Annotated in this window: 44 protein-coding genes (1 of these 44 only partly in view); 33 read left to right on the top strand and 11 right to left on the bottom strand. The window is 56.5% G+C overall.

Translation table 11 applies throughout. The features are described from left to right. From QMK55_RS26795 to QMK55_RS26765, 7 genes are all read left to right on the top strand, one after another. Positions 1-181 carry the 3' portion of a type II toxin-antitoxin system ParD family antitoxin gene (locus QMK55_RS26795; RefSeq protein WP_060549957.1) on the top strand. The gene continues 110 nt to the left of window position 1, outside the view, so 181 of the gene's 291 nt are visible here — the last part of the coding sequence; the start codon falls outside the window, past its left edge; it ends in the stop codon at positions 179-181. A gap of 2 nt (positions 182-183) precedes the next feature. Continuing rightward, positions 184-540, top strand: a complete 357-nt coding sequence (locus tag QMK55_RS26790) for a type II toxin-antitoxin system RelE/ParE family toxin (RefSeq protein ID WP_320328156.1) — start codon at positions 184-186, stop codon at positions 538-540. Positions 541-973: 433 nt separating this feature from the next. Further along, the gene (locus QMK55_RS26785; RefSeq protein ID WP_320328155.1) at positions 974-1207 is read left to right on the top strand and encodes a hypothetical protein; all 234 of its coding nucleotides are present in this window, start codon (positions 974-976) and stop codon (positions 1205-1207) included. Positions 1208-1400: 193 nt separating this feature from the next. Beyond that, a complete protein-coding gene (locus QMK55_RS26780) occupies positions 1401-2666 on the top strand; it encodes a hypothetical protein (RefSeq protein WP_060549960.1) in 1266 nt (421 codons plus the stop codon). Between the two features lie 187 nt (positions 2667-2853). Further along, a complete protein-coding gene (locus QMK55_RS26775) occupies positions 2854-4890 on the top strand; it encodes a hypothetical protein (RefSeq protein ID WP_320328154.1) in 2037 nt (678 codons plus the stop codon). Positions 4891-5210: 320 nt separating this feature from the next. Beyond that, a complete protein-coding gene (locus tag QMK55_RS26770; RefSeq protein WP_162276113.1) occupies positions 5211-6713 on the top strand; it encodes a hypothetical protein in 1503 nt (500 codons plus the stop codon). Beyond that, entirely contained in the window at positions 6710-7330 is a 621-nt protein-coding gene (locus QMK55_RS26765) for a thymidylate kinase (RefSeq protein ID WP_320328153.1), read from the top strand. Before QMK55_RS26770 ends, QMK55_RS26765 begins: the two co-directional genes overlap by 4 nt. Positions 7331-7530: 200 nt before the next feature. Here QMK55_RS26765 and QMK55_RS26760 read toward each other — a convergent pair whose 3' ends face one another. Then, positions 7531-11451: a hypothetical protein gene (locus QMK55_RS26760; RefSeq protein ID WP_320328152.1), complete on the bottom strand. Its 3921-nt coding sequence runs from the start codon at positions 11449-11451 to the stop codon at positions 7531-7533. Positions 11452-11705: 254 nt separating this feature from the next. On the opposite strand from QMK55_RS26760, the gene QMK55_RS26755 reads away from it, so the two are divergent. Next, positions 11706-14054, top strand: coding sequence for an AAA family ATPase (locus tag QMK55_RS26755; RefSeq protein ID WP_320328151.1), 2349 nt, complete (start codon positions 11706-11708; stop codon positions 14052-14054). 3 nt (positions 14055-14057) lie between these two features. Next, on the top strand, positions 14058-15155 hold the full coding sequence (locus QMK55_RS26750; protein WP_320328150.1) for an endonuclease: 1098 nt from the start codon (positions 14058-14060) through the stop codon (positions 15153-15155). Between the two features lie 222 nt (positions 15156-15377). On the opposite strand, the gene QMK55_RS26745 is transcribed toward QMK55_RS26750, so the two are convergent. Continuing rightward, complete coding sequence (locus QMK55_RS26745) at positions 15378-16271, bottom strand: LysR family transcriptional regulator (protein ID WP_180697866.1); 894 nt, start codon at positions 16269-16271, stop codon at positions 15378-15380. A 99-nt stretch (positions 16272-16370) separates the two neighbouring features. Between QMK55_RS26745 and QMK55_RS26740 the strand changes: the two genes are divergently transcribed. From QMK55_RS26740 to QMK55_RS26725, 4 genes are all read left to right on the top strand, one after another. Continuing rightward, entirely contained in the window at positions 16371-17540 is a 1170-nt protein-coding gene (locus tag QMK55_RS26740; protein WP_016983047.1) for a mandelate racemase/muconate lactonizing enzyme family protein, read from the top strand. Between the two features lie 102 nt (positions 17541-17642). Next, entirely contained in the window at positions 17643-18950 is a 1308-nt protein-coding gene (gene dctA / locus QMK55_RS26735; protein WP_016983046.1) for a C4-dicarboxylate transporter DctA, read from the top strand. A gap of 118 nt (positions 18951-19068) precedes the next feature. Continuing rightward, a complete protein-coding gene (locus tag QMK55_RS26730; protein ID WP_320328149.1) occupies positions 19069-19941 on the top strand; it encodes an isocitrate lyase/PEP mutase family protein in 873 nt (290 codons plus the stop codon). Positions 19942-19967: 26 nt separating this feature from the next. After that, the gene (locus QMK55_RS26725; RefSeq protein WP_320328148.1) at positions 19968-20954 is read left to right on the top strand and encodes a D-glycerate dehydrogenase; all 987 of its coding nucleotides are present in this window, start codon (positions 19968-19970) and stop codon (positions 20952-20954) included. 153 nt (positions 20955-21107) lie between these two features. Here QMK55_RS26725 and QMK55_RS26720 read toward each other — a convergent pair whose 3' ends face one another. Continuing rightward, positions 21108-21698 carry a TetR/AcrR family transcriptional regulator gene (locus QMK55_RS26720; RefSeq protein ID WP_320328147.1) on the bottom strand — a complete coding sequence of 197 codons (591 nt, stop codon included), beginning with the start codon at positions 21696-21698 and terminating at the stop codon, positions 21108-21110. Between the two features lie 99 nt (positions 21699-21797). Here QMK55_RS26720 and QMK55_RS26715 point away from each other — a divergent pair, with 99 nt between their 5' ends. From QMK55_RS26715 to QMK55_RS26700, 4 genes are all read left to right on the top strand, one after another. Then, entirely contained in the window at positions 21798-22556 is a 759-nt protein-coding gene (locus QMK55_RS26715; protein ID WP_180697869.1) for an SDR family oxidoreductase, read from the top strand. A 366-nt stretch (positions 22557-22922) separates the two neighbouring features. Further along, positions 22923-23354: a MarR family winged helix-turn-helix transcriptional regulator gene (locus QMK55_RS26710; protein WP_320328146.1), complete on the top strand. Its 432-nt coding sequence runs from the start codon at positions 22923-22925 to the stop codon at positions 23352-23354. 187 nt (positions 23355-23541) lie between these two features. Then, positions 23542-24288: an NADPH-dependent F420 reductase gene (locus QMK55_RS26705; protein ID WP_122687202.1), complete on the top strand. Its 747-nt coding sequence runs from the start codon at positions 23542-23544 to the stop codon at positions 24286-24288. 219 nt (positions 24289-24507) lie between these two features. Then, positions 24508-25242, top strand: a complete 735-nt coding sequence (locus QMK55_RS26700; protein WP_016985334.1) for an NADPH-dependent F420 reductase — start codon at positions 24508-24510, stop codon at positions 25240-25242. A gap of 495 nt (positions 25243-25737) precedes the next feature. Here QMK55_RS26700 and QMK55_RS26695 read toward each other — a convergent pair whose 3' ends face one another. After that, positions 25738-26169, bottom strand: coding sequence for a hypothetical protein (locus QMK55_RS26695; protein ID WP_320328145.1), 432 nt, complete (start codon positions 26167-26169; stop codon positions 25738-25740). 511 nt (positions 26170-26680) lie between these two features. After that, the gene (locus QMK55_RS26690; protein WP_320328144.1) at positions 26681-27859 is read right to left on the bottom strand and encodes a sugar transporter; all 1179 of its coding nucleotides are present in this window, start codon (positions 27857-27859) and stop codon (positions 26681-26683) included. 392 nt (positions 27860-28251) lie between these two features. Here QMK55_RS26690 and QMK55_RS26685 point away from each other — a divergent pair, with 392 nt between their 5' ends. The 9 genes from QMK55_RS26685 (at position 28252) to QMK55_RS26645 (ending at position 40961) form a co-directional block, all read left to right on the top strand. Continuing rightward, entirely contained in the window at positions 28252-28599 is a 348-nt protein-coding gene (locus QMK55_RS26685) for a hypothetical protein (RefSeq protein WP_102356166.1), read from the top strand. 15 nt (positions 28600-28614) lie between these two features. Next, entirely contained in the window at positions 28615-29067 is a 453-nt protein-coding gene (locus tag QMK55_RS26680; protein ID WP_102356165.1) for a DUF805 domain-containing protein, read from the top strand. A 272-nt stretch (positions 29068-29339) separates the two neighbouring features. Continuing rightward, positions 29340-30593 carry a multidrug efflux RND transporter periplasmic adaptor subunit MexE gene (gene mexE / locus QMK55_RS26675; protein ID WP_102356164.1) on the top strand — a complete coding sequence of 418 codons (1254 nt, stop codon included), beginning with the start codon at positions 29340-29342 and terminating at the stop codon, positions 30591-30593. 15 nt (positions 30594-30608) lie between these two features. Then, entirely contained in the window at positions 30609-33800 is a 3192-nt protein-coding gene (locus QMK55_RS26670) for an efflux RND transporter permease subunit (protein WP_102356163.1), read from the top strand. Next, the gene (locus QMK55_RS26665) at positions 33797-35218 is read left to right on the top strand and encodes an efflux transporter outer membrane subunit (protein ID WP_102356162.1); all 1422 of its coding nucleotides are present in this window, start codon (positions 33797-33799) and stop codon (positions 35216-35218) included. Before QMK55_RS26670 ends, QMK55_RS26665 begins: the two co-directional genes overlap by 4 nt. Before the next feature lie 266 nt (positions 35219-35484). Continuing rightward, positions 35485-36540, top strand: coding sequence for a tetratricopeptide repeat protein (locus QMK55_RS26660; protein ID WP_102356161.1), 1056 nt, complete (start codon positions 35485-35487; stop codon positions 36538-36540). 140 nt (positions 36541-36680) lie between these two features. Next, the gene (locus tag QMK55_RS26655) at positions 36681-38183 is read left to right on the top strand and encodes an ATPase domain-containing protein (RefSeq protein WP_320328143.1); all 1503 of its coding nucleotides are present in this window, start codon (positions 36681-36683) and stop codon (positions 38181-38183) included. Continuing rightward, the gene (locus tag QMK55_RS26650; RefSeq protein WP_102356159.1) at positions 38180-39850 is read left to right on the top strand and encodes an ATP-binding protein; all 1671 of its coding nucleotides are present in this window, start codon (positions 38180-38182) and stop codon (positions 39848-39850) included. Before QMK55_RS26655 ends, QMK55_RS26650 begins: the two co-directional genes overlap by 4 nt. 199 nt (positions 39851-40049) lie before the next feature. After that, positions 40050-40961, top strand: coding sequence for a halovibrin HvnA (locus tag QMK55_RS26645; RefSeq protein ID WP_320328142.1), 912 nt, complete (start codon positions 40050-40052; stop codon positions 40959-40961). Positions 40962-41043: 82 nt separating this feature from the next. Here QMK55_RS26645 and QMK55_RS26640 read toward each other — a convergent pair whose 3' ends face one another. The 5 genes from QMK55_RS26640 to QMK55_RS26620 are packed head-to-tail and all read right to left on the bottom strand — an operon-like array spanning position 41044 to position 47597. After that, positions 41044-41421, bottom strand: a complete 378-nt coding sequence (locus QMK55_RS26640; protein ID WP_102356158.1) for a response regulator — start codon at positions 41419-41421, stop codon at positions 41044-41046. A gap of 44 nt (positions 41422-41465) precedes the next feature. After that, positions 41466-42680, bottom strand: a complete 1215-nt coding sequence (locus QMK55_RS26635; protein ID WP_102356157.1) for a hybrid sensor histidine kinase/response regulator — start codon at positions 42678-42680, stop codon at positions 41466-41468. Then, positions 42674-43267: a chemotaxis protein CheB gene (locus tag QMK55_RS26630; RefSeq protein WP_102356156.1), complete on the bottom strand. Its 594-nt coding sequence runs from the start codon at positions 43265-43267 to the stop codon at positions 42674-42676. Before QMK55_RS26630 ends, QMK55_RS26635 begins: the two co-directional genes overlap by 7 nt. Further along, positions 43264-44097, bottom strand: coding sequence for a CheR family methyltransferase (locus tag QMK55_RS26625; protein WP_102356155.1), 834 nt, complete (start codon positions 44095-44097; stop codon positions 43264-43266). Before QMK55_RS26625 ends, QMK55_RS26630 begins: the two co-directional genes overlap by 4 nt. Next, positions 44097-47597 carry a response regulator gene (locus QMK55_RS26620; protein WP_320328141.1) on the bottom strand — a complete coding sequence of 1167 codons (3501 nt, stop codon included), beginning with the start codon at positions 47595-47597 and terminating at the stop codon, positions 44097-44099. The genes QMK55_RS26625 and QMK55_RS26620 overlap by 1 nt, the downstream gene beginning before the upstream one ends. A 262-nt stretch (positions 47598-47859) precedes the next feature. Between QMK55_RS26620 and QMK55_RS26615 the strand changes: the two genes are divergently transcribed. Continuing rightward, a complete protein-coding gene (locus QMK55_RS26615) occupies positions 47860-48222 on the top strand; it encodes a response regulator (RefSeq protein ID WP_320328140.1) in 363 nt (120 codons plus the stop codon). A 48-nt stretch (positions 48223-48270) separates the two neighbouring features. Here QMK55_RS26615 and QMK55_RS26610 read toward each other — a convergent pair whose 3' ends face one another. Further along, complete coding sequence (locus QMK55_RS26610) at positions 48271-50493, bottom strand: hypothetical protein (RefSeq protein ID WP_320328139.1); 2223 nt, start codon at positions 50491-50493, stop codon at positions 48271-48273. Positions 50494-50770: 277 nt separating this feature from the next. Between QMK55_RS26610 and QMK55_RS26605 the strand changes: the two genes are divergently transcribed. From QMK55_RS26605 to QMK55_RS26580, 6 genes are all read left to right on the top strand, one after another. Next, positions 50771-52063, top strand: a complete 1293-nt coding sequence (locus QMK55_RS26605; protein ID WP_320328138.1) for a glycosyltransferase — start codon at positions 50771-50773, stop codon at positions 52061-52063. 147 nt (positions 52064-52210) lie between these two features. Beyond that, entirely contained in the window at positions 52211-53080 is an 870-nt protein-coding gene (locus tag QMK55_RS26600; RefSeq protein ID WP_320328137.1) for a phospholipase, read from the top strand. A gap of 67 nt (positions 53081-53147) precedes the next feature. Then, the gene (locus tag QMK55_RS26595) at positions 53148-54053 is read left to right on the top strand and encodes an AraC family transcriptional regulator (protein ID WP_102356149.1); all 906 of its coding nucleotides are present in this window, start codon (positions 53148-53150) and stop codon (positions 54051-54053) included. A gap of 331 nt (positions 54054-54384) precedes the next feature. Then, positions 54385-55695: an ABC transporter substrate-binding protein gene (locus tag QMK55_RS26590; RefSeq protein ID WP_102356148.1), complete on the top strand. Its 1311-nt coding sequence runs from the start codon at positions 54385-54387 to the stop codon at positions 55693-55695. 153 nt (positions 55696-55848) lie between these two features. After that, positions 55849-56775: a carbohydrate ABC transporter permease gene (locus QMK55_RS26585; RefSeq protein WP_102356201.1), complete on the top strand. Its 927-nt coding sequence runs from the start codon at positions 55849-55851 to the stop codon at positions 56773-56775. Positions 56776-56783: 8 nt separating this feature from the next. Continuing rightward, positions 56784-57614, top strand: a complete 831-nt coding sequence (locus QMK55_RS26580; protein ID WP_034154211.1) for a carbohydrate ABC transporter permease — start codon at positions 56784-56786, stop codon at positions 57612-57614. The last annotated feature ends 57 nt before the right edge of the window (positions 57615-57671 follow it).

Here is a 57671-nt window from a genome sequence, read left to right as displayed (position 1 = left end):
TTTATTGGAGCAGCGCGTCGCCGAAGACACCGCCAAAATTGAGGCACTACGTCAGGCAACCTCGATCGGCATCATGGATCTTGAGCACGGGCGCTTTACTCAGGTTAACGAAGGGGATCTGGAGCACTACCTCGAGGGCTTGAGCCTGGAGGCAACCCTCTCCGCGAGAGAGAAACACTGAGCATGCCGCAGTATCGGATTTCCAACCCGGCGCGCGCCGACATTGTCGACATCCTTAGGCTCTCCCAGACGCAGTTCGGCGCTCAAGCACGCCAGCGCTACCAGGCGCTGATCCTCACGGCGCTGCAAGCGCTTGCCGCCACGCCCTATCGCATTGGCAGCCACGACCGCGATGAGCTTGCACCGGGCCTTCGTAGCTATCACCTCATCTATTCACGCCAGCAGGCCAAACAAACCCATGGAACGGTCAAAAGCCCACGCCATATCGTGTTCTATCGTGTGGCAAACGACGACGTGATCGAGGTCGTCAGACTCCTTCATGACGCCATGGAAGTGCAGTTGCACTTGCCTAACGACTGATCAGCGACCTGGCCCAACGGCTTAACTGGCCAGGAATAGCAAAGTCCGTCGGAGATCGCCATTCGCGATCACTCGCACACCCGGTACGAATGGGGGCAAAAGTGGGGGCAAACAAAAGTGTTATCGACCTAAAAACATTGTCCTGGAGCCCAGTCAAAATGTTTTTTGGCGCGCCCGAGAGTCTGTTGTGACGCTATGAAGAGGGAGCAGAAAATGACGGCTCTTTTTCAATGCGCGGCTTTAGCAACGACCCAACGATTGCTGCCATGGTGGCTGAGCTTGCCAAGCAGTTCGGGCTTGAGACAGTGACCGAATATTGGTCCCGTAGGGCTGTACCCGTGGGCGACGTCATCTCCATGCGCAGACTCGTGATTCAGGGCATATCCTACCCCCCACCGTCGAAACATAGGCCTGGATCTACCTGAGCAGAATGATGGGCGACTACGTCACAACCAGTACACTCAGGGCTTTCCATGACGGCGGCTTGTGCGATGCTCAGGACTTCGGCGATGAACAGGGCGTTAATTTCTATGTCGACGGGGACAAAGAATTAGGCGTTGAAGCCCTCTGCCCGGACCTAGACGCACAAGCCCACGCCTCGGCACTTGAGTTGCACCGTCGTATCAACTCCGTACAAAAGCAGCATGTTGGAATTTCGTTGACCTGAATCAACTTGATATAGGCATTGACTCCTCCTAGCGAGAAGTCCCATTAGGCTGTGTGCCCTCAGGGCTGGAGATGAATGGTTAAGGCGTACCTGGACTATTCAATCCTCGTCTGCCTCCGGGATAATCCATATATTTAGCTGCCCCATCCGTCATCCATAGACATCTGGCTGAAACGGTCAATTCGGAGGACCAATGGAATACAACCCTTATAGAGCGCGCCTTCAAGACGCTAAATCAGCATTGCAGGTCTTCGAGTGGAGCAAGCAGGAACAGACTGACGTGCTGGCTTGGCTCCATGGATTCGACGTGGACACTGCGAGAGTATCGCTGTCAGAGGCCCAGGATGAGGTTGAAGACCTCAAGAGGCAGATCTGGGCCTTCGATCACGTTCAACTTGCACACATACTCTCTCACCAAAGCATTTCTATTTTCGACAGGATACGCATGACGATGGCCGGCACGCGGCCGAGCCCCGCCCCTCAAAAGGATGCTAAAGAGAGAGAAGAGAAGCTTGAGGTGGTGAAGGCTTCACTCGCCACCCTCTCCGACACAATCATTGATCTGCGCCATAAGATCCAACTGCATTCCGTGCTGGATTGGATTGATGCTGACACTGAAATCGCTGAGCTCAGCAGGGAGATCAATAAACTCCTTCCTGAGGTGAGAAAGCTTGAAGCCGGCGCGGCCCGGTTTGATGAGTACCTAGTCGAGCCGTTGAAGCAGCTTGCGAAGCTAAAGTCAGAGCTGGCCACAGCTATAGAAACCAGAGACCTCGCGCAAACGTTTGATAAACGGTTTCAAGAGAGCAAATCTAATCGCGCAGCAGTCAGCCAGATCCGTACGCAGTGTCAAGCGATGTTCGGCAGCTACAACACTGACAGCGTACTTCGAATCAAGGCAGCCGATGTCGTAAAGCTGGAGAGGGAAATAGCAAAATGCAGAGAGCGCCTAAATGACCTATGGACGAGGGAATCTAGGGTCATCAACCGCATTGTCATTGATGGCAACAACCTGTCGTACCTCACAAAATTGAAAGGTGGCCCAAGCAAATTCATAGGGCCAGGCCCTCTCGCAGCGCTCATTCCAGTTATCCGCGCAGCGCATCCGAACGCTGAGATTATCGTTGTTTTCGACCCGGGCTACGTTCGCCGGACTGGGACCACGGCAGTCGAGCTTTTAAGTCTGTTCCCCAGCGATGTTCAGATTTTTGAGGTCGGCAAAGGTCAGAAAGCGGATGAAACTGTTATTGAACTAGCCAGCTCTCCAACCTCTTACGCAATTAGCAACGATCGCTTCCGAGATTTCGAGAGCCGTCCGCTCGTCAGCGATCGGCGTGTATTTCCTCATTGCATTACTCAAACGAGCATCCTGGTGCATGATCTATGGGTCTCGGTACAGTACCGGCCGGACCCTATGGCCCACCAGGCGGGCCAAAACACATTGGTAGTAACCTCTTAGCCACAAGGTGAAAGTTCCGCAGCGAAAGGGACGCATTTTCCAGCGGGCCCGTTGTTCTTTCGGCCCTGCTCGTTACCCTAGATTGCACTAAAGCACGAAGGGATGATGCGAGATAACCCTGAGTATCGCACCGCATCCCCCCTTTCATTTTTGATTGTTTTTCCCAGTGACATCGTAGGGAGCACCAATGAGTTCCGCGGAGCAGAGCAGCAAGATCGTCATCGAGGGCGTGGCTACCATCCAGCATTTGATCCGCCACTCGCATGCAGAACTGGTCATTGAGGGTGACTCTCCAGAGGCAGAAGCTGACAGGCTGCTAATCGCTGGCGAGTATGTAGAGGCAGTGACGGCCTATCAAGGGCTTGGCCCGCTTGATCGCCGGCAGCGTGAAAAGCTCAGCTACGCGATGTGGGCAAGAGGGATAGATGAAGCGTGGGATGAGCTCACGCTTGACTATCACGAGACATCCTTCGAAGGGCTGCTGATGCAGCTACGTGCCTTCGGTGGTGTTATGTGGCGTTCAGAGGTGGACGATGCTTGGCTCAAGGATTTCGCATTGACGGTTACTGGCCGGGAAGATTTGCGCTCAAGGGATGCACTCTTGGCCGCGACCATCTACATCGCGGCCTCCTTGTCACGTTACCGTTTCAGTGAGGATCTCTACCCTGAGGTTTGCCTTGAAGCGGTGCAAGGCCTCAGAAGTTCAGAATCACCCTACTCCCTCTGCCTTGAAGCATTTGCGCTGAGTCAAAAGGCCCGATTCAAAGAGCTCCACACTTCCGCCTTGGTAGATCTTGTCAGCAGACTAGACCCTCCGAAATGTCCTGTACTGGGATTCGGCTTTGTCGCAGCGGTGCGCGTTAATAATCCAGTGGCGGCGCGAGCCTTCGTCGCTGAGCTGTGTCGGCGCTTTCCGAACCACCCATATCTTAGCAATACAGTTGCTATTGCCTCTGTTCAAGCGCGTGATCCAAGCATCTTGGATGAGGCACCTGAACCAATTCGTTCAACCGCCCGCCTCCATCCCGAGGTCCAGCTCATCACCGCGCTGGCCGATAAGAAGCCTGAAACAGTTGAGAAAGCTTTGCATGCTTTCTGGTCAACTCCTAATGACCAGACTCTTCACTATCAGCAGCACATTCACGAGCCCTTTTTTCAAATCACTTGTAGGACCTGGGACGAAGGAACGTGGAGCACCAGTCCGTATTTCATAGGTGAACTGGCAGCAAAACTGGTACAGGTACTCCCTGCCGGCGCATCAAGGGATCGCGTGCTCATGGAGTTGGAGGTAGAGATGGCAACGGAACCCGACCAGGCCATACTGCGTCCATTTGTAGTGGATCTGTTCAACAGACAGCCAACAGCAGAGGTCGCGAACCTTTTTCCGGATTCGATTCCATTCGATGGCGTAGCAGTTGATTCGATGGCTAGGTTCATCTTTGAGCAGGCCATGGAGGATGATCCATATTGCTCAAGCCTAGACCCTGAGTTCGAACCAGATGTTCAGATCCTAATCGACCGTGGGGTGCCTGAGCACCTTATGAAATTGGTTCGACAGGTGCCCGATGACAAGCAGGCTGCTTGCGTACGGACCTTAACGGAATGGGGCCTGTTCAAGGCACCTGAACGTCTGGTCACATTCGCTTTCGAACACAATTTGCGCGGCCGGGGCCTATCCCCAGAACTACAAGCCAATGTGGCAGCAATACGCCAAGCCATCCAAATCTCGACACCAGACCAGATGGTTTACTTACAAGCCATCCTTGATGGACTATCAATCGAGGTCCAGCGGTCGACCACAGTAGCGGCCCAGGAAAGAACAGTCCTAGAGGCGGCCAATGAGGTGTTGCACCTGAAAGACAGATCGCTCAACGATCTCGGTCAAAAAAGGGTGAAGGAACTTGTGAAACGCTACGGCGCGGCAAAGTTACTTCCAGGTCTGAGTGAAATAACCAAGCAACCACAGGCGATCGCTGAAGGGCAGCTCATCGACGCACTCTCCAAGCATATGGTCGTCAAGCAGGGCAGCCTTGCGGGTCGGCGCAGCTATCTGGCCGGGATCTTGCGCAAGCGCCTTGTCAACCTGAAAAGCAACTGGCTCGATCTGCAGGTCTCGGAATGCCTGAATAGAGGCATCGATGTCGAGCAAATGATCGAGCTCTCTAAGACGGTCACCACATGGGATGAATGGACAGCTGGCTTGGTCCGCCTTGCGCCGTATTGAAGTTTCAGACGACGCGGGTAGCCTGGGCGGGATCTCAGGCTCACAGGCACCCCCTCCTCAGCATTATCCCTTTGATGCCGATAGCAACAAATGCCAAGGATTTTGTCACCGGCTAGACGGTGGTGCCCTCACACAACTAAAACAGGAGTTGAGCCCCTCTACGGGGTCATCAGGTATCTATGGATCAGACTAGAAAAATCGCCAGCCCTACCAGCCCGGCTTGGACGCACGAAAACCCCTACCTTGATGTGCTCGCCCCTCGCTTCTTTGAGAATACAGACAGTTGTGACTGGGCCGACCTTCCTCGCCGGGTAGTTCGCATGTTCACCGATGTTGAGCGTCGGCACGCCTCTGACGCTGAGGCAATCGCCCTGGGTGAGAAACTCCACCAGCTTTTGAGCGACGGTGCGTTTCTGCCCAATTCACCAGTGATGATGAACAGTGAGCACCATAGCTCTGCAAATCTATTCGCCTGTCACGTATTGGCCCCACCGGTAGATGCCGAGGCCATGGCTGTTGCTGGTAAGATTCATGATGGTTGCGGAGGTATCGGATACGACCTGACATCGGTTGCCGACCCTGTGGCCATGACGCGGTTCATTGAAAACCAGACAGCGGCGCTGAATCCTAATCGCAAGCGCAAGGCACATAGCGCAGTCACACTCCACGTTGACCATCCGCTTGTCAGCCACTTCATCGACATGAGCAGTTCCTTGGAGATAACTCATACCAATGTCGAGTTGGATGGCGCATTTTTCGCGGCCCTGGATCAGCAACAGCCGAATGCGGTAGCCACCTGGCAATCCGTGTGCTCCTCGATCTACAACACTGGGCGGCCGGCAATTGCATTTGGCGAGCACAAGTCACTGCGATCACCCAATGGTGAACGCCTGATCCTGAACGTCTGCGGAGAGTCATTGCTGCGGGAAAACGAATCGTCGCTGATTGGCTCGTTAAACGCTTCTCGCTTTGTCACCCAAGGCGTATTCGATGCTGATCGGTTCAAGGCCGCGGTTGAAATGGGCGTGCGGTGCCTTGACAACCTCCACGACATTCAGGAACACGCTTCGGCGACCGTTAGTGAACGCTGCATGCAGAGCCGCAAGATCGGCCTCAGTATTATGGGCTTCGCCGATGCGCTCCTGATGATGGGAATACGGTATGGGAGTCAGGAATCGCTGGATTTCGCTGCCTCTATCATGGGCCTAGTGCAGGCTACCGCTAAGGCTACCAGCGAAGTATTGGCCTCTACCCGCGGTAGCTGTGACCCTTCCCTACTTCGAGCCGGCGAGCCGCTGCGCCGAAATGCTTCGCTGATGGCGATCGCTGCGAACGGGACCCTCAGCTTACTGGGTAACGTATCAGGCGGTATTGAACCCCTTTTCAGCTATGTATCCCGCCAGACCGTCGAAGGTCGTGTGATTAACCAAATTCAACCCACGCTCCGCCGACTACTACGCGAGCACAGCTTGTCTGAATCCATGATCGATGAAATTGCCATGTCTTTGATGAATGGGGCTCAGCCTGAGGATCTCAAGCTGATACCGAGCAAAATCAGCCAAGCGATGGTGCGCGCGCACGATCTGAGCCCGGCCGACCATATCCGTACCCAAGCCACCTTTCAGTCATTCATTGATGGAGGCATCTCAAAAACGATTAACCTGCCGGCCAGCAGTACGATAGATGACATCGCGTTGGCCATCCTTGAGGCCCGCGCCCGCGGCTGTGTGGGTATCTCGCTTTACAGAGACGGCAGTATCAGCGGACAACCCTCCCAAATGGCTGGTGCGAAGCCTGAGGAGTCAGGGGAGGCTGCCGCTTGACGGATCCATTCTTTGTTTCTTTTGACGGTCCGAAGGCTACCGGCAAGACCACAGTTCTTAATGCGGTTGCCGAGCGATTACGCGCCTGCGGCAAGCACCAGGTAATCGAGCTGTGTGAAAAGGAACTCGATCCCTATCGACCCGAAACCTTGGAGATGATCAAGTCGCTTACGGCCAACCCGAGCACTGACTTGGAGCTTCGGGTTTGTGAGCGTCTTGCCGATGGCCGAGCCTGGATCTCGAGCAATGTAGTGTTGCAACAACCGGATAACGCGGTCGTCCTCATCGACCGTTGGTATCCGTCAGACGCTGCGTTTCGACGACTCGTTAATTTTCCGGACATTCTTAGGATGAACCTCGATCGCAGCGTGGTGACGCCTGACCTGCACGTGGGCGTTCTAGCCCCACCGAAAATATCATGGGAGCGGGCCGCCGGCCGCGCCAGGGGCCTAAGTAGTGTGGTAATCAGGAATTACAGCGAGCACGAAGCCTGCTCCGCGGCGTTCGAGCGTGCCGTAGACGGGTATGGATGGTTTACCTGCCAAAACGTGGGCACCGTCGAAGCCTCGGCTGACCTAGTTGTCAGCGCGATAGCTGCTGGTAGATCGCGTTCCTAGCCTAATTAAAATTCAAGCTGCTGGAACCTACCAGCTGGAATGCCGGCGCTTTGCTGTGAATCGGCCCGAGTTTTCTAGACCCCCTTAAAGCCTCACGCGGCGCAGCGCGCCCACTCCGACGCCGTGATTGATGCCTGTATAGGCAACCCTCTCAGCGCCATTCAAGAAGCACGCTGATGTAACCGAGCTAACAAAGCTGTCTATTCGGCGCTTGCCGTGTCCTTCATTTCACTCGGTCGGGTGTTCGCTGTGAGAACGTCGTCCTTCGCCGTCACGCTGCCAACAAAACCTCGTGCTTGCAATGCCTCCAGCAATCGTAGATTGGCTGCACTGGACGCTACCTCAATCTTTCTCACATTGGGCGCTAACCGGTCGAAACCTTCCGCTAGCAGCCCAAGCAGGGCTGTCACCTCTACCCACGTGCTGGACGCTAAACATTGGACGAGCATTTCCTGTCGCTGTTCTGACGACAGTCCATCCTCAGCCATGAGCTTTCTAAGTATGGGGGCAAATGAGGCGGGGAAACGCGACGTACCAGCGTTGAGCCAACTGCAGAGCCGGGCAATTTCCATGGTGGCTACGCTAGAGGTATCAAACGTTTCGAGCGGTACAGCAGTCCACATGTTGATTTTGTCATCTAGTGTCGGCACGCTGCTTTGACTGAGCCTGAGTACTGCCTCTATGGGCAATTGGGCGAAGTCAATTTGCTCCCGCGCTTGCCCCCAGTGAGCGAGGAGAAAAGGAACCTCCAGGTTTGTGTCGTATGCGCGGACACATTCTCGGATCTCGGCATTAAATGCCAAGAAATCAGCGCTCACCAGCATTGCCCAGCGCTCTGTCGGCAATTTGCCTAAGGCACCACTTAGGATCGCCGGGTTATCCAGGGTAAGCCCTGCGAACAGACCGACAAGGGTTTCGTTATCGACTTCTGATGAGCCCAGTAGATAACTCTGCAAATCTAAATGTCGAGCCTGATTGGTTGTCCATAAATATTGATTCAGCGGTTTTGTGTGGCGCTTGATGAAATCCGCGAAGGTATCCATGTCTGCCTGCTCTAAACCTTTCTCGGTAAGCGCCGGCAGCAATAAATTGTTGAAGTATGACCAGACGGCGTCAACCCCCATCAGCACTCGATCGGTTGACAGCACGTCCGCCCACAATAGTTGAGGTACATCCTCCAAACGCTCAACCTTGCAGGTTGTGCGCTCAAACAGCTGACGCATGCTGTTAATTTCCAGGGCATCGTCGAGCAATCGCAACAGCACTGAAAGTGATGCGGATGATTCGTCCAACTCGCCCACTTGACTCAACAGAACACTTGCCAGCGCGTTAGGCGATTCAAGCAACTGCTCATCAAGGCCCGTGATATTCAGCGCCTTTAGCCTGCGGTAACTGACGCTCGATCTATCGATAGCGGGTGTGCTCTGTAGGTCCGAAGTGGTTTTAGGGTCACCCTTCTGACAAATCAGTGAAAGCATGTGCAGGTTGAAGTTGATACAACGCCACGCGATCAATTGCTGCAGATCGCTCAGAGGCGTGGTGTCGCCCAAGCGACTGAACTGAATGGGCAAGGTCTTCAACCACCCCCAGCCTGCCGTGCCCAACTCAAGTCGCGGCATCAAGCGCGAGCTATCCTCAAGCCCCTCAATGGCCTCACGAATTTCAGTGCTCGGCTGATCATCAAGCGTCTGCATTTGGTCGGAGGTCAACGCGTCGCAGATGGCGCTAACCAGATATTGTTTCGAGAGCACAGGCTCAAAGCGAGCGGCGTCCGTCAACAGCGCACAAAACAATCTGGGCTCAAGTAAAAATATAGTTTGAACAAAGCGATTCGAGCTTGGTCCCAGGATCAGCAGCTCGGCGGCCTCCGCCATCCTATTCAGATCATCTTTGAATCCGCTCCCGAGAATGGTCGCGAGTAACTCGCGCTCGTGGTTCCCACCGGGCTCAGTGTACGAACAGCTAGCCAAGTAATCGATCAGCGTCGCGATGATGCCCCTTCCATCGCTAAGGTCGTCGACATCCAATTTGTCCGCCACAGTCTTGGGCGCGCTGATGACTGTCGTAACATCAGGCGTGACGCCGCCGCGGAGCCCCAGAATCAGGTTTTTATCTTCCGCCGTGAGCGAACCTGGGTAAAAGTAACCGAAGTAATCCGGATAGTCGGTATCAAGGTAGCCATGGCGCATCAGGTAAATAACAATATCCAGGCCCGCCAGTTTTTGAAGGATCACTTCGCCATAGGCTTTTTTGGCCGCGCCACGAAAGGACAGGCGATTGATCCGGCCCGACTCCAGACGCTGCTCGGACATCTTTTTTTCAATGCTACCCTTCGTTGTTTGGAGCAACTCATAGCGCTTTTGGTACGTCGTTGCAGCCAGAAGCTCCTGCGGGTCGAGTGCCTTGGGTGACTGACTGTAAAGTCGTCCATATTCATCAACGGCGATCATGAACAACTGGGCACTTTGAGAAAAAACCGCGTCAAAGCCTTCGTCACTGACGAATTGACTCAACGTATATCGGTCAGCATTGCGCACCTGAATATGGGTGGCTCCAAAACTACCGGCTCTTTTCTGACACTCTAACCAAACGTATGCGCGAAGCTCAGCTGTACTAGCAGCCACCTCCTCCACCTTCTGCTCGCGCTTCTCTCGCAATGCCTGATAGACATTTTCGGCCCCTTGGTGCAGTTGGCTTCGCCACTCACGAAAACCATGAATGGTTTCGTAGATAGCGCCACAACGCTTTACCAAATCGGCATATTCATTCGGGTGCAAGTTGCGAATCACGATGATCGCAAACAGTTTATTGGGGTTGAGCTTTAAGCCCGAGCCAGCACTCAAGATGCTGGAGAACATGTCAAATTCATTGACGATATTTTTGATCAAACGCATGTCATCAATAAAATAACACGCGGTTTCAAGCAGATGAGGACTCAACCCAGCGTCTAACGACGCCCCGTTGAGTTTTCGCTGCCGCAGCAGTTCTATCATCTTCTCACGTGAGTTTTCCGAGTTGACCACCGGTATGACGGGAATAATCAGGTCAAAAAACTTGGTCTTCTCACCCACCGCGAACATCTCATCACGTAGCGCATACAAAAAATAAACGCGCCGCCGAATCTGCGGTGACTGTTTGATAATGAAATTGATCTCGCGCAAGCGCGTGAACACATCATGAATGCCGAAGCGGTCCAGGTCTTCGATCACCACCACGTTGATATCGCTGCGTTCAAAACAGTAAATAATCTCGTCAACATTTTTGTGCAACACCGAACCGTGATGTGTCGTTTCCAACTTCCCGCCCTTGATGGTGAGGCCGTCAATGCTGAACGAGGACAGCAACCTTAATCCAGAGAACACCAGGTACACGCCACCCACACCGAGCACGGTGACCGCCATCCCTTCCGGAAGCAGTGCAAGCCATCCAAGTAGCCACTCAGGGATGATGGTGAGTGTTTTCTCTGCCACGGGCAGGTACAGCCTTAGGGCACTCACCACCAACAGAACGAAGAACACAGTGTGAGCCCAAAGCGCAGACAGTGAGGCTTGAATGATGCGTTTCAAGCGGGTTTTGGGCAGTTGCTTTGATGGCACGGCATACAGCAACTGCTGAACGATGGCTTCCTCGATTCGCGTTGAGAGATCGGAGTCATTTGCAGGTGCCGCGGTTTGTTTTTCTGGCGGGAGTGGAGTGGGTTGATCATTAGCCGCGAGCGCCGAGGGGACTGTGGTGTCCACGCCCAGGTCCCGCTCCTTGCCAAAGGCGGCTAATGAAATAAACGCAAAGTTGAATTCCGGATGCCGATCCACAAATGTACGAATAACGCTGCTCTTGCCGGCACCGTATTCACCGGTGATCGCGATATTACGCACTTGGTCATTGCTCAGCGCACTCAACAGCTCACGCTCATAGCGACGCGACGAAGGTAGATCTAACAGAACAGGCGTCAACGGCTCAAAGACTGTAGTGCCACTCGGAACGCTCAAAAATTCCTGCGCCGCTTGCAGCGCCTTGCGCAACGCCGTGGTGTATCGTTTGTACTGTCGAATGACCAGCCGAATCACTGCAGTGCCGCGATCATGAATTGAATGAAAAAAAACCACTGCAGGCCTGAGCATCCTTGTCTCCTAACTGTCTATAAATTTTCCGAGGACGCCCCCCCGCAGCCGATGAGGACTGGCCTGCTTCCAGGATCCCGATGATAGCGCACCGCCATCGCCCTAAGCGATATGTCTAACCAAGACCACCTGTACGCGGGGTGCGGGGTGCGGGGTGCGTTCGACGGCTTTTCGGTGATGGCCCTGTGCTATATTCGCGCCATCCATTTGGCGACGACATCAGCCGTTTCTCGCCGCATCAGGGAAGATGACCAATGCAACGATTTGCCCGCAGTGAAATACCCCCACCTGTTTTCCGCGAAAACCAGTTCAAGGTGGCTCGAAAGGATCTGCTTGAACTCTTCACGCTCGACACACAGGAACGCTCACAAACCCGCATTTCCGGAGAAGAGCTAACTCTGAATCTTAGCCAGGTCGGCCCCATTCATGATGCGTTGGGGCACCTGTTTCAAGGCAAATGCGCATTTTGCGAAAGCCGGGATCTGACCGCCCCCTATCGATTTCGAGCGGCGTCATCCGTTACGTCTGTCATGGGAATAGTGGACTCTCACCTCTACTACGTCTGGCTCGCGAATGCCTGGGAAAATATCTACCCCATCTGCCTCAAGTGTATTCCGCGCCAGCCTTCGTTCTTTCCTGTCGACGGCAAACGTGTGCCGATTCCAAGCCTGGAGCAAATACGCCAGTATGCCGTAGAGGATCTCGGTTCTTGGCGCACCTCCGAGCCCCGCGAGAAGGCCATTTTGCTCGATCCGTGCCTTGACCGGAACTTTGAACGGCACCTGTTCCCCTCCATAGATGGCGAGCTGGTGCCACTGAGTGAAAGGGGTGATACCACAATCGCCAATTTCCGGCTGGACCGTCCCACCTTGAATAGTGCGCGAGCCGCCAAACTTCGCGAGTATCGTGAGGCTCTATTGGCGGCCGATCAAAACCGGGCGCATTTACGCTCCGATGATTTTCGATACTTGTTTGACTTCCTTGAACTTGAATATGGTGGTCTGTGGTACCTGCAATGCCGGCTCATTGCGCGGTACCTATCGCAGAGAGTTGGCATGGAAATGCCTACCGGCCGCTCCCGAGTAGCAAGGACACTGAAAACCCTGCTTTTTATGGGCGACTACAAGCAGGTGCATAAAGAATTAAAGCATTGGATCGAAGATACTGATTTCGGCCACCGTCCCATTGAAATCCCGCCCACGGATTATGGCGTCCTGCAGTCCGAGCCTGTCACCCAGAAGGCCGTCGTACCGCGGGTTTATCCTTCTTTGCACTCTATGCAGTTCGACCATTTCAAGGTCATCGAGCACCTCAAGCTGAAACTTGATACACCCACCGCCGAATCGCAGTTGAACAACGCAGCGTTGCAACCGGCACTGTTGATACTGGGTGAGAACGCCACCGGCAAAAGCTCGATTCTCGAAGCGATTGCGCTCGCGTTGAGCCCCCGTGAAACACGTAGAGCCTTGAACCTGACGCCAGGCTCACTCGTGCTCTCCCCAGCACAACTCGGTTCAAATGACGTGCCCACGCAGTTCTCGGCACGCGTACGACTCGGCTTTGACGAGGGGCGCGACAAAGTGTTGAGCATTGACAATGCCGCTTGTAAACAAATCGGGCCACGCCTTGTGCCGCCCGTGTTTGCTTACGGCGCCTTTCGCCAGTACCAGAAAAAAACACCGCCGGGTTTTGAGCCCGCTCACGGGATCATCAACCTGTTCGAAACCGATCGCCTGCTGGTGAACCCTGAACAATGGTTGCTTGGACTCAAAGGCGAAGATTTCAATGACGTAGCACGCGCGTTGAAAATCATCATGTCCGTGGAAGGCGACATCAAAGTCATCGAACCAGCCCCCGACGGCAAATCCTGCTTGATCGTAACAGCGCCCGCCGGCGTTGTGACCAAGACACCGCTCAATGATGTGTCCTCAGGCTACCGGACCATCCTGGCAATGGTGTGCGACATCATGCAACGGTTGATGGATCGGAGCATAAACCCCCACTTCCAGGGTCTTGAACATGCCCAGGCGGTGGTGTTGATCGACGAAGTCGAAGCGCACCTGCATCCACGCTGGAAAATTCAGATTATGCAGGTGTTGCGCCGGGCATTGCCCAAGATCACGTTTATCGCCACCAGCCATGACCCCCTATGTCTGCGCGGCATGCAGGACGGCGAAATTGTGGTGGTTCACCGCCGGTCCAGGGCGGGCGGGGCCAATACCCAGTACGCGACGTGTATTGAGAAACTGCATGATCTACCCGACTCCACGCAGTTAACGATTGAGCAACTGTTGACATCCGACTTTTTCAACCTCATGTCCACCGACCAGCCGGCCACGGAAAAACAACTGGCCAATGTTGCCGACGTGTTGAACAAGTCAAAGAGAAACGAGACGTTGACCGACGAAGATAAGCAGGTCATGCAATATTTCAAACAGGAGATCAATGAGGCGCTCCCCATTGGCACCAGCGAAGCCCAGCGCGTCGTTCAGGAGGCTGTCGCCGAGTTTCTTCATGAGCGGCAGGAACAGCCGTCCATCAAGTGGGACGAGATACGTACGAGTGCCAAGACCAAAATATTGAACATCCTCAGGAACTTTTGAAACGTGCGCTTCGTTGACCGATCCTTGATTAAAAAGCCCCGCGCAATGCTGCCAAGAAAGACAACCGTCAGTGCTGCGGATCAGGAGCTCATAGACTTCACCGCATACTTTGAAGAAAAAGCCGCCGCACTTGAAGCGGCGCTGGTGGCTGATGATCCGGTTGCGGCCGCAGCCTCCGTGACGAAGGAGTTCTCAGCGAAAAAGCCTACGTTCAATACGTACCGCAAAGACTCGGTCAAAACCCAGCTGTACGCGATATTTCATGGCAAATGCGCATATTGCGAAACGTTCTACCCCGCCGTAGCGCCGGTTGACGTAGAGCATTACAGGCCCAAAGGCGCCGTGGGCCAGGATGCGACCCATCCAGGGTATTGGTGGCTGGCAATGGCGTGGGAGAACCTGCTGCCTAGCTGTATCCATTGCAACCGACTAAATAAACACGCAACGCCGAAGCTTTCGACCCAGCTAGTTGAACTGCTCGCTGACGGTACAGGCTTCAGCGATCAACACAAAGCCACCACGGGCAAGGGTAATCACTTTCCGATCTTGGGGTTGCGCGCTACGCCAGCGTCACGGGATTGTTCAACCGAATACCCGCTGTTGCTCAACCCTTGTCTGGATGACCCGCAAGAGCATTTGGCCTTCCATGTCGACCGCGAAAAGCTTATCGGGCTGGTGTTACCAAAACCGCACGATGGTGCGGGGCTACCGACGCATGTTTCAACCAGGGACCTGCTCCCCGAGTTCGCAGACGAAATCGATCAGGCGCTCAGGGAAAAGCTCAGCCTGCGCGGCGCCGTGTCGATCCACACCTATGGACTGAACCGATTGGGACTGGTCCAAGATCGCACGCGTGTGCTGCGCCAACTCGCCTTTCTGGAGGAGTCGGTAAGAGATCTTTGCGCCACGATCCAGAGCCTGGAAGCACGCTTAAACGACCCCTTCGCGGTTGAAAACAAACGCATCATCACGCGCATGGAGGCATTGGTAGAACGCACAGCGCAGCACATGGCTGATATGGCCAAGCCTCAAGCGCCCTACTCGACCATGGTTTACGAATTTTTGCAGGGCTTTCAGACGCGCCTGCTTGCCGTTCCTTAGGCTGGATCAACACATTTTCAACGCCTGGGCAATCTCGATCGCCCGTGCATCACATGCGAATGGGGGCAAAAGTGGGGGCAAACCAAAACTTTCCCGGCCTGAAAACCCCGTGCTAGAGCCAAGTCAAAATGTTCTTTGGCGACCCTGAGAGTCTCTGAATCAAGCCGCGCAGCGCTTAATTCTGCCTCGCCGCCGTGTATTTCTAACGAGCAGCGCAACGCGTCATGTGGAAGGCTGCGGGTCACTACCCGCCCTGCCCCAGAATTCTTCGGCAGACTGACTGAGAATAGCTTTTGGGCGGGTCAGATGAATTTCCAGAGGTATATCCCAGCTTTCGTCGAGCGCTCTGACTAAGCGCCCATCCAGGATTTCTTGCTCGGTGAGGCTCTTGGGCAGCCACGCCACTCCTTTGCTTTCCAAGGCCATGGACATGAGTACCGCTGCCAGGTGGCTGCTGAAAAGTGGTTTGAGGTGGAGGTAATCTTCCTTGCCACGCAATCTGTGGGCGACGATACGCCCCAGTCCAGACTCATGGGTGTAAGCGAGGTATGGCAATGCCGCAGGAGAGGTGCCGAAGTTAGCGGATGCACTCGTGAGGGGAACGAGAACGTCCTCGCCCACCTTCTTGCTGGTGAACTGATCAGGCGCCAGTAAAGGCGGAACATCGGGATGGCGGTGGCAGAGCAGAAACTGAACCTGACCATGTATCAGCATCTGCTCACAAACAGCCATGCTATCTGAGTGCAGTTTAACGGCCTCAATGGGGGCACCGTTTTCTGAGCTTCGAAGCCATTTCGGAAAAAATGTAAATGACAGGGAATGAGTCGCTGCGAATTGAAGCGACTTGGCTGCCATTCCTGCTACCTCTTGAGCCTCGTTGCGCATCCTGTACAAGTGTCGAGCCGCCTCCTGAGCACTGGGCAAAATTTGCCTTCCTGCCTCGGTAAGGGTTGCGCCTTGCGGTGTACGCACAAACAACTCAACGCCCATCCAGTTCTCCAATGAGCGAACTCTGCGGCTGAAAGCCGGCTGAGTAACATGCCGCGCTTCTGCCGCCCGAACGAAGCTGCCGTACTCTGCAAGCGCTGAAAGATCTTCGAGCCAAACGAGTTCCAAGGGCCATGCCTCCTGTGCATAGGGTACGGCATTAATAGCATTGGGCGGGTGACATCGCAAAGCATAACGTGGGGCCACAAACAACAAGAGGAACCCGTCATGCGTATCGTAGACATCCGTGAAAAAACAGTTTCTATTGCCTCTCCAATTGCCAACGCCTACATCGACTTTTCCAAAATGACCTGCTCGGTCGTCGCTGTTATCACGGATGTGATTCGCGACGGTAAACCTGTCATCGGCTACGGTTTCAACTCCAACGGTCGCTATGGTCAAGGCGCTTTGATGCGTGATCGCTTTCTGGCGCGGATCACCGAAGCTGATCCAGATACTCTTGTCGACCATGAAAACAACAATCTGGATCCGTTTGCCATCTGGAAAACCCTGATGACCAACGAAAAGCCAGGCGGTCACGGCGAGCGCTCGGTCGCAGTTGGCACCATCGACATGGCTGTATGGGATGCCGTCGCCAAGATTGAAGGAAAACCTCTCTATCGCCTGCTGGCTGATCGTTACCGCAACGGCGTGGCCGATGACAAAGTTTGGGTCTATGCGGCAGGTGGCTACTACTACCCAGGCAAAGACCAGACCAAGCTCAAAGCAGAAATGCAGAGCTACCTGGATCGTGGCTACGACGTCGTCAAGATGAAGATCGGTGCAGTACCGCTGGACGAAGATATACGTCGCATCGAAGCGGTACTTGAAGTGGTTGGGGACGGTCGGCGACTGGCGGTCGATGCCAACGGTCGCTTCGATCTTCAGACCGGTATTGCTTACGCGGAAGCCATCAAGAAGTACAACCTGTTCTGGTACGAGGAGATCGGTGACCCACTCGATTACGCACTCCAAGCTGAGCTTGCCAATCACTATGAATTGCCTATGGCGACCGGGGAAAACCTGTTTTCCCACCAGGACGCTCGTAACTTGCTGCGTCACGGCGGCATGCGTCCGGATCGCGACTTTCTCCAGTTCGACTGTGCGCTGTCCTATGGGTTAGTGGAGTACATGCGCACCTTGAAAGTGATGGAAGAAATGGGTTGGTCTTCCCGCCGCGTAGTTCCGCACGGTGGTCACCAGATGTCCCTGAACATCGCAGCCGGTCTGCACCTGGGCGGCAACGAATCTTACCCCGACGTGTTCCAGCCTTTCGGCGGCTTCGCCGACGGAATCAAGGTGGAAAATGGTTACGTCGGCCTGCCAGATATTCCAGGTGTTGGCTTCGAAGCCAAGTCCGCCTTGTACGCAGTCATGCGCGAGTTGGGCGAAGGCTGATCAACCTCGATCTGCGGTTTCTTTTAAGGAGACCGCAGACTCAGGCGTCATCCGCTGACGCCAAACCACATGCCCATCACAAAAATAAAATGAGGTGCTTCCGTGGAAATTTCCAAGTCCCGCTGGTACAGCCAGCTATATGTGCAGGTGCTGATCGGCATCGTCATCGGCGCAGCGATTGGTCACTTTGAACCGCAATTCGGAGCCAAGCTTCAACCTTTTGCCGATGGCTTTATCAAACTCATCAAAATGCTGTTGGCGCCTATTATTTTCGGTACCGTCGTGGTTGGCATCGCCAAGATGGGCAGCATCAAGGAGGTCGGACGGATCGGCGTCAAGGCGCTGCTCTACTTTGAAATCCTTTCCACCATTGCGCTAGTCATCGGCCTTATTGTGGTCAATATCGCAAAGCCAGGCGCCGGGATGAATATCAACGCTACCACGCTCGATGCCAGCGCTATCGCCAAGTACAGCCAGGCCGCCAGTGAACAGGGCGGCACCATCGATTTCTTTCTCAACATCATCCCGAGCACCTTCATTGGCGCATTCTCGAATGGCGTCATGCTTCAGGTCATTCTGATTTCGGTATTGATGGGCGTAGCCCTCGTTCAGATGGGCGAAACCAGCAAACCGCTGATCAATACCATCGACTTGTTTCTGCAAGGGCTTTTCAAGATCGTGGCAATGGTGATGCGCCTGGCTCCCCTTGGCGCCGGCGCCGGGATGGCATTCACTATAGGCAAGTACGGCATTGGTACCTTGCTGTCACTCGGCCAGTTGCTGGTCGCGCTCTATATCACCACCCTGATTTTCATCGTGGTAGTGCTGGGTACGGTTGCCAGATGGTCGGGCATGCCGCTGATGCAATTTCTTCGTTATTTCAAAGATGAAATTCTCATCACGCTTGGCACCTGCTCAACCGAAGCCGTGCTTCCGCGAATGATGGTGAAACTTGAAAAGCTGGGCTGCAAGAAGTCAGTGGTAGGCATGGTGCTACCCACTGGATATGCCTTCAATGCAGATGGCACCTGCATTTACCTCACCATGGCGGCGATTTTTATCGCACAGGCAACCAATACGCCACTGACGTTTATGGATCAGATGATTCTGTTGGGCGTCTTCCTGCTGACCTCAAAAGGCTCCGCTGGCGTGGCGGGTGCCGGGTTCATAACCCTTGCGGCAACGCTAACAACCATCCACTCCATTCCTCTGGTCGGCCTCGTCTTGCTACTGGGCATTGACCGATTCCTGAACGAAGCACGGGCCGTGACCAACCTGATCGGTAACGGCATCGGCACCATCGCCATTGCCAAGTGGGATAACTCGTTCGATGTCGAGGCCTGCGAGCGTGAAATCGCCGCCATGAAACACGAAAAAGCGGCCAGGAAGGCAATGCTGGCACAGAAATAATCTGCAAAGGGAGCCGGTCATCTCGCCTTAAAACGGTTATGACCGGGAGTGCCTTCCAGGTCTCGTTCAAATCGAATGAGACCAACAAATTACTTCTAAGAATTTGATGGAGCCAAAAATGATTGAGCGATCACATCATGAACTGCGCAAGGCGTTTGGTGATTTACTCCAGGGTACCGTCTGCAAATTCGCTGCTTCCGTATTCGATCCGATCTCGGTTCGTATGGCTTCCGACCTTGGCTTTGAGGTCGCCATTCAAGGTGGTTCCGTCGCCTCGCTTCAGGTGCTCGGGGCACCGGACATCGCACTGCTCACGCTGGATGAGTATGTCGAGCAGGTTTCCAGAGTCGGACGGGCCAGCCAAATCCCAATCATTGGTGACGCTGACCATGGATTCGGAAACGCGCTGAATGTGATGCGAACAGTGACCGAGTTGCAGAAAGCCGGTGTCGCTGCCCTAACACTGGAAGACACCCACCTCCCGGCCAAATACGACGAGCAGTCGCATGTGCTTATCGAGAGGGAAGAAGCTGCGAGCAAGATTTACGCTGCGCGGTTTGCCCGTTCAGATGATGCGCTCACCATCATCGCCCGAACAAATGTGGCCGTTACCACCTTGGAAGATTCCATTGCACGCACTACGGCCTATGAAAAAGCCGGGGCCGACGCGATTTGCCTCGTCGGGGTGAAAGACTTCCAACACTTGGAAGCACTCACTGCACATCTCAGCGTGCCGATCATGCTGATCAATTATGGAAATCCGGCTCTGAGCGATGTTGAGAAACTGAGTGCAGCCAACGTGCGGATTGTGGTCAATGGGCATGCCCCCTATCTGTCCGCAATCAAAGCGACTTACGAGGCGCTGCGCGAACAAAGCGGCACAAAGGGGAGCGAGTTTTCCCTCCCTGAGCTGCTTTCTAAATACACGCTCTCGGACAATTACCGTGAGTGGGCGAAAACCTATTTGAAGTCAGAACACGATTCAAATTGAGTTTGAAAAAGGTGCGATAAGGCGTCATGAAAAAGACAATCCTGGCCTTCAGCCGCGTCTCACCCACGCTGCTTGAGCCTTACAAAGATACGTACAACATCATCGTCATGCGTCCAGAGCTTGGTGACATGGATGCTCAGTTCGAAGATGCCATTCCCAGCGCTCATGGATTGATCGGCGGCAATCGGCGCCTAGGTGAAGCAGAGCTCGCATCGGCTAAAAACCTTGAGATCATTTCCAGCATTTCGGTTGGCTACGACAACTATGACCTCAGCTATCTCAATGGCCGAGGGGTCATGTTGACCAATACGCCAGATGTCTTGAACGAAACCACCGCTGATCTGGCTTTCGCCCTGATCCTGGCCACAGCGAGACGCATCCCAGAGCTTGATGCCTGGACGAAAGCCGGCAATTGGACAAAGACCATCGAAGCATCCCACTTCGGATGCGATGTGCATGGAAAGACCTTGGGCATTATCGGTTTAGGCAAAATTGGAGAGGCCATCGCACGCAGAGGGCGTTTCGGTTTTGGCATGAACATCCTCTACAGCGGCAACAATCGTAAACCGCAGCTTGAGAAAGAACTCGGTGCGCGGTTCGTCCCGCAAGAGAAACTTTTAAGCGAGTCTCATTTTGTCTGCCCGGTCGTGCCGTTGACGGACGGCACGAGAAACCTCATCGGACGTAAGGAGCTAGCGTTGATGGGCCCGGAGAGTATTTTGATTAACGTTTCTCGCGGCCCTGTGGTTGATCAGGACGCACTCTTCCAAGCGCTTGAGGAGAAAACGATACGAGCAGCGGGTTTAGATGTTTACGTGAAAGAACCGCTTGTGAGTTCAGGTCTTTTCAAATTGAAGAACGTTGTCACTGTGCCTCATATCGGCTCTGCAACAAGCGATACACGCAATGCGATGGCACTGCGTGCACTGGAAAATTTGCTTACGGGTCTCGAAGGACGACAACCGAGAGACCTCGTGAATACTCACGGGCTAGGGCACAGATGGACGCAGTGACGACAAGGACGCTGGCAGTATGGCCACCGCTCAGGATGGATCGCGGCTATAGGTTGGGGCGCCTACTCAAGCTTAAGCCGCTCTAAACAAGATCGACTATTTGCCGATGCGCTCCGTTTCCTGTTCTCGCCGACGCGTGTCCTGATTTTGATGCTAGGCGTTATTCTTTTTCAGGTTTTCGGGGCTGCCAGCGCACAAACCATCCATCACCAAATTCATCAATCTGGCGAGACGTAAGCGCCATTCGCTCTGGGCATCCATTTGCCATATTCCAGCGATGGCTAGAAAAAAGTCGTCGTTTGTAATCCCGCTACGAATCGTTCCTGCCTTCTCATTTGCCCTCAAAAGCAATTCGGCAGCTCCTTGGACAGGAGCGTATCCCGACTTCCCTGGGAACTCGTAAACGGAAGCAGCTTGTTGGATCGCAGCAGCGAGTCCTGCCTTTGTCATTGCATATTCAGCGAGGCAGTCCATCCACTCTCGGAGGGCTTCCTTAGGTTGTTTGGTCGCCAGCAGCTCCTCTGCCAACGCGGCCACCTGCTGCATTTCGAACTGATAAACCTCGAATACCAACTTCTCCCTGGTAGGGAAGTGACGATAGAACGTGCCTTGCCCTACCCCCGCCTTCTTCGCAATCGTGCTTAACGGAATCGCAGGATCGCTAGTCAGCTCTACCACTGCGACCTCCAGAATCCGTTCCCGGTTTTTCTTGGCGTCAGAACGCATCACCAAATCGTGAGTCATGAACAAAATTTTCCTTCACTGCATTGCTAAGCGGACAGTTGTCCGGTACGGTTTGAAAGTGGACAGCTGTCCGCTTAGTCATCGTTTCTGGAGTTTACTATGAACAGCACTGGCAACACGATTCTGGTTACTGGCGGCACCTCAGGCATCGGCCTCGGTCTGGCGCTAAGATTTCACAAGGCGGGCAATAAAGTCATCATCGCGGGACGTCGCAAGTCTCTGCTCGACAAGATCGCGTCGGAACATCCAGGTATTGAATCAGTAATGCTGGACGTCTCCGACCCACAATCCATCCAGCGCACCAGCGAAGCGCTTGCGATCAGCCATCCAAATCTAAACGTTCTCATAAACAACGCTGGGATCATGCACTGGGAGGATCTGACTGATCCGGAAAGCCTGAGCACAGCCGAAGATATCGTGACGACGAACTTACTTGGCACGATTCGCATGGTCTACGCATTCACTCCCCATCTGAGCAAGCAGCCCAGTGCAACGATAGTGAATGTCAGCTCGGCGTTGGCCTTTGTACCGTTGCCAGCTACACCGACCTACAGCGCAACCAAAGCGGCAGTTCACTCATTCACTCAAAGTCTTCGAGTGCAACTTGAGGATTCGTCCGTCGAAGTGATCGAGCTTGCGCCGCCAGGGGTACGTACCACATTGCTTGGACAGGAAAACGACGAAAACGCTATGCCATTGGAGGAGTTTTTGGATGAAGTCTTCGAACTGCTCAAGATTTCTCCGACCCCGCCTGAACTCGTCGTCGAACGCGCGAAGCCATTACGATTTGCAGAAGCGAGCGGATCACATGGTGATGTCTTGAAAATGCTCGCGGGATACAAGCCGCCGGCAGAGTAACGTTTACCTCGTGGGTACACCTGATTCCATCCAGGGGGGGCAGATCATATCTGCGCCCCAGGCGGTGCAACCGCGTCTCGCTTGGCATGCTCAGACGCACGTACTGAGAAATTAAGACAGAGTTGGTCACCCAATCGCGTCAAGATGATCACCGCCTTATACCCACCCAACCATCCGCGCTTGGCACCAGATCCAAGCTGCTCCATGTCCTCGCGCACGCAGATTCGTCTTCTCTTAGAACCAATTATCAAGTGGCCACGCAGTGGTACTTCATCTAAAAAAAAGCCACCAGCCTCGGAAGCTGTTGACACACGGCGGGTCTACGCATAATTTATGTAGCACACTACACAATAGTAGACGATATATATGAATTCGGCAGCACGCAGCGTAGCCACAGAACTCTCCTTCGCGCTCAACGCAGCTGCGAACCGGATGGTTCGATTACACAAACCGTTTCTCGAACCGCTTGGCCTCACCTTCTCGCAGTACCTGGTCACGCTCGAGCTTTTGAACGGGTCGCCTCTTTCTGTGAGCGATTTATGTGATCGCCTCGACATGGAGACCGGCACGCTTACGCCGCTACTGAAGAGGCTTGAAGCTGCTGGAGTGATTACACGCACACGCGACTCCTCCGATGAACGCCGAGTGCTTATTGATCTCACAGAGCCTAGCCGTGCCATGGAGGATGAGCTTCGCAGCATCACCGACAAGATCAGAACTGCGTGCCAGCTCACGTCAGAAGATCTTGAGGAGCTTCGGTGCACACTTGAGGGTCTGGCGCGACCGGCTACCACTTAGTACCTGCCTTAGAAGCGGCTAGCAACGGCAGAGCTTTAGTAGCGGGTTGGCAGTTGCAGATTAGACACAAGCGCACAGAGCCGCGATGCGCTTGTAGAAGAGTTAGCGAAGGGAAAGCCTTGCCGAGAAGCTCCCCGCGCAGATCCACATGTCATGCACACCTAAGCTCCAAAGATGAGGAATCTCTATGAACATCGGAATTATTGGTAGCGGATTTATCGGGGGAACACTGGCAAAACTGCTCAGCGCTGCCGGCCATACAGTAAGGGTCGCTAACTCCCGTGGGCCAAATACTGTTAATGCTGACGTGCTTTCCACGGGCGCGCTGGCGGTCACGAAAGAAGAAGCTTTGGTTGGCGCCGACGTCGTGATTCTTTCGATCCCTTTTATCCGCATTCCGGATCTTAAAACGCTTGTTGCCGAGCTTCCTGAAGAAAGCGTAATCATCGACACATCCAACTATATACCGGCGCGCGACGAGCGATTGGAAGCCATCGAGAATGGCCAGCCTGACAGTGTCTGGGCATCCGAACAAATTGGCCGTCCACTCGCAAAAGCTTGGAACACGATTTACTCCGCGTCATTAAACGAAGCGGGTAGGCCTGCTGGCGACCCGGATCGCATTGCCGTCCCTATCGCTGCGGATCGTGATCACGACCGTGTCGTGACGATGTCACTGGTCGAGGATTCCGGATTCGATGCCTACCATGCTGGCTCGTTAGCAGAATCCTGGAGACAACAGTGTGGCACTCCTTGCTATTGCACTGAAGTAACGCTTGAGTCCCTTCCGCAGGCACTGACAGACGCGGATCTGGCGCGCGCTCGAAAGCGTCAAGATCTTTTCTTCGCGGTGTATAAAGAAAGGTTTGGCACAATTGGAACAAATCCAAGCCGCGACTACATTGTTCAGCTTTCGAAGTTGATATATGGATGAAGTAGTCGTCATAACAGCACTTCGACGAAGCTTTATCAAAATACAGAGACATATGAAGCGCGGACTATTAAAAGTCTAACGCGATTTGGTGGATTTTCAATCTCTCACACATGGTCAGCGTTTTCAAAACAACTGTTTGGCAACTGAACGCCAAGGCGAGCCAGCAGCAGTCATTCACGCAATTACTTTAATCTTGCTTACATGCGAGGAGTTATTTAAATGAAAATCGGAATTATCGGCGCAGGTAACATTGGGGCTACCCTTGCCCGTAAACTCGCGGCGGGCGGTCACGAAGTTAAACTGGCAAACTCGAAGGGCCCGCAGAGCATTCAGAATCTTGCCAATGAAATCGGCGTAAATGCGGTTACTAAGGAAGAGGCGGTGTCTGAGGTAGACGTCGTTATCCTCTCGATCCCCTTCGCAAGCTACCCTGATCTCAAACAGACCTTGAGCAATGTGCCGGAGACAACCGTCGTCATTGACACGTCCAATTATTATCCGGGACGCGACGGGGCAATCAAAGAAGTTGACGACGGCAAGCCTGAGAGCGTTTGGGTAAGCGAACAGATTGGTCACCCAGTTGTTAAGGCATGGAACGCCTTACTGGCTGCGACCCTTGCCGATAAAGGTCAACCAGCCGGTTCTTCATCGCGCATAGCCATACCCGTAGCTGGGGGAGATACCAGAGCTGAAACAATCGCGCAGGATCTTGTTGAGGATACGGGCTTTATCGCGCTCGCCTCAGGCCCCCTTGAAGACTCATGGCGCCAGCAACCAGGTACACCTGCTTACTGCACTGAGCTGACCTTGCCGGAACTCAAATTGGCATTGAATGCGGCAGACAAGTCACGGGCGCCTCAAAACCGCGACGCACTCATTGCCAAGTTTATGACTCCCGGTAGTCAGTTTACTCACGAGCAAATTGTTGCCACCAACCGGGCAATGACGGCCTGACTTTTCGGATTAGGTGGGATCTGTATCTAGTATTCCACCCTTATTGATCGCGTAGCTAAGCTCTTAGTGAAGCCAGCGTCGCTCTTAGTTCTAGCCGTATTAGCTCCCAGCTCAAAGTTGCTTGTAGTGATGAGCAAGCACTTAGCAGTGGTAAGGCCAGCAATGAAACCAGTTTGTATTTCAGCCACACTTGCATCTAAGGGCGCGCAGCTTAAAGCGCAATGGCGTATCACACTAGCTTGCCTTTTAAAGAAGGTGTGTCCAATCATGGCTGAAATCCGGCAGCGCTCATGCGCTGCAAGCTGCCAGGAACATCCGTGGTCTAGTATCTTCCCTGAGAGACGTACGAAAGATCTCGAAACGTTCCAGACAGTCTTTGAAGCGAAGTCTCGATTATGGCCAATTGGCACCACTACCCTTCTCTCTCCTTTCGCTTCAGCAATGAACTCCGCTTCCCAGCTTCATTGCACGCTCAGTTCTTGGCGATCTTAAATTTTATTTAAAATCAAAATACTCAATCATCATTCTCATTGGCATCGTCATATCCACTTTCAAGAATCCCAGCACCTCAAAAAACCATGAAAGATTATCTCCCATTACAGAAACATCATCTTCATCATTTGACAGCAGGCAGATAGCTAGCCGCGCCAGTAATACCTCCTTATCTTGAAAGTCACGTATTGCGCCTTTCTCATCGATTTTCGCCCACCAAACCGAAGCCTCGGCCTTACAGGCTTCAATTGGGATCTTGCCATTTACATAGTCTTTTGCAAGACGCAAAGGATCATTCTCACAATCAGAGAATTTGATACCCAATGCATCCACAACCTTGACCAAAAATCCGATCTGTTGCTTAAGCGCTTCGCGATTGTCAGATGGCCGAATAATCGCGCCAACGTTATATTTCTTAAAATCAATTTGATTCATACGACGTTAACCTTGAAATGTTGTAAAAGGTCGGCACACGAGGAGCAAGGAGCCTTGTTTGTGCCATGACCATTTCCGGAGCTAACTGAATCGCTCTTGGTTTCGTAGACACCTCCAAGCCCAGTAAACCAATTACAGGGATGCAAATATTAGGTCGAACACAGCCGATCGGAGTTGCTGTTCTCGACCGAGAGCGGATTAGCTGGTCCTTGATGAGCCCCCCTCCCGCCAGATCCGATGAGGAGCTACACTGAAAGCCATCGACGACCACCCTACTCCGCCTCAGAGATCGCCAATCTCGATCGCCCGCAGATCCCACGCTACGGGGGCAAAACTGGGGGCATATTTTAGTTTTTCCGACCTGAAAATACTGCGCTAGAGCCAAGTGAAAATGTTCTTCGGGGATCCGGACAGTCTTGAACTGCCTGCGCATTAAGCACGCAGTGAAAGAACCAGACAAAGCTGGCGTTCGAATGCAAATGCACCTGTCGGCGAACGCTAGCCCTCAAACTCAAGCCCCAGGCCGGCTGTAGCGATACATCGACAAGCAGTAAAACGACAGCGCCACTGCCGCCAACGTTCCGCCAACCACTCCGATGTAAGCAAAGCCGAACTGACTGCCCACCCAGCTTCCCACCAGTGCCCCGCCGCCGATGCCGATGTTGTAGATCCCTGAAAACAGCGCCATCGCTACATCAGTGGCATCCGGCGCCAGCACCAGGACTTTCGACTGCAGCGCCAGCCCGAAGCCCATGATCGCCATGCCCCAGAACACACTCAGCACGCCGAGGTACGAACCGTTGCCGCTCAAAGGCAATAGCAAAGCCAGGCACAAGGCGAGCACTGACACGCAGATGATCAGAAAGCGCTGTGGGTTATAGCTGTGCAGGTAGCTGAACAGCAGCGAGCCGAAAATGCCGGCGCCGCCGAATAACAACAGCACCAGCGTCACCACATCACCGCTCATGTTGGCCACGGTCAGAACGAACGGTTCGATGTAGCTGTAGGCGGTGAACTGTGCCGTCACGACCAGCGCCGTCAGAACATAGACGGCCACCAGTGCAGGTCGCTTCAGCAATATGGGCAGGCTCTTGAGCGAACCCGAGTTCTGGCTGGGCAGCAGCGGCAGCACCTTCGCCAGACAGAACACCAGCGCCGCAGCAAAGCCGGCAATCACGATGAACGTGGTGCGCCAGCCCATGGCCTCGCCCAGCAAGCGGCCAAGGGGAATGCCCAGCACCATCGCCAGCGAAGTACCGGTTGCCAGTAAGCCCAGGGCCTGAACCTGTTTGCCCGGTGGCGCCAGGCGCACGGCCAGAGACGCGGTGATCGACCAGAACAACGCGTGCGACAACGCCACACCAATCCGGCTCACCAGCAGCATCCCGAAACTGGTCGCCAGACTCGACAGGATGTGACTGGCGATAAACATCCCGAACAGCACAATCAGCAATTTCCGCCGCTCGACATTTCGCGTCAGCAGCATGATCGGCAATGACGTCAGCGACACCACCCACGCATAAATGGTCAGCATCAGGCCGACCTGCGCGGTCGACATGTCGAAGCTGCTGCCGATCGAACTCAGCAGACCCACAGGTACAAATTCGGTGGTATTGAACACAAACGCAGCCAGAGCCAGTGCAATTACCGCGTACCAGTTGCCGTTGTTTGTCGCCGTAGAATCACTCATTTAAACGTCGTTTTACTCTTCGATGATCGCGCGCACTCGATCTGTGTCCATCTGTGGGTGTCTTGTGACGCTCTGCGCTGGCGCAACGTTAAGCGGTTGCAGGGGTGCTTCACAACAACAGCCGAAGAATCAGTCACGCGTCGGCCAGCACGCCGATGCCTACCCCACTCACGACCTGTCACTTCGGTAAAGCGCTCGACCATGCCGAAGAAGTAGTAGCGTGGCGGATTCGGATGTTTCCTGACGATCCGGACAGCCCTCAGCAAAACTGTATCGGCAAATCCACGCCATCATGATGGCAAAGTGCTAATGACAAATCCGGTAATACAGTTTAACTTACCGCCGCCTCGACCGATGGAGGGTCGGGCATTCGCACTCAGTTAAGGAAAACGATGGCAATGGTCTATTGTCGTGCTTGCGCCAAGGAGCTACACGAAACGGCGCTCACCTGCCCCCAATGCGGGGCTGTCCAACAGGCCTGCGTGCCGCAAACGCGAGCCGAAATACCCTGGCTGGCCATCGTTTCGCTGATCCTCGGGATTCTCAGCGCACTCACCCTGTTTGATGATTCCGAATGGGACAGAGAGGCGATTGTCGGTGTGGGCATCCTCAGCCTTGCGGGCCTCACTTGCGGCATCGTCTGTATCAACCAAAAACACCCAGGAAGAAACCTCGCGATTGCCGGCATTATTTTGTCAGGCCTTGCCGCGTTCGTTTTGTCCTGTCTATCGATTGAATAATTTTAGGGAAAAAATATGAGCATGGTTTTCTGCCGCGGTTGCGCCAAGGAAATTAGTAGTCTGGCCGTGGCATGCCCACAGTGCGGTGCACCTCAGGCAACTCAACCGTCCTATGCAAGCGGCCCCGCCATCACCACGGGCAACCCTTACATGGAAGCGCTGAAGAATTACGCCGTGTTCCAGGGTCGTGCCACTCGCCGCGAGTACTGGATGTTCGCGCTGATCAACCTGGGTATCTGCATTGTCATGGGTGTCCTCGACGCGATGCTCAATACCAAGGGCATCCTGGCCAACCTCTACAACCTGGCAATGTTCCTGCCGAGCATTGCCGTCGGCGCGCGCCGCATGCACGACACCGACCGCAGCGGCTGGTGGCTGCTGCTGCCAATCGTCAACCTGGTGTTTCTGGTGCAAGACAGCCAGCCAGGCCCAAACCGCTTCGGGCCGAACCGTAAAGGTGACAACTGAGTCAGCCTGCAACTGTTGATCGAGACGGCCTTCATGGCCGTCTCTTTGTTTGTGCGACCTGCTTGTGATAAACCCGCGGCGCTTTTACTCGCCACGCAACACAAATTTGTCATCAAACAGATTGATAGCCCCCTAACGAAAGGTGCATGCTAGAGGGCTCGAATCGTTCTTATATCATTCCGAATGATAGTTACCTTTGCTTCATTCGATTCGTGCCATCACAGCCCGCCGAGCATCATCCGCCCATCTTCAATACATTGGCGGATGATTCCATGGAACAGTCACTCAAACATTTGCGCTTCCCCTTGGCCATGTTGGCCGTACTGGTGATGAGCGCTTGCGGCAAGACTCCGGAGACTGCCGCCACCATGCCCGCTGCCAAAGTCAGCGTGGCCAAGGTGCTGGAACAACCGGTCAACGAGTGGGACGAATTCACCGGGCGCCTCGAAGCACCGGAAACCGTTGAAATCCGTCCACGGGTCTCCGGCCAGATCGACGAGGTGGCTTTCACCGAAGGCGCGCTGGTCAAGAAAGGTGACCTGCTGTTCCAGATCGATCCACGCCCATTCCAGGCTGAGGTGCGCCGCCTCGAAGCGCTGGTCGCCCAGTCTCGTGCCAACGCCACTCGCAGTGAAAACGAAGCCGGACGCGGTGAACGCCTGCGAGCCAGCAACGCCATCTCTGCCGAACTGGCCGACTCGCGCACCAGCGCTGCACAGGAAGCCCGCGCCGCCGTCGGTGCCCTGCAAGCGCAACTGGATCTGGCCAAGCTGAACCTGAGCTTCACCCGCGTCACCGCGCCGATCAGCGGTCGCGTCAGCCGTGCCGAGATCACCGCCGGCAACCTGGTGACCGCCGACACCACGCCGCTGACCAGCGTGGTTTCTACCGACAAGGTTTACGCCTACTTCGATGCTGACGAGCGCGTATTCCTCAAATACACCCAGCTCGCCCGTAACGGTCAGCGTGGCGCCACTACCCCGGTGTACATGGGCCTGTCCAACGAAGACGGCAACCCGCACCTGGGTCAGATGAACTTCGTCGACAACCAGGTCAACCCGAAAACCGGCACCATCCGTGGTCGCGCCGTGTTCGACAACAGCGATGGCACCTACACCCCGGGTCTGTACGCACGACTGAAACTGGTCGGCAGCGGCACTTACAACGCCATGCTCATCAACGACGAAGCGGTCGGTACCGATCTGGGCAAGAAGTTCGTGCTGGTGATGGATGCGGACAACAAGACCGTCTACCGCGCCGTCGAACTGGGGCCGAAGATCGAAGGCCTGCGCATCGTCCGTACCGGTCTGAACAAGGACGACACGATCATCGTCAAGGGCCTGCAGCGGGTACGTCCAGGTTCGCCGGTGACTCCTGAAGTGATCCCGATGGCCAGCGAACAAACCATCGCGGCACTCGCTCAACAACGTCAAGCGCTGGAAGCCAGCAACCTGCCCAAAGTCGCCCCTGCCAAAGGCGCGTCCGGTGCGGTTGTGAAGCTGGCTGCTACGACCCCACGCGGTTAAGGGACGACAACTCCGATGAATTTTTCCCAATTCTTCATTTCACGGCCGATCTTCGCAGCGGTACTTTCGCTGTTGATCCTGATCGCCGGTGCGATCTCGCTGTTCCAGCTACCGATCAGCGAATACCCGGAAGTCGTGCCACCGACCGTGGTGGTACGTGCGAACTTCCCGGGCGCCAACCCAAAAGTCATCGGTGAAACCGTGGCCGCTCCACTGGAGCAGGCCATCACCGGCGTCGAGAACATGCTGTACATGTCCTCGCAGTCCACCGCTGACGGCAAGATCACCCTGACCATCACCTTCGCTCTGGGCACTGACCTGGACAACGCGCAGGTACAGGTGCAGAACCGGGTGACCCGTACCGAGCCGAAACTTCCAGAAGAAGTGACGCGCATCGGTATCACCGTCGACAAGGCTTCGCCCGACCTGACCATGGTTGTGCACTTGACCTCGCCGGACAAACGCTACGACATGCTCTACCTGTCCAACTACGCGATCCTCAACATCAAGGATGAGCTGGCGCGTCTGGGTGGTGTCGGTGACGTGCAGCTGTTCGGTATGGGCGACTACTCGTTGCGGGTCTGGCTCGATCCGAACAAGACCGCTTCGCGCAACCTGACTGCCACCGATGTGGTGACGGCGATTCGTGAGCAGAACCGTCAGGTCGCTGCCGGTCAGCTCGGAGCGCCCCCTGCCCCGAATGCCCAGAGCTTCCAGCTGTCGGTCAACACGCAGGGCCGTCTGGTCTCTGAAGAAGAATTCGAGAACATCATCATTCGCGCAGGCGACAACGGTGAAATCACTCGTCTCAAGGACATCGCTCGCGTCGAACTGGGTTCCAGCCAGTACGCCCTGCGTTCGTTGCTGAACAATCAGCCGGCGGTAGCGATCCCGATCTTCCAGCGTCCAGGTTCCAACGCCATCCAGATCTCGAACGAAGTTCGCGGCAAGATGGAAGAGCTGAAGAAAGGCTTCCCGCAAGGCATGGACTACAGCATCGTCTATGACCCGACGATTTTCGTGCGCGGCTCGATCGAGGCGGTGGTTCACACCCTCTTCGAAGCGCTGATCCTCGTGGTGCTGGTGGTGATCCTGTTCCTGCAGACCTGGCGTGCCTCGATCATTCCGTTGGTGGCGGTGCCGGTATCGTTGATCGGTACGTTTGCAGTGATGCACCTGTTCGGCTTCTCGCTCAACGCGCTGTCGCTGTTCGGCCTGGTACTGGCGATCGGTATTGTGGTGGACGACGCCATCGTGGTGGTGGAGAACGTCGAGCGGAACATCGAGCTGGGCTTGAACCCGGTCGAAGCAACCAAGCGAGCGATGCGTGAAGTGACCGGCCCGATCATCGCGACGGCCCTGGTGCTGTGTGCGGTGTTCGTACCGGCGGCGTTCATTTCCGGCCTCACCGGGCAGTTCTACAAACAGTTCGCACTGACCATCGCCATCTCGACCGTGATCTCTGCGTTCAACTCGCTGACCCTGTCGCCAGCGCTGGCCGCCGTACTGCTCAAGAGCCACGACGCGCCGAAAGACCGCTTCTCCAAAGTGCTGGACAAGATCTTTGGCGGCTGGCTGTTCCGTCCGTTCAACCGTTTCTTTGACAAGGCCAGCCACGGCTATGTCGGTACTGTGCGCCGTGTTATCCGTGGCAGCGGCATTGCCCTGTTCCTGTATGCAGGCCTGATGGTGCTGACGTTCTTCGGTTTCTCCAGCACCCCGACCGGTTTCGTACCGGGCCAGGACAAGCAATACCTGGTGGCCTTCGCGCAACTGCCGGACGCCGCGAGCCTGGATCGCACCGAAGACGTGATCAAGCGCATGTCCGACCTGGCGCTGAAACAGCCAGGCGTGGAAAGCGCCGTAGCGTTCCCGGGCCTGTCGATCAACGGCTTCACCAACAGCCCGAACGCCGGCATCGTGTTCGTCACCCTGAAACCGTTCGACGAACGTAAAGACCCGAGCATGTCCGCCGGTGCAATCGCCGGGGCCCTGAACGGCCAGTACGCGAACATTCAGGAAGCGTACATGGCGATCTTCCCGCCTCCGCCGGTACAAGGTCTGGGCACCATTGGTGGTTTCCGCCTGCAAATCGAAGACCGGGGCAACCTGGGCTACGACGAGCTGTATAAAGAGACGATGAACATCATCACCAAGAGCCACAGCGTTCCTGAGCTCGCGGGTCTGTTCACCAGCTACACGGTAAACGTGCCACAGGTCGATGCCGCCATCGATCGCGAGAAAGCCAAGACCCACGGCGTGGCCGTCAGCGATATCTTCGACACCCTGCAGATCTACCTGGGTTCGCTGTATGCCAACGACTTCAACCGCTTCGGGCGCACCTATCAGGTCAACGTTCAGGCTGAGCAACAGTTCCGCCTCGAATCCGACCAGATCGGCCAGCTGAAAGTGCGCAACAACAAGGGCGAAATGATCCCGCTGGCGACCTTCATCAAGGTCAGCGACACCTCGGGTCCGGATCGCGTGATGCACTACAACGGCTTCATCACCGCTGAAATCAACGGTGCTGCGGCTCCCGGCTACAGCTCCGGCCAGGCCGAAAAAGCCATCGAGAAACTGCTCAAGGATGAACTTCCGAACGGCATGACCTACGAGTGGACCGACCTGACCTACCAGCAGATTCTGTCCGGCAACACTGCGCTGTTCGTGTTCCCGCTCTGCGTACTGCTGGCGTTCCTGGTGCTCGCCGCACAATACGAAAGCTGGAGCCTGCCACTGGCGGTGATCCTGATCGTACCGATGACCCTGCTGTCGGCGATCACCGGGGTGATCATCTCCGGCGGCGACAACAACATCTTCACCCAGATCGGCTTGATCGTACTGGTGGGCCTGGCCTGCAAGAACGCGATTCTGATCGTCGAATTCGCCAAGGATAAACAGCTGGAAGGCCTCGATCCGCTGGCTGCGGTACTGGAAGCTTGCCGTCTGCGTCTGCGGCCGATCCTGATGACCTCCTTCGCGTTCATCATGGGTGTGGTGCCACTGGTGTTCTCCAGCGGTGCCGGTGCCGAGATGCGTCACGCCATGGGTGTAGCGGTGTTCTCCGGGATGCTCGGGGTGACCTTCTTCGGTCTGTTGCTGACGCCAGTGTTCTATGTGCTGATTCGTAATTTTGTCGAACGCGGCGAAGCCCGCAAAGCGGCCAAAGCGCACAATCTTCAACAGCCACTGGAGGCGCAACAATGAGTCTGAAAGTCTTCCTGCCGAGTCTGCTGGTGCTGGCGCTGAGCGCCTGCGCCGTCGGCCCTGACTACAAGACCCCAGCCACGGAGGCGGCCAATATCACGACCGCCACCGACGGCGCTGCCGGGCAAAAGAACTTCGACCGTTCGAAATTCGAAGGCATCTGGTGGCAGCAATTCGACGATCCGACCCTGAACCAGTTGGTGACCCAATCGCTGCAAGGCAACCGGCAACTGCGCGTGGCGTTCGCTCGCTGGAAAGCCGCCCGGGCGATCCGCGACGACGTCAGCAACGATGCGATGCCAACCATCACCAGCCGCGCCAGCAGTGATCTGGCCAAGGGACAAATCCCTGGCCAGACCACCAAACGGGTCAACAGCGAACGCTATGACCTGGGGCTGGACATGGCCTGGGAAATCGATCTGTTTGGCCGCATCCAACGCAACCTGGAAGCCAGCGACGCCGACCAGCAAGCGGCCGAAGCCGACCTGTACCAACTGCAAGTCACCATGATTGCCGAACTGGTGGACGCCTACGGTCAACTGCGTGGCGCGCAACTGCGCGAGAAGATCGCGGTGGCCAACCTGGAAAACCAGCAGGAGTCGCGCAAGATCACCATCAGCCTGCGTGACGCTGGCGTCGGCGATCAACTCGACGTCGAACGTGCCGATGCGCGTCTGGCCTCGGTTGAAGCCAGCGTCCCGCAACTGCAGGCCGAACAGGTTCGGCAGAAGAACCGTATCGCCACCCTGCTGGGTGAGCGTGCGGACAAACTCACCGTCGATCTGAGCCCGAAAGACTTGCCGGCGATTGCCAAGGCCTTGCCGATCGGTGATCCGGGCGAACTGCTGCAACGGCGTCCGGACATCCTCAGCGCCGAACGCAAACTGGCGTCGGCCACCGCGCGGATCGGCGTGGCCAAGGCCGACCTGTTCCCTCGGGTCAGCCTCAGCGGTTTCCTCGGCTGGACGGCCGGGCGTGGTTCGCAGATCGGTTCCTCGGCGGCCAACGCCTGGGCACTCGGCCCGAGCATCACTTGGGCGGCGTTCGATCTTGGCAGCGTGCGTGCCCGTTTGCGCGGCGCCGATGCCGATGCCGAAGGCGCACTGGCGACCTACGAGCAACAAGTGTTGCTGGCCCTGGAAGAATCGGAAAACGCCTTCAGTGATTACGGCAAGCGTCAGCAACGTCTGATCTCGCTGATCCGTCAGAGTGAATCGAGCCGCAAGGCTGCCGATCTGGCGGAAATCCGCTACCGCGAAGGCACCACTGACTTCCTCGTGCTGCTCGACGCTCAGCGCGAACGCCTGAACGCCGAAGACAGCCAGGCCCAGGCCGAAGTCGATCTGTATCGCGGCATCGTCGCGATCTACAAGGCCTTGGGTGGTGGCTGGCAGCCAGAAACGGTCGCCAGCAAGTAAGCGTTTTTCAAGAGCTCCTTTGGTTGGCCGCAACCAACCAATTTTTTGCCCCGTGTATCATTCGGTCGCGGGGCTTTTTTGTGCCTGCCCCTGCAGGAGTGAGCCTGCTCGCGATGGCGCCGGATCAGCCAACTTGCAGGGGAACTGGCATAGCGCATTCGCGAGCAGGCTCGCTCCTACAATTGATCGGCTTGCGAATTTGACTCAACGGCCAAGCTGACCGAAGCTTGCCCCTCTGCTAAAGAACACCCGTTCACGGAAATCGCATGCCTCAGTCCCGCCGCTACCTGCTCATCAGCCTTGGCCTCGTGCTGCTCATCGTCGTTGCCTGGTTCTCCCTGCGTTCCACCGCCCCGGTGGTGCCCGAGGCGATCAAACGCGGCTACAGCGAAGCCCTCACGGCGGCCCGTTCCGGTCAGCCGGGGGCGGCGCGGCAGTTGTATCAACAGCTGGGGCGCCCGGATCTGTCGGTCAAGCGCAGTGTCTGGCTGCTGGCCGAGCTGCCCAACTACCCAAGCCCGCAGGCCCTGAAACTGGCCGACGCGCATCTGCAGAATGAAGCGCCCGAGGTGCGCCTGGCAGCGATTCAGAGCGTGGTGGGACTGGTGCCCGGCGGACAACGCAGTCTGTTGCTCGGGCCGATGCTGGAGGATGAAGATCAAACCGTGCGTTTTGCCGCGATCAACGCTCTGCTGGGTCTGACGCCGGATGAGCTCGGTCTGTATTTCGCCCCGCTGCAGCAAGCAATCGATGGCTGGGAGCAGGTGCTCACCGGCCAACCGGAAAGCGCCGCCACCTACGCGCAACTGGCGCGCCTGTATCTGCACAACGCTGAACTCAAACAGGCCCAGCAAGCGCTCGACAACACGCTGCGTCTGGAGCCGGGAAACCTTCAGGCGCTGGTGATGCAGATCGATGTCCTCGACCGTCAGGGCCAGAGCGACGCTGCTCGCCAATTGCTTGCCAAACAACTGCAGAGCCAACCCGATTCCGCCTACCTGCAGCACGCACTGGGTCTGTGGCTGTTGCACCACGGCCAGCGCGAGTTCGCCCTGCTCGGCTTGTCCAAAGCGGTCGAACTCGAGCCGGACAACAAGGACTACCGCTACGACCTGGCGACCACCCTGCACACGGCCGAAGAACTGGAAGCGGCACAAAAGCAGTTGCAGGAAGTCGTGCAGCGCCACCCCGCCGACCGCAAGGCCCGGGTGTTGCTGATCAATTACTGGAAGGAAAGCGGCCAGTTGCAGAACGTGCAGATTCTGCTGGCGCAACTGGAGCAGATGAACCCTGACGACCCGGTCTTGCAACAAGGGCTTTGAGCCTCAGCAGTTTTCATCAATGACATTTTGATATCGAAACCTCGGAACCGTCATGACCCGCAGCGGTCAAGTAATCAGGTAGTGCACAACGGCTTGTACAGCCTGCTGCCTCGATTCCCCTAGTCATGAGAGGGCATTCTTTGTCTACGTCCAACGAGTTGATCAGTGCAAAAGCCGCCACCGGCATTGCCGGCCTGGATGACATCCTGGCCGGCGGTCTGTCCCGAGGCCACGTGTTTTTGCTCGAGGGTGAACCCGGTACAGGCAAAACCACCGTCGCGTTGCATTTCCTGTTGGCTGGCGCGCGCGCCGGTGAACGCTGTCTGTACATCACGCTGTCGGAAACCGAGCGTGAGCTGCGCCAGGGCGCACTGTCCCACGGCTGGGAGCTGAACGAAAACATTGAAATCTTCGAGCTGACGCCGCCGGAAAGTCTGCTCAACGCCGAGCATCAGCAAAGCCTGCTGTACTCCTCCGACCTTGAGCTGGGCGAAGCCACCAAGCAGATTTTCGAAGTGGTCGAGCGCTTCAAGCCGACCCGCGTGGTGCTCGACAGCCTGTCGGAGATTCGCCTGCTGGCGCAAAGCTCGCTGCGTTACCGTCGACAGATTCTGGCGATCAAGCATTACTTCGTACGTTACCACGCCACGATCCTGCTGCTTGATGACCTGACCGCCGAGTCCCTCGACAAGACCGTGCACAGCGTGGCCCACGGGGTCATCCGCCTCGAAGAACTGACCCCCAACTATGGTGCCGAGCGCAGACGCATCCGGGTGATCAAGTATCGCGGCCAGAAATATCGCGGCGGCTTCCACGACTTCACCATCATGGGCGATGGCATCCATGTCTTCCCTCGACTGGTGGCCGCCGAACATCGCGGCGACTATCCGCGTTTGCAACTGACCAGCAATATCAGGGAGTTGGATGCGTTGCTCGGCGGTGGTATCGAAACCGGCTCCAGCACGCTGATCCTCGGCCCGGCGGGTACGGGCAAATCGCTGATCTCTATGATCTTCGCCGCCGCCGCAGTCTCTCGTGGCGAAAAAGCCGCATTGTTTATCTTCGATGAAGAGCTGGGCCTGCTGTTCGAGCGCATGAAAAACATCGGCATCGACCTCAAGGCCCTGCAAGCCACCGGCAACCTGCTGATCGAGCAAGTGGACGCTGCCGAGCTGTCCCCTGGCGAGTTCTCCCACCGGGTAAGACGCTGCGTCGACGACAGCGACATCAAAACCGTGGTGATCGACAGTATCAACGGCTATCAGGCCGCGATGCCGGAAGAGAACGCGTTGGTGCTGCACATGCACGAGTTGCTGCTGTATCTGAACCGCAAAGGCGCGGCGACCTTCATGACCGTCGCCCAGCATGGTCTGGTGGGCGACATGCAGGCGCCGGTCGATATCACTTATCTGGCCGACACGGTGATTCTGTTGCGTTACTTCGAAGCCATCGGCAAGGTCCGCCGGGCCATTTCCATCATCAAGAAACGTACCGGCAGTCACGAGTCGACAATCCGTGAATACCGCATTTCAACCCAGGGCATGACCATCGGTGAACCGCTGGAAGCCTTCCAGGGCGTGCTGCGCGGCGTTCCGACCTATCTCGGCGCGAGCAATCCGCTGCTGCGGGAAGAAGCCTTGTGACAGTCACCGTGCCGCTGTCGGAACGGGCGCTGATTCTGGCGCCCATGGGTCGTGACAGCCAGGTGGCCCTGATGATCCTCAATGAAGCCGGATTTGGTGGAATGATCGCCACTGATCTGGGGGCGTTGTGTGCCGAGCTGGAGCCCGGTGCCGGACTCCTGCTGATTGCCGCGGAAGCCCTGCGCGGACCGGAACTGGAAAGGCTGTTGCTGTATCTGGAGCAACAGCCGGCCTGGTCGGATTTGCCGATCATCCTGCTGACCCACCACGGAGGCCCGGAACAAGGCCCCTCCTCGCGCCTGAGCAAATTGCTGGGCAACGTCACCTTCCTTGAGCGCCCGTTTCATCCGGCAACCCTGATCAGCCTGGTCTCCACGGCTTTGCGCGGGCGACGACGACAGTACGAGGCGCGTGACCGCCTGATCGATCTGAGTGAAAGCGAACGCCGCCTGCAATCGACCCTGGAAACCCTTGAGCAACAGGTCGAGGAACGTACTGCACAACTTCGGCACAACGAAGAGGCACTGCGCCAGTCGCAGAAAATGGAAGCGGTCGGCCAGCTCACCGGTGGCATCGCCCACGACTTCAACAACATGCTGACCGGGATCATCGGCAGCCTCGAACTGCTGCGCCGGCGGCTGGCGCGCGGCCGCACCGATGACCTCGACAGCCTGATCGATCTGGGCGTGACTTCGGCCAACCGTGCTGCCGGCCTGACCCACCGTTTGCTGGCCTTTTCCCGCCGGCAATCGCTGGACTCCAAAGCCGTGCAGATGAACACGCTAGTGCTGTCGATGGGCGAGTTGCTGCAACGCAGCCTGAACGAAAGCATCCAGTTGGACATGCGCCTGAACGACAATCTGTGGGTGGCCGAAGCCGACCCCAATCAACTGGAAAGCGCCCTGCTCAACCTGGTGCTCAATGCCCGCGATGCCATGCCCGATGGCGGCAAACTGGTGGTCGAGACTACTAATCAGGTGCTTGCCCGAGACTTCACCGAGGCCTATACCAACCTCGAACCCGGCGATTACGTGATGCTGAGCGTCACCGATAACGGCAGCGGCATGCCGCAGAGCGTGATCAACCGCGCGTTCGATCCGTTTTTCACCACCAAGCCGATCGGCCAGGGCACCGGACTGGGCTTGTCGATGATTTATGGCTTCAGCAAACAGTCCCGAGGTCACGTCTCGATCGACAGCGAAATCGATCAGGGCACCACGGTCAAACTGTACTTGCCGCGTTTTCGTGGTGAAGAACTGGAGCATCCGGTTTCCGATACCCAGCAGGCCCCGGAAGCGCTGGACGGCGAAACCGTGCTGATCGTCGAAGACGATCCCGCCGTGCGCGTACTGGTCAGCGCAGTGCTCAGTGAGTTGGGTTATGCGTTTGTCGAGGCCAGCGATGCCGACGGCGCGGTGCCGATTCTCAACTCGGCGCAGCGCATCGACCTGCTGATCAGTGACGTCGGCCTGCCCGGCATGAACGGCCGGCAACTGGCGGAAATCGGCCGGCAGTACCGACCTGGGCTGAAGGTGTTGTTCATCACCGGTTACGCGGAGCACGCAGCGGTACGCGGTGGCTTTCTCGACCCGGGGATGCAGATGATCACCAAGCCATTCACCTTCGACCTGTTGACCGCCAAGGTCCGCGAGATGATCCGAGGCTGACGCCCGAACATGGCAGAACAACTGAAGTTCATCAGCGGCCAACTGCTCAGCATAGGCCGCTTTTTCATGGTTGAAACCTGTCAACTCTGACAGCTATCCATCTGCAGTCACCCTTGCTTGAATCGCTGAGAAAGGTGCTCCGTCCTTATCAAGGGAAGCCGTGCCTGGTTGGCACGTGAGCGAAACAAAGGAAGGCACGATGAACAGAAATCTTGCACTGATATTGATGCTGGCACTGTCGTTGGCGGGGTGCTTGCCCCCCGAACAGGCACAGGTCAAAACCGACAGCGGGATCAGCGTCGCGAGTGCGACATCCAGTACGGCACAAACTGGCCCGCAGGTCGCCGCGAACCTGACGGCGCAGTACAACGATGTGCGGGTCAATTGTGGCTCAGCTTCGATGCCGGCATTTCTCTGTCGCGGGATCATGCTGCGCTCAACCGTTCCTTCCACGGCTTACAAGGCCTGGAACCCCAGCCCTCATTCTCAAACCAGTGGCGGTGTGTCCTTTTCATTCTTGAGCAAAGACGCCAAGTTCACGGGACTCGTGTTCGGTCAGAAGAATGGCTTTATTTTTTTCCCGGTGCTATCACGCCCCACCGGCACACGGCAAATTGAAGTGCTTTGCTCCTATCCACTTGATGGCGCCACGCAATTGAGAATTGCGCCCGGTTGTGGCGCGCATCCCTATTCACCTGATCGCAGTCGACGCTGCCAGACCATTGGCATAACCACAGCCGAAGGCTGGCTAGCCAATCGTCAGGCGAATAGCTGGAATATTTGCAGTTTCGACGTACGCGACTCCATGAACCATCTGGGCGCGGACTCTTTTTACCAGACCATTCGTGCTCATCAGCTGGGCGGCTTTTTTGCCGGTCAACATGACTATATTGAGCTGATTCTGGCGACCTGGCCGCAAAACATTCCGAAAGAGCTGCCGATTCAGGCGTTCTTTTATCTGGATGGAGGATTGGCCGGGGCGCAGTTTGACCAAAACGATTTTTTCAATTCGACGGGCGGCAAGGTTGTGCCGATTATCAAGATTAACCTGCCACGCGCCGCCAACGCCGATGCGCAGTTCATATATAACCAGGCAGACCAGGTCAAATAACGGTTCGGAAACAATTTGCTGCAGCTGCCAGAAGGATGAAAGGAGTCACTGGATGTGCGTCGACATTGCGCCGACGCACGCTTCAGGCCAGCAATTCCTGAATCTTCTCCTGCAGCACGTCCAGATCGAACGGCTTTTCCAGGATCGGCGCCTTGAGCGTGATCGGGCTGCCGGTCTCGCGGATTTCCTGCGGATAGCCGCTGATGAAAATCACCTTCAGATCCGGACGCAACTTGACCGCCGGTTCAGCGATCTGCACGCCGGAGATCCCGCCCGGCAGACGGAAATCGGTGATCAACATGTCCAGATGCGGCTTGCTCGCGAGAATCTCGAACGCCTGCTCGCCGTTTTCGGCCTGCAACACGCGATACCCCTGCCCTGACAAATAATCGGTCAGGACCATCAAGATAACCGGTTCGTCCTCGACGACGAGTACTACATCTTGTGCATCTACGCTCATGGGAAGCCTTTGTTCGGTCAATAGCTGCTGATACGACCGTGCGGTCACTCAGAGGTTGCGTCGGATGTGCCGTTTTCCTGGATTGGCAGACAAACGCGAAACAGGGCGCCTTCGTTGATTTGACTCTCGACGACGATGGAACCGCCATGGGCGGCGACGATCTGCTCGGAAATGAACAGACCCAGTCCGAGACCAGCCACTACCGTCTTGGCGGAGACCCGTTCGAACTGCTGAAAAATACGTTTCTGGTTCTCTTCACTGATGCCGATGCCACGGTCCTGAACCTCGACCCGCGCTTCGTCGCCCTCACGATACACGCGCACCTGAATCGGGCTGCGACCACCATAACGCAAGGCGTTGGTCAGCAGATTGGACACCACCTGCTCGATGCGGAACTCATCCCAATGCCCCTCCACCGGCTCTGGCGCGGTGAAGCTGACTTCAGTCTCGGCCGCTTCCATTTGCTGGGCAAAGTTCTGCAGCAGATTGCCCACCAGTTGCGACAGATCAAAACGATTGGGCCGGATCGACAGCTTGCCGGTGCGAATCCGCGAGACGTCGAGCATGTCTTCGATCAGACGGATCAGGCTTTTGATCTGGCGCTCATCGCGGTCGACCATCGCGTGCATCTTGTCGAGGGTAAACGCGGCGGCGTTGTCCCGCGCCAGGTGCATCTTGCGCAACTGGGTTTCGAGTATCAGGCCATTGAGCGGCGTGCGCACTTCGTGGGCGACGATTGACATGAAGTCATCGCGCATCCGCACCGCCTGCTCCAGCTCAAGCTGTGTGCTCTGCAGTTGTTGCAGCAGCGCTTCCTGCTCGCGACGGGCCTGCTCCAGAGCTTCGACCTGTTGCTTCATGGCCTTGCTCTGGCGGTACAGGTCGACGAACACATTGACCTTGCTCTTCACCGCGTGGATGTCCAGCGGCTTGTGCAGGAAGTCCACCGCCCCGCTCTCGTAGCCCTTGAACGCGTAGTTCAGTTCACGGCCGGCGGCGCTGACGAAAATGATCGGGATGTTCTTGGTTTTCTCGGTGCCGCGCATCAACTCGGCAAGTTCGAAGCCGTTCATCCCCGGCATCTGCACGTCGAGGATGGCCATGGCGAACTCGTGTTGCAGCAACAGTGACAGTGCTTCGTCCGCCGACAGCGCCTTGTAGACGGTGCGGTCTTCGCGTTTGATCAGTGCTTCGAGAGCCAGCAGATTCTCCGGCAGATCGTCGACGATCAGCAATTTGGCCTGGATATTACTCAGCATGCGATTCGTTCCAGCTCGACAAGCAGACGGCCGATGCCGTTAATGGTTAGGACATGATCCGGCTGCTGTACCTTAAGTGCAGCCAGTGGCATGGTGGCGACTTGCGCCTCTTCGGGGTCCTGGACGATGGTCAAACCACCGCAGCGTTTGACTTGCGCCAACCCGCGCGCGCCATCGTGGTTCGCGCCGGTAAGCAGTACAGCGGCCAGTGATTCCCCGTAGGCGTCAGCTGCCGATTCAAACAGGTAGTCGATCGAAGGCCGGGAATAATGCACGCGCTCTTCAAGGCTCAGTGAAAGGCTGCGATCCTGCTCCACCGACAGGTGGTAACCCGGTGTCGCGAAATACAGGTTGCCGGCCACAATGTCCTGTTTGTCGACAGCCTCGTGCACCGGCATTTCCACGCGCCGGGCGAAGACCTCGGCCAATTGACTGCGGCGCTCTTCGGGCAGGTGCAGGACAACAATGATCGGCAACACATAGCCTCGGCGCAGCGGCCCGAGCAGGCTCAACAGCGCCTCAACGCCACCAGCGGAAGCCCCGACCACAATCGCCTCGACGCGAGGTAAATCCACGGCCTCGTTCATGTTTTGCGGTAGATCCGTTCTTGTTTCACCAGCGGCTCGAACTGGTTTGCATAACTGGAAAAATCCAGCGTCTCTTTGCTGCCAAGCACCAGAAAGCCGCGATGGCAAAGCGATTCATGGAACAGACCGAACGCGCGGTCCTGCAGCTTCTTGTTGAAGTAAATCAGCACATTGCGGCAGGAAATCAGCTGCGTTTCGGAGAACACGCTGTCAGTCGCCAGACTGTGGTCGGCAAAGGTCACGTTCTCACACAGGCTCTTGTCGAAAATCGCGTAGCCGTACGCAGCCGTGTAGTAATCGGCGAAGGAGCGCTGGCCGCCGGCCTGCTGGTAATTGGCCGTATAGGCGCGCACGTTTTCCATCGAGAAAATCCCTTGCTTGGCCTTGTCCAGCGAGCGCGGGTTGATGTCGGTGGCGTAGATGATGGTGCGTTCGAGCAGGCCTTCTTCGCGCAGCAGGATCGCCATCGAATAGACTTCCTCGCCCGTGCTGCACCCGGCGATCCAGATCTTCAGCGACGGATAGGTGCGCAGCAGCGGCACCACTTCCTTGCGGATCGCCAGAAAGTGCGACGGATCGCGAAACATCTCGCTGACCGGGATCGTCAGCAACTGCAGCAACTGCATGAACGCGGTCGGGTCATGCAGGACTTTTTCCTGCAACGCCGAAATGGTCGCGCATTCGAACTGACTCAAGGCGTGCTGCACCCGGCGCTTGATCGAAGCGCCCGAGTAATCGCGAAAATCGTAGCTGTACTTGAGGTAGATAGCCTCGATCAGCAACCGCAGTTCGATTTCGCTGTTGCGCTCCACGGAATGACTGCTTTCCACTAAATGCGTTCCATCTTCGGTAACCACACACGAATCAACGAGAACAGGCGATCCAGATCGATGGGCTTGGCCAGGTAATCGTTGGCGCCCGCCTGCAGGCAGCGCTCCTGATCGTCCTTCATGGCCTTGGCCGTCACCGCGATGATCGGCAGCTTGCGCCAGCGCGGATCCTTGCGGATTTCAAGGGTGGCTTCAAAACCATCCATTTCCGGCATCATCACGTCCATCAGCACCAGATCGATGTCCTCGACTTCATTCAACCTGTCAATCGCCTCACGACCATTACGGCCGATCACCACGACGGCGCCCTTGTGCTCCAGCGCGCTGGTCAGGGCGAAGATGTTGCGCACATCGTCGTCCACCAACAGCACCTTGCGACCTTCAAAAACCTTGTCGCGGCTGCGCGCGGTCTTGAGCATCTTCTGCCGTTCATGGGACAACTGCGATTCGACTTTGTGCAGAAAAAGTGTCACCTCATCGAGCAGGCGTTCCGGCGAACGGGCGCCCTTGATGATGATCGAGCGCGAATACTTGCGCAGCTCGGCTTCTTCATCGCGGGTCAGGTTGCGCCCGGTGTAGACGATGACCGGCGGGAACGAGCAGATATCCTCGGTGGACATACGCTTGAGCAGATCGTTGCCAAGCATGTCCGGTAATTTCAGGTCGATCACCATGCAGTCGTAAATCGTCGTGCGCAGCTTCTCCAGCGCCTCCTGCGCCAGGCCGACCGCGGTAATTTCGATGTCGTCGTCACCGATCAGGCGGGCAATGCTTTCGCGTTGCAGATCGTCATCTTCGACCAGCAGCACGCGCTTGACCTTCTGGGTCAGCTTGGCTTCCAGACGGGCGAATACATCCTTCAGTTCTTCGCGAGTGGTCGGCTTGACCGCATACCCGATGGCACCCATGTGCATGGCTGCCTCGACACGATCTTCAACGGAAATCACGTGCACCGGGATGTGCCGGGTTTCGGCGTGTTCTTTCAAACGTTGCAACACGGTCAGCCCGGAATGATCCGGCAGGCGCATGTCGAGCAGTATCGCGTCCGGCACGAACTCGCGGGCCAGGTCATAACCTTCATCCGCGCCATGGGCGACCAGACACTGGTAACCCAACTCATGGGCCAAGTCATAAAGGATGTGAGCGAAATTCGGTTCGTCTTCCACCACCAGGATGCAGCGGGTGGCGAACGGGGCCTTGCCACGGTCATCGGCAAAGCGCGGGATGTGCACCGGGACCGTTGGCGACACTGCGATCGATGGCGGCGCAACCGGGGCCGGCGCCGAAACCGGCGGCGGCGTAAAGGTCAACGGTGTGCGCAGCGCATCACCCTGTTCACTGTATTGCTGCGGCAACACCAGCGTGAACACGCTGCCCTGCCCCGGCGTGCTGCTGACACTGATCGAGCCGCCGAGCAAGGCCGCCAGATCCCGCGAGATCGACAGGCCCAGGCCGGTACCGCCGTACTTGCGGTTGGTGGTGCCGTCGGCCTGACGGAACGCTTCGAAGATGCTTTCCTGCTGATCCGTCGCGATGCCGATGCCCGAGTCGCGCACAATGAAAGCGATCTGCTCGTTCGGCTGAGCGCTGATGGTCAGGCTGACCGTACCTTTCTCGGTGAACTTCACGGCGTTGGACAGCAGGTTCTTGATCACCTGCTCCAGACGTTGGCGATCAGTGAACAGCATGGCCGGTGCACCCGGTTGCAGATCGACGCTGAACGTGAGTTGCTTGTCCGCCGCCAGCGGTTCGAACACGCTGCGCAGCCCGTCCGCCAGGCGCGCGACGCTGGTGTTTTCCGGGATCACTTCGAGCTTGCCGGCCTCGACTTTGGAAATGTCGAGAATGTCGTTGATCAGGTTCAGCAGGTCGTTGCCGGCGGAATAGATCGACTCGGCGAACTTGACCTGCTCGGCACTCAAATTGTCGTGCTGGTTCTCCGCCAGCAACTTGGCAAGGATCAGCGAACTGTTCAACGGCGTGCGCAGTTCGTGGGACATGTTGGCGAGGAATTCGGACTTGTACTTGCTCGAACGCTGCAGTTCTTCGGCGCGCTCTTCGAGTTGTACCTGAACCTGATTGAGCTCGGTGTTCTTCAGGTCCATGGCGTCGCGCTGCTCGGCCAGGGTCTGCGCCTGCTCGGCCAGTTGCTCGTTGGTCTGTTCCAGCTCGACCTGTTGGGTTTCCAGATGCGCCTGGGACTCCTTGAGAATCCGCGACTGCTCTTCCAGTTCTTCGTTGGCAGTCTTGAGCTCTTCCTGCTGCACCTGCAGCTCTTCGTTGAGCTGCTGGGTTTCGGCCAGCACTTCTTGCAGGCGCTGGCGATAACGCGCCGCTTCGATCGAAGTACCGATATTGCCGGCAATCAGTTCGAGCAATTCAACATCGCGCTGAGTCAGCGGACGCAAGAAGCCCAGTTCGATCACGCCGTTGACCCGGTCGTCATCACTGGTCGGCACCACCAGCACGCTGCGCGGCAGGCCTTCACCCAGACCGGAGCTGACCTTGAAGTAGTCCGACGGCACTGAATCGAGGCGAATCAGGCGTCCTTCTTGGGCCACCTGACCGACAATGCCTTCGCCACTGTAGATCGACTGATTCTGCTCTTCCTGCTCGCGGGAGAATCCGTAGGACGCCACCCGCTTGAGGCCGCCGTGCTCTTCGCGCACATACAGCGCTGCCACCGCGGTGCCCAGGTACTGTGCGCAGAACTGCAAGATGTTGCGCCCCAGCAGATTGAGCGTCAGTTGCCCCAGCACCTGCTCGGCCAATTCGGTCTGACCGCTGCGCATCCATGCCTGACGCTCCAGACGCTCGGCGCTGGCTTGCTGCGCGGCCAGGGTGGCGCTGTAGCTTTCAGACAGACTGACCAGATCACGCCGGCCGACATACGCCAGCAAACCACTGATGCCGGCAATGAACAGCAGATACAGGGTGATGCTCCAGATCGTGGTGCGGCGCACGTCTTCGTTGCGCGTGGCGCGCAACTGCTGCTCCATGTCGATCACGTCTTCGTACTGTTTACGAATTTCATCGGTCAGGCGCTTGCCTCGGCCGGCCTTGACCGCAGCCTTGTAGTCGCCGCTGGAGCGCTGCAGATCGATCATCGATTGCGCATAGTTGCTCCACTCGGTCTGCAACGCCTGCAAACGCCGCAAGCGGTCGGTCTGCACCGGGTTGTCGGCGGTCAGTTCGAGCAACGTGTCGAGCGCCACGTTGATCCGCGGCTTGGCGGTCTCGTACGGGTCGAGAAAGTGCTCGTCGCCACTGAGCAGGAAGCCGCGCATGCCGGTTTCCAGATCCACGGTGAGTTTCACCGCCTCGTTGGCGTTATTGATCACCCGGTCAGTGTGCTCCACCCACTGGATCACCGACAGTAGATAGCTGATCAGCGAGACGAAGAACACCGCACTGATAGCACCAACACCCAGCGGCAGGCCGATGTTACGGGTCAGGAGCTTGCGGAAGCGGCGTTCATCAACCGAGGACGGAGAGGACATGGGGCAGCCTTGTCAAACTGTTGAAACCGGGGAGTTTGCCCCAAAACAGCGTTATGGATCCATTTTTCTCACTGCTTTGGCGGCAATTTCCTACATTTGCTGCGCTTGCCGATCCACCAACAGTTATCCTTGCCGCGCCGATTGCAGCTAATCTTTTTTGCATCCATCGGGGAACTTGTGGCCATGCGCCACTTACTCATGCAAGAGCCCGGCATTTTCGACCGGCCGAGACCCCCGCATTCCTTTCTTGAGAGCCTTCACTATGTCCATCCCAGCGCCCACCATCCTAGTAGTTGAAGACGACAACATCGTGCGCATGCTCATCGTCGATGTGCTGGAGGAGCTGGAGTTCAATGTGCTGGAGGCAAACGACAGCGAGCCGGCACTGGCGATTCTCGCAGACTCGAGCAAGTCAATCGATTTGATGATGACCGACTTCGGCCTGCCAGGCATGGACGGTCGTGAACTGGCCGGCAAAGCCCGGGAACTGCGCCCCGCCCTGCCCATCCTGTTCGCCAGCGGTTACGCTGAAAACATCGACGTACCCGCGGACATGCACGTGATCGGCAAACCGTTTTCGATCGATCAACTGCGTGACAAGGTCAAGAGCATCCTGGGCAAGTAATCGCGGACGATGCCTGGGGGCAAACCGATTGCCCCCAGGCATCGTTGTTTACTCGGCCCCGGCTTCATTGCCGTAAGCCAGACCCTCGGTGGGAATCATTTGATCAGCACCACCGCCGACCTTTTTTGCAACATCCCGGCCGAATCCGTTACTGACGCCGTCATGACTCGCCTGGATGGCCAATCGCAGCGCCTGTGGATTGGGGATGAATTTACCCGCACTGTCGTAGGCCCCAAGGATCAGTCGAGGGGAAATATCGACGGCATAGTTGATTTCCAGCGGTGGCAATATCTTCAGCCCGGAGTTGGGCCGAAACGCCAGCTCGGTGTTGGCATACAAGTGAAACCCTTCCAGTTGCCGGGCGTCGATGAAGTATGTGTGGCCGCCCTTGGCGCCACCGTAGATAAAGGCTCCAGCACCATCCTTCTTGTAAAATGCCGACGTTGAAATGCCGGCACCGTCCGGTGCCAACGCATCGTGCGCGCCGCCGTAGCCACCCTTGAAGCCGTTGACCTGATTGAGGTCCGTGATAGGCGTGCGCTGGCGAAAACCTTCCTTGAATATAATCGATGGATCCCGGGTGTCTCCGCGAAAGGTGAATCCCTGATACACAACCCCCTTCTGGGGCCCGGCATGATGCACAATCTGGGTTTCATTGACGATCAGTTGCGCGACACTCGGCCCTCCCGCCAGCTCCTGCAGTTGACCGGCGACCACCGCTCCTTTCGCTACATCGGGTATCTCCTTGCCAACCGTACTCGCCAGGTGACGCGAAAGAGTCCCGCCCGGCCGACGCAACAACGAGGGCCTGTTCGCTTGGCTCAGGGTATTGAGAATTCGCTGGCTCAAGCGTTTTTTCGCCGCAGCCGATAACGTTTTTCCGATCAATCTCTCGCCGACAGGACCCGCCAGTTCAGCCAGTACGCCTATCGCGGCAGTGATGCGCAAACGGTCGGTTTCGGCGGGATCGTCGGCAATTTCCGCACGGATCAGATCGGTTGACGCCGCTCCGAGTCCCACCAGCAGGGATACCAGAACTTTCACCGAGGTTGAGGCCAGCACACCGCTGCCTCCCCAAGGCATCGAAGCAGCCAATGCCAGACATTGCAGGACGTGCCCCGCAGCCTCGAGCGCCAGGTCGGTTATACGCTCCTCCGATGTCGACACCAGGGTATCGATATCCGCCCACGCGCGCACGACCTGAAACTCATACAGGCTGCGACCGATATTGCTGCTGGGCTTGAACACCAGCTCCCGATAATGCGGTCGAGTCGCAAACAATGGCATTTCCATGCCGCGATATTTGAAGTCCCTGACATGCGCCTGTTGTTGCGCGCGAAGCGATACCCGCTTGAGCAGTAACGTCTGCAGTTGGGCATTGCTTTCGAGAAACGCCCCCCGTGCCTCATGTCCGGCCGGGAAAACCATGGCCTGCCTGTCCTCGCCCAGAAAGAACAGAATGCCTTTGGCCAGGTTGTCGGGCCCGATGAAAACCGCGTTATCGACTGGCAGACTCGGGTCACTGTGCAAAAGCAGAGTGCGCGGCGTCAGGGTGCCTTTCAAAAATGCAAAAGCTATTTGCCGATCATCGACAGACTGTTTCTCGTCCTTGATAAATTCGACCACCAGTTTTATCAGTTCCGTTCGCTTCAGATAGTTGCCGAACACCCGTGCGCCGTCAGGTAAAAGGTTGTCCCTCACGTACTGCTTGAAATCGTCCTGGTAGTTGGCATCCACAAAGGCCTCGATCAATGCCTTGGGATAGAACGAAGGCCAGAGAATTTTCTTGTAGCCATGTTCCTTCAGCACTACCAGATGGTGATCGGTGCAGATCTCCGCCAGCGTGAAGTTTTTCTGACGCCACTTGGCCGGTGGTCTCTCGGGTTTCAGCGAATCGCTGCGGTTGACCGCATCATGTTCCAGATACTTGACCGCAATGATTGCGTCATAGGTGATCTGGGCCAGCGCCTTGGGTTCAGTGACCAGCGCACGTGCCGTATCTTCGATGCGGGTGCGGATAAAATAGGCCGGGTGAAAACTGGCAGGATCCATCAACGCGGCACAATGAATGGCAATTTTGTCACCAAGTTCCTTGATATTCACCGAATCGATGAAGTCTTCCGCATTTTGTCCGGCGGGCAACTCTGTGAGCGCCTCCACGCGTGGTTCGTTCGAGTTGCCTTGTGTTCCCCAGGGATCCAGCAGCGCCAATAAGCCGCAGTTCTCAGGTGCTGCGGCACCCAGATCAAAAATATCTGCATTCATTTTCATAAGTTGACTTTCCGGTACGAGGCCAGGCATTGATGCCGACTTGAGTTAATTGAGCCACATACAACATACCGAGCTAAAAACAAAAATTAAAAAAAGTTAAGTTAGTAAACTTTTCCAATGTTTCGACAATAATGAAATTTCGAAAAAAACGCTTTCCGCGTTACATGACAAGGTCAAACCCGCAAGTCGGTAAACTTCCCGCCCTGTAAAAACCTGACTCAGATGTGGTCTAATTGCGCCGCGTTTTTACCCGCCTGCCTGCAAGGAACATCCGTCAATGCCCGCATCTCCCGCCACCAAAGTTCTGGTCATCGGTTACGTCTGGCCCGAACCGCGTTCTTCAGCGGCCAGCGGGCATGTCATGCAGATTCTCGAAACGTTCCTGCAACAAGGCTGGGACATCACCTTCAGCAGCCCCGCCGGTCCCGGCGAACACAAGGCTGACCTGGCCGAACTGGGCATCTGCGAAGTACCGATAGAACTCAACAGCAGCAGCTTCGACGCTTTCGTCAGTGAACTGGCCCCGGATATCGTCTTGTTCGACCAGTTCATGATGGAAGAACAGTTCGGCTGGCGCGTCGAGAAACATTGCCCGAATGCCCTGCGGGTACTGGAGACATCCGACCTGCAAAGCCTGCGACACGCCCGTCACCAGCGGCTCAAGGAGCGCTTGAAGCACGATCCGGACAATCAGGACTTCACGGCGCTGTTCACCCCGGCGCTACGTGAAGAATTCGAGTTGATGGCCGACACCGACCTGGCCAAGCGGGAAATCGCTGCGCTGTATCGCTGCGACTTGAATCTGATGATTTCCGAAGTGGAAATCCAGTTGCTGGTCGAGCAGTTCCGGGTCCCCCGCGATCTGCTGCACTGGTGCCCGCTGATGCTCGAACCACCGCGCGGGAACTTTGTGCCATTCGAGGACCGGGCGCACTTTCTGAGCATCGGCAATTTCCGCCACGCGCCGAACTGGGACGCCGTACTGTGGATGAAGACGGCTGTCTGGCCGCTCATCCGCCAGCAATTGCCCGGTGCCCAACTGCATGTCTACGGCGCTTACACGCCCCCCAAGGCCACGGCGTTGCACAATGCGGCGCAGGGCTTTCACGTGATGAACTGGGCCGAAGACGCGCTGCAAGTGATGTCGCAAGCCCGGGTGTGCCTGGCGCCCTTGCGTTTCGGCGCAGGGATCAAGGGCAAAATCGTCGATGCCATGCTCTGTGGCACCCCCAACGTCACGACTCCCATCGGCGCAGAAGGCATGTGCGGCGCACTGCCATGGCCCGGTGACGTGGCACTGTCAGCCCAGGCGCTGGCCGATGCGGCAGTCAAACTGCACGAAGACAAGTTGCGCTGGACGGGTGCGCAACAGGCTGGCATCGATTTGTTGAACGAGCGGTATCGGCAGCGTATCCATGGGCCGGCATTGATCGAACGTTTGCAGGATTGCCGCGACAACTTGTCAGCGCTGCGGCGCAACAACTTTACTGGCGGCATGTTGCGCCATCATTTGCATAAAAGCACGCAGTACATGTCGCAATGGATCGAAGCGAAAAACCAGACAAGCTAATTATTTATAATTGCAAAAGTACATTACCAATACTTTGAAAAGAGTATTGTCTTGCACTTGTTTCCACTGCAACCAAGAATATTTTCGACCTGATCCCATTATTTAACTGATCAGCGAGAACTCAACTTATCTGCAACGGAATGCACCATGAATAACTACCCTTACAAAAACTGGATGAGCACTTCGCCCTACATTGAACAACTGACTCTCGGCGAACTGGTCTGGCCCGGAGCCCATAATTCCGGGCTGGATCACGATTTCTCCTATCCGGCCTACCTGCAGCCCGCCACTAACTGGTTTGTCTGCCAGGATGGTCCTTTCATTCAGCAACTCAGCGAAGGCATCCGTGCTTTCGACTTGCGCCTGCACTCGGATGAACATTGGCTGGGGGTAAAAAAATTCCATACATTCCATGGCTATAAACTGTTCCGCGGGCGCTCGCTCAGTGAACTTCTAAAAAGCCTGGAAGTATTCCTCAATGACAATCGGGACGAGTTCATTGTGTTGGACTTTCATGAGCTCAAGGGGGTCAACGACGAGCCATTTGATTACAAGGGTTTCCATGAAGTGATCATGACTGAACTGGCGCCGCGACTCATTCCCCAAGACAACCGCCACCTGACACTTGAGCAACTTAAACGAACCAGTGCGTTACAGCGAGTGGTGCTGGCAAGTGATTGGCATCCCCAGTTCAATTCACCGCTGTACTGGCCGAAGATCCGCCATGAATGGAGCGGCTCGGACATCACCTCTACCGAGCAACTGCAGCAACACATTTCGCGAACGCTGGCCAACCCACCGGCAACCGGCAACCTCTGGTCGCTGTCGGCCACCAGCTACGGCGAGTTGGCCGGCGTCAAGCGCATCACCAACGAACTCAATCAATGGTTTGGTCCGGAATCGGGATGGGCGCCGAAGTGCAGCATTATCAATGCCGACTTCGTCGGTGCCACTCGGCTGGCCGACTATTGCCAGCAGATCAACCACGCCAAAGGACTGAGGAAAGCCCGCGGCTGAGGCGCTGGAACTGTCGATGGCGGGCGTGCATGATGAGCATCTGACATAACGACAGAACGCATCGGACATGACTCGGGCAACCAGAATCACGGACCCCTCCTACGAGTTGATGGACGACCATAACGGGTTGTCCATCATCTACCGTCAGCACGGTTTCCCCTGCCCGTTGGTGCGCTGGCATTTCCACAAGGAATACGAACTGCACCTGATTGTTGCCAGTTCCGGCAAGGTGTTCATCGGCGACTACATCGGCAACTTCTATCCGCAATCGCTGTTCCTCACCGGCCCCAATCTGCCGCACAACTGGATCAGCCAGGTGGGCGAAGACGAGGTGGTGGAAAAGCGCGACATGCTGGTGAACTTCACTGACGAGTTGTTCGACAGCGGACATCAGGTGTTCGCCGAGCTCAAGACTCTGGCGCCATTGCTGGAGCGCGCGCAGTACGGCATCGAGTTTCGAGACAAAGACACAATCCATCAGGCCATGACCCTGATGCAACGAATTGCCGACACTCGCGGCATCACCCGGCTCGGACACTTTTTCATCCTGATGGAATTGCTGGCGGCAACTGACGATTATCAACTGCTGTCCGGCGCCACCAACACGCAACTGGCCGACGAGCACAACATCGACCGCACCAACCGCGCCGTCGATTTCATCTTCACCCATTACGCCCGGGAACTGACGCTGGAAGAAGTCGCCGAGCATCTGGGGATGACGCCGACCTATTTCAGCCGCGTGTTCAAACAGGCCACTGGGCGTAACTTCATCGAGTTCGTCAATCGCCTGCGCATCAGCAAATCCTGCGAACTGCTCGCCGACGGCAACAAACCGGTGACCGACGTGTGTTTCGAGTCGGGGTTCAACAACATCTCCAATTTCAATCGACGCTTTCTGCAACTCAAGGGCATGACGCCGTCGCACTATCGACGCCTGGCGGTACAACGCCTGACCGAGCAGAACCACAACTGACAACAGCCCCCCTGTAGGAGTGAGCCTGCTCGCGAAGGCGGAGGATCAGTTGACAAATATGTCGCTGACACACCGTATTCGCGAGCAGGCTCACTCCTACAGTCTTGGATGAAACCTGTACACATTCGCCAACCTTTCCCCGCTGAAAAGCCCTTCCCTGCGTTTATCCCGACAATCCACAGTGCAAAAAAGTATTGTTTTTAGTGCGACGGATGATTTGTCAGTCTGTCGATTGAGGGCTGTAATCAGCACACATTCTTCCTGCATTCGGAAGACACAAAAACAATAACTGTCCTTCTGCCACCCGCCGGGTGCAGAAAAGGAGTGCACGATGCAACCCATTGCAAAAGCTCTGCTTGCCCTCACCTGCATGACCCTCAGCAGCGTCAGCCTTGGCGCCCAGACCCTGACCATCGCCACCGTCAACAACAGCGACATGATCCGCATGCAAAAGCTCTCGAAAACCTTCGAGACCGAGCATCCGGACATCAAGCTCAATTGGGTGGTGCTGGAAGAAAACGTCCTGCGCCAGCGCCTGACCACCGACATCGCCACCCAGGGTGGTCAGTTCGACGTATTGACCATCGGCATGTACGAAGCGGCACTCTGGGGTGCCAAGGGCTGGCTGGAACCGATGAAGGATCTGCCGGCCAGTTACGCCCTCGACGATGTGTTCCCGTCGGTACGCGAAGGCCTGTCGGTCAAAGGCTCGCTGTACGCCCTGCCGTTTTACGCCGAAAGCTCGATCACCTACTACCGCACCGACCTGTTCAAGGATGCCGGGCTGACCATGCCCGAGCGCCCGACCTGGGAGCAGATCGCCGGCTTCGCCGAGAAGCTCACCAACAAAGATAAAGAGCAGTACGGCATCTGCCTGCGCGGCAAGGCCGGTTGGGGCGAGAACATGGCGCTGATCACCACCGTGGCCAACGCCTATGGCGCGCGTTGGTTCGATGAGAAATGGCAGCCGGAATTCAACGGTCCCGAGTGGAAGAACGCGCTGAACTTTTATGTCGACACCATGAAAAAATCCGGCCCGCCGGGCGCCTCCAGCAACGGCTTCAACGAGAACCTGGCGCTGTTCAACAGCGGCAAATGCGCGATCTGGGTCGACGCCAGCGTCGCCGGCTCGTTCGTGACCGACAAGACTCAGAGCAAGGTCGCCGATCACGTCGGCTTCACCTTCGCGCCGCATCAGGTCACCGATAAAGGTTCGGCATGGCTTTACTCGTGGGCATTGGCGATTCCGACCAGTTCCAAGGCCAAGGACGCCGCGAAAGCATTCAGCGCCTGGGCCACGTCCAAAGAGTACGGCGAACTGGTGGCCAAGACTGACGGCATTGCCAATGTGCCGCCGGGCACCCGCGCCTCGACCTACAGCGACGCCTACATGGCGGCCGCGCCGTTCGCCAAGGTCACGCTGGAGTCGCTCAAGGCCGCTGACCCGAGCAAACCGACGCTGAAACCAGTGCCCTACATCGGCATTCAACTGGTGACCATCCCTGAGTTCCAGGGCGTGGGTACTCAGGTCGGCAAGCTGTTCTCGGCGGCACTGATCGGCCAGACCACGGTCGATCAAGCCCTGGCCGCCGCACAGCAAACCACCGAACGCGAGATGAAGCGCGCCGGTTATCCCAAGTAACCCGCAAAGCTCGCTCCTGCCTTCTGTGGGAACGGGCTTGCTCGCGAAGGCGTCGTGTCAGCCAATACACATGACACTGACCCACCGCTTTCGCGAGCAAGCCCGCTCCCACAGGGGCTCTCCATAGGTCTGTATGACTCGGTTGTGATTGCCATGAATACTTCAACTGCCAAAGCCCACATCGACCTGTCCCGGCCCCAGCGCAAAAACCGCGTGGCCAATCCCGGCTGGTTTCTGGTCAGCCCTTCGGTGGCCCTGTTGCTGCTGTGGATGATCGTGCCATTGGGCATGACCATTTACTTTTCGATGATTCGCTACAACCTGCTCGATCCGGGTGTGAACGAATTCGTCGGGCTGGAGAACTTCACCTACTTCCTCACCGACTCGGGCTTCCTGCCCGGCGCCACCAATACCCTGTTGCTGGTCGGCAGCGTGCTACTGATCAGCATCGTGTTCGGCGTGCTGATCAGCGCGTTGCTCGAGGCCAGTGAGTTTCTCGGCCGCGGCATCGTGCGGGTGATGCTGATCTCGCCATTCTTCATCATGCCCACCGTGGGAGCGCTGATCTGGAAGAACCTGATTTTCCATCCGGTTTCGGGAATCCTCGCTTACGTCTGGCGGCTGTTCGGCGCCGACCCGGTGGACTGGCTGGCGCACTACCCGCTGCTGTCGATCATCATCATTGTTTCGTGGCAATGGCTGCCCTTCGCGATCCTGATCCTGATGACGGCCATGCAGTCCCTCGATCAGGAACAGAAAGAGGCCGCACGCCTGGACGGTGCTGGGCCGATCGCGATCTTCTGGCACCTGACCCTGCCGCACCTGGCAAGACCGATTGCCGTGGTGGTGATGATCGAAACGATCTTCCTGCTGTCGGTGTTCGCCGAGATTTTCACCACCACCAACGGCGGCCCCGGTTACGCCTCGACCAACCTCGCCTACCTGATCTACAACCAGGCGCTGGTGCAGTTCGACGTCGGCATGGCTTCGGCGGGCGGCTTGATTGCCGTGGTCATCGCCAACATCGCCGCGATCATTCTGGTGCGGATGATCGGCAAAAACCTGACTGACAAAGCCTGAGGCCTGCCATGACTCTTCAACAATCCCGCCGGCTGCAAAGCCTGCTGCTCGGCACCCTGGCCTGGGCCATCGCGATCGTGATTTTCTTCCCGATCTTCTGGATGGTAATGACCAGTTTCAAGACCGAAATCGACGCCTTCGCCACGCCGCCGCAATTCATCTTCACGCCAACGCTGGAAAACTACCTGCACATCAACGAGCGCAGCGACTACTTCAGTTTTGCCTGGAACTCGGTGGTGATCTCGTTCAGCGCTACAGCCCTGTGTCTGCTGATCGCGGTGCCCGCCGCCTACTCGATGGCGTTCTACGAAACCCAGCGCACCAAGGGCACGCTACTGTGGATGCTCTCGACCAAGATGCTGCCGCCAGTGGGCGTGCTGATGCCGATCTACCTGCTGGCCAAGAGTTTCGGTCTGCTCGATACGCGCATCGCGTTGATTGTGATCTACACCCTGATCAACCTGCCGATCGTGGTCTGGATGGTTTACACCTACTTCAAGGACATCCCCAAAGACATCCTCGAAGCCGCCCGCCTCGACGGCGCCACCCTGTGGCAGGAAATGGTCCGCGTGCTGCTGCCGATCGCCAAGGGCGGCCTCGCCTCGACCGTGCTGCTGTCGCTGATCCTGTGCTGGAACGAGGCGTTCTGGTCGCTGAACCTGACCTCGTCGAAAGCCGCGCCACTGACCGCGCTGATCGCCTCGTACTCAAGTCCTGAAGGCTTGTTCTGGGCCAAATTGTCGGCGGTCTCGACCCTGGCCTGTGCGCCGATCCTGATCTTCGGCTGGATCAGCCAGAAACAACTGGTGCGCGGCCTCTCCTTTGGCGCGGTGAAATGAATCTCACCAACTCAACACAATCCCCTGCAGGAGTGAGCCTGCTCGCGATAGCGGAGT

The sequence above is a fragment of the Pseudomonas sp. P8_229 genome, assembly GCF_034008635.1.
GTDB lineage: Bacteria > Pseudomonadota > Gammaproteobacteria > Pseudomonadales > Pseudomonadaceae > Aquipseudomonas.
Note: the sequence above shows the minus strand (reverse complement) of the source record. Positions and strands in the feature narration are given on the sequence as shown.

Coding starts and splice junctions, on each gene's coding strand:
- QMK55_RS26710 (WP_320328146.1), top strand. CDS start 22,923: ATGAATTCGGCAGCACGCAGCGTAGCCACAGAACTCTCCTTCGCGCTC.
- QMK55_RS26640 (WP_102356158.1), bottom strand. CDS start 41,421: ATGAGCGTAGATGCACAAGATGTAGTACTCGTCGTCGAGGACGAACCG.
- QMK55_RS26645 (WP_320328142.1), top strand. CDS start 40,050: ATGAACAGAAATCTTGCACTGATATTGATGCTGGCACTGTCGTTGGCG.
- QMK55_RS26785 (WP_320328155.1), top strand. CDS start 974: ATGGGCGACTACGTCACAACCAGTACACTCAGGGCTTTCCATGACGGC.
- QMK55_RS26590 (WP_102356148.1), top strand. CDS start 54,385: ATGCAACCCATTGCAAAAGCTCTGCTTGCCCTCACCTGCATGACCCTC.
- QMK55_RS26725 (WP_320328148.1), top strand. CDS start 19,968: ATGAAAAAGACAATCCTGGCCTTCAGCCGCGTCTCACCCACGCTGCTT.
- QMK55_RS26595 (WP_102356149.1), top strand. CDS start 53,148: ATGACTCGGGCAACCAGAATCACGGACCCCTCCTACGAGTTGATGGAC.
- QMK55_RS26695 (WP_320328145.1), bottom strand. CDS start 26,169: ATGAATCAAATTGATTTTAAGAAATATAACGTTGGCGCGATTATTCGG.
- QMK55_RS26770 (WP_162276113.1), top strand. CDS start 5,211: ATGTTCACCGATGTTGAGCGTCGGCACGCCTCTGACGCTGAGGCAATC.
- QMK55_RS26730 (WP_320328149.1), top strand. CDS start 19,069: ATGATTGAGCGATCACATCATGAACTGCGCAAGGCGTTTGGTGATTTA.
- QMK55_RS26630 (WP_102356156.1), bottom strand. CDS start 43,267: ATGAACGAGGCCGTGGATTTACCTCGCGTCGAGGCGATTGTGGTCGGG.
- QMK55_RS26600 (WP_320328137.1), top strand. CDS start 52,211: ATGAATAACTACCCTTACAAAAACTGGATGAGCACTTCGCCCTACATT.
- QMK55_RS26620 (WP_320328141.1), bottom strand. CDS start 47,597: ATGTCCTCTCCGTCCTCGGTTGATGAACGCCGCTTCCGCAAGCTCCTG.
- QMK55_RS26670 (WP_102356163.1), top strand. CDS start 30,609: ATGAATTTTTCCCAATTCTTCATTTCACGGCCGATCTTCGCAGCGGTA.
- QMK55_RS26685 (WP_102356166.1), top strand. CDS start 28,252: ATGGCAATGGTCTATTGTCGTGCTTGCGCCAAGGAGCTACACGAAACG.
- QMK55_RS26700 (WP_016985334.1), top strand. CDS start 24,508: ATGAAAATCGGAATTATCGGCGCAGGTAACATTGGGGCTACCCTTGCC.
- QMK55_RS26660 (WP_102356161.1), top strand. CDS start 35,485: ATGCCTCAGTCCCGCCGCTACCTGCTCATCAGCCTTGGCCTCGTGCTG.
- QMK55_RS26755 (WP_320328151.1), top strand. CDS start 11,706: ATGCAACGATTTGCCCGCAGTGAAATACCCCCACCTGTTTTCCGCGAA.
- QMK55_RS26760 (WP_320328152.1), bottom strand. CDS start 11,451: ATGCTCAGGCCTGCAGTGGTTTTTTTTCATTCAATTCATGATCGCGGC.
- QMK55_RS26715 (WP_180697869.1), top strand. CDS start 21,798: ATGAACAGCACTGGCAACACGATTCTGGTTACTGGCGGCACCTCAGGC.
- QMK55_RS26580 (WP_034154211.1), top strand. CDS start 56,784: ATGACTCTTCAACAATCCCGCCGGCTGCAAAGCCTGCTGCTCGGCACC.
- QMK55_RS26720 (WP_320328147.1), bottom strand. CDS start 21,698: ATGACTCACGATTTGGTGATGCGTTCTGACGCCAAGAAAAACCGGGAA.
- QMK55_RS26775 (WP_320328154.1), top strand. CDS start 2,854: ATGAGTTCCGCGGAGCAGAGCAGCAAGATCGTCATCGAGGGCGTGGCT.
- QMK55_RS26605 (WP_320328138.1), top strand. CDS start 50,771: ATGCCCGCATCTCCCGCCACCAAAGTTCTGGTCATCGGTTACGTCTGG.
- QMK55_RS26680 (WP_102356165.1), top strand. CDS start 28,615: ATGAGCATGGTTTTCTGCCGCGGTTGCGCCAAGGAAATTAGTAGTCTG.
- QMK55_RS26790 (WP_320328156.1), top strand. CDS start 184: ATGCCGCAGTATCGGATTTCCAACCCGGCGCGCGCCGACATTGTCGAC.
- QMK55_RS26610 (WP_320328139.1), bottom strand. CDS start 50,493: ATGAAAATGAATGCAGATATTTTTGATCTGGGTGCCGCAGCACCTGAG.
- mexE (WP_102356164.1), top strand. CDS start 29,340: ATGGAACAGTCACTCAAACATTTGCGCTTCCCCTTGGCCATGTTGGCC.
- QMK55_RS26635 (WP_102356157.1), bottom strand. CDS start 42,680: ATGCTGAGTAATATCCAGGCCAAATTGCTGATCGTCGACGATCTGCCG.
- QMK55_RS26780 (WP_060549960.1), top strand. CDS start 1,401: ATGGAATACAACCCTTATAGAGCGCGCCTTCAAGACGCTAAATCAGCA.
- QMK55_RS26665 (WP_102356162.1), top strand. CDS start 33,797: ATGAGTCTGAAAGTCTTCCTGCCGAGTCTGCTGGTGCTGGCGCTGAGC.
- QMK55_RS26705 (WP_122687202.1), top strand. CDS start 23,542: ATGAACATCGGAATTATTGGTAGCGGATTTATCGGGGGAACACTGGCA.
- QMK55_RS26615 (WP_320328140.1), top strand. CDS start 47,860: ATGTCCATCCCAGCGCCCACCATCCTAGTAGTTGAAGACGACAACATC.
- QMK55_RS26740 (WP_016983047.1), top strand. CDS start 16,371: ATGCGTATCGTAGACATCCGTGAAAAAACAGTTTCTATTGCCTCTCCA.
- QMK55_RS26585 (WP_102356201.1), top strand. CDS start 55,849: ATGAATACTTCAACTGCCAAAGCCCACATCGACCTGTCCCGGCCCCAG.
- QMK55_RS26690 (WP_320328144.1), bottom strand. CDS start 27,859: ATGAGTGATTCTACGGCGACAAACAACGGCAACTGGTACGCGGTAATT.